This window comes from Stenotrophomonas sp. GD04054, from assembly GCF_029836955.1.
In the GTDB taxonomy this organism is placed as follows: domain Bacteria; phylum Pseudomonadota; class Gammaproteobacteria; order Xanthomonadales; family Xanthomonadaceae; genus Stenotrophomonas; species Stenotrophomonas maltophilia_A.
The window spans coordinates 1-57049 of sequence record NZ_JAOECR010000018.1; the positions used below are offsets into that span (position 1 = coordinate 1).

Annotated in this window: 51 protein-coding genes and 2 tRNA genes; 27 read left to right on the top strand and 26 right to left on the bottom strand. The window is 66.8% G+C overall.

The window, feature by feature from the left end; genetic code table 11:
* Positions 1-349: 349 nt before the first annotated feature.
* Positions 350-1669, bottom strand: a complete 1320-nt coding sequence (locus tag N7573_RS10505) for a M20 family metallopeptidase (RefSeq protein WP_279913987.1) — start codon at positions 1667-1669, stop codon at positions 350-352.
* A gap of 186 nt (positions 1670-1855) precedes the next feature.
* Here N7573_RS10505 and N7573_RS10510 point away from each other — a divergent pair, with 186 nt between their 5' ends.
* The 10 genes from N7573_RS10510 (at position 1856) to N7573_RS10555 (ending at position 18523) form a co-directional block, all read left to right on the top strand.
* Entirely contained in the window at positions 1856-3097 is a 1242-nt protein-coding gene (locus N7573_RS10510; protein ID WP_279943152.1) for an efflux RND transporter periplasmic adaptor subunit, read from the top strand.
* 74 nt (positions 3098-3171) lie between these two features.
* Positions 3172-6405 (top strand): efflux RND transporter permease subunit, encoded by a 3234-nt coding sequence (locus N7573_RS10515; protein WP_279943153.1) that lies wholly within the window; start codon positions 3172-3174, stop codon positions 6403-6405.
* A gap of 31 nt (positions 6406-6436) precedes the next feature.
* Entirely contained in the window at positions 6437-9559 is a 3123-nt protein-coding gene (locus tag N7573_RS10520) for an efflux RND transporter permease subunit (RefSeq protein WP_049424064.1), read from the top strand.
* Positions 9560-9909: 350 nt separating this feature from the next.
* Positions 9910-11967: a TonB-dependent receptor gene (locus tag N7573_RS10525; protein WP_279913651.1), complete on the top strand. Its 2058-nt coding sequence runs from the start codon at positions 9910-9912 to the stop codon at positions 11965-11967.
* 162 nt (positions 11968-12129) lie between these two features.
* Complete coding sequence (gene yccS / locus N7573_RS10530) at positions 12130-14307, top strand: YccS family putative transporter (protein WP_149908981.1); 2178 nt, start codon at positions 12130-12132, stop codon at positions 14305-14307.
* Between the two features lie 140 nt (positions 14308-14447).
* Positions 14448-15242, top strand: coding sequence for an SDR family NAD(P)-dependent oxidoreductase (locus N7573_RS10535; RefSeq protein ID WP_279913790.1), 795 nt, complete (start codon positions 14448-14450; stop codon positions 15240-15242).
* A gap of 139 nt (positions 15243-15381) precedes the next feature.
* Positions 15382-17271, top strand: a complete 1890-nt coding sequence (locus N7573_RS10540) for an MFS transporter (RefSeq protein ID WP_279913791.1) — start codon at positions 15382-15384, stop codon at positions 17269-17271.
* Between the two features lie 182 nt (positions 17272-17453).
* Complete coding sequence (locus N7573_RS10545; protein WP_005419784.1) at positions 17454-17741, top strand: CD225/dispanin family protein; 288 nt, start codon at positions 17454-17456, stop codon at positions 17739-17741.
* A 34-nt stretch (positions 17742-17775) separates the two neighbouring features.
* Positions 17776-18054: a CD225/dispanin family protein gene (locus N7573_RS10550; protein ID WP_032127177.1), complete on the top strand. Its 279-nt coding sequence runs from the start codon at positions 17776-17778 to the stop codon at positions 18052-18054.
* A 43-nt stretch (positions 18055-18097) separates the two neighbouring features.
* On the top strand, positions 18098-18523 hold the full coding sequence (locus N7573_RS10555; RefSeq protein WP_006473646.1) for a DUF2752 domain-containing protein: 426 nt from the start codon (positions 18098-18100) through the stop codon (positions 18521-18523).
* Between the two features lie 489 nt (positions 18524-19012).
* On the opposite strand, the gene ampE is transcribed toward N7573_RS10555, so the two are convergent.
* The 5 genes from ampE to N7573_RS10580 form a co-directional block, all read right to left on the bottom strand.
* Positions 19013-19900, bottom strand: a complete 888-nt coding sequence (gene ampE / locus N7573_RS10560) for a regulatory signaling modulator protein AmpE (RefSeq protein WP_032127176.1) — start codon at positions 19898-19900, stop codon at positions 19013-19015.
* A gap of 134 nt (positions 19901-20034) precedes the next feature.
* A complete protein-coding gene (gene nudC, locus N7573_RS10565) occupies positions 20035-20940 on the bottom strand; it encodes an NAD(+) diphosphatase (RefSeq protein ID WP_049461256.1) in 906 nt (301 codons plus the stop codon).
* Positions 20941-21086: 146 nt separating this feature from the next.
* The gene (gene erpA, locus N7573_RS10570) at positions 21087-21479 is read right to left on the bottom strand and encodes an iron-sulfur cluster insertion protein ErpA (protein WP_005419789.1); all 393 of its coding nucleotides are present in this window, start codon (positions 21477-21479) and stop codon (positions 21087-21089) included.
* A 31-nt stretch (positions 21480-21510) separates the two neighbouring features.
* Entirely contained in the window at positions 21511-21975 is a 465-nt protein-coding gene (locus N7573_RS10575; RefSeq protein ID WP_006398829.1) for a polymer-forming cytoskeletal protein, read from the bottom strand.
* A 4-nt stretch (positions 21976-21979) separates the two neighbouring features.
* Complete coding sequence (locus tag N7573_RS10580) at positions 21980-22723, bottom strand: DUF6776 family protein (RefSeq protein ID WP_019336613.1); 744 nt, start codon at positions 22721-22723, stop codon at positions 21980-21982.
* Positions 22724-22902: 179 nt separating this feature from the next.
* Here N7573_RS10580 and N7573_RS10585 point away from each other — a divergent pair, with 179 nt between their 5' ends.
* The 3 genes from N7573_RS10585 to N7573_RS10595 are packed head-to-tail and all read left to right on the top strand — an operon-like array spanning position 22903 to position 27651.
* Positions 22903-23520, top strand: a complete 618-nt coding sequence (locus tag N7573_RS10585) for a DUF4126 domain-containing protein (protein ID WP_005411305.1) — start codon at positions 22903-22905, stop codon at positions 23518-23520.
* Between the two features lie 44 nt (positions 23521-23564).
* Positions 23565-25451, top strand: a complete 1887-nt coding sequence (locus N7573_RS10590) for an EAL domain-containing protein (RefSeq protein ID WP_049424052.1) — start codon at positions 23565-23567, stop codon at positions 25449-25451.
* Position 25452: 1 nt separating this feature from the next.
* Complete coding sequence (locus N7573_RS10595; RefSeq protein WP_279913386.1) at positions 25453-27651, top strand: ATP-binding protein; 2199 nt, start codon at positions 25453-25455, stop codon at positions 27649-27651.
* A 58-nt stretch (positions 27652-27709) separates the two neighbouring features.
* On the opposite strand, the gene bfr is transcribed toward N7573_RS10595, so the two are convergent.
* The 3 genes from bfr to N7573_RS10610 all read right to left on the bottom strand — a co-directional run bounded on the left by bfr (position 27710) and on the right by N7573_RS10610 (position 29262).
* Positions 27710-28180, bottom strand: coding sequence for a bacterioferritin (gene bfr / locus N7573_RS10600; protein WP_005419804.1), 471 nt, complete (start codon positions 28178-28180; stop codon positions 27710-27712).
* A 143-nt stretch (positions 28181-28323) separates the two neighbouring features.
* Positions 28324-28533 (bottom strand): bacterioferritin-associated ferredoxin, encoded by a 210-nt coding sequence (locus N7573_RS10605; RefSeq protein ID WP_005411309.1) that lies wholly within the window; start codon positions 28531-28533, stop codon positions 28324-28326.
* Between the two features lie 108 nt (positions 28534-28641).
* Positions 28642-29262, bottom strand: a complete 621-nt coding sequence (locus N7573_RS10610) for an RNA pyrophosphohydrolase (RefSeq protein ID WP_032127170.1) — start codon at positions 29260-29262, stop codon at positions 28642-28644.
* 121 nt (positions 29263-29383) lie between these two features.
* Between N7573_RS10610 and N7573_RS10615 the strand changes: the two genes are divergently transcribed.
* A tRNA-Met gene (locus N7573_RS10615) sits at positions 29384-29460 on the top strand.
* Between the two features lie 55 nt (positions 29461-29515).
* Positions 29516-29590, top strand: a tRNA-Gln gene (locus tag N7573_RS10620).
* A 303-nt stretch (positions 29591-29893) separates the two neighbouring features.
* Here N7573_RS10620 and rpsI read toward each other — a convergent pair.
* Positions 29894-30286, bottom strand: coding sequence for a 30S ribosomal protein S9 (gene rpsI, locus N7573_RS10625; protein ID WP_005411311.1), 393 nt, complete (start codon positions 30284-30286; stop codon positions 29894-29896).
* A 2-nt stretch (positions 30287-30288) separates the two neighbouring features.
* Positions 30289-30717 (bottom strand): 50S ribosomal protein L13, encoded by a 429-nt coding sequence (gene rplM, locus N7573_RS10630; protein ID WP_005414692.1) that lies wholly within the window; start codon positions 30715-30717, stop codon positions 30289-30291.
* 197 nt (positions 30718-30914) lie between these two features.
* Here rplM and coq7 point away from each other — a divergent pair, with 197 nt between their 5' ends.
* Complete coding sequence (gene coq7, locus N7573_RS10635; RefSeq protein WP_032127169.1) at positions 30915-31559, top strand: 2-polyprenyl-3-methyl-6-methoxy-1,4-benzoquinone monooxygenase; 645 nt, start codon at positions 30915-30917, stop codon at positions 31557-31559.
* A gap of 82 nt (positions 31560-31641) precedes the next feature.
* On the opposite strand, the gene sugE is transcribed toward coq7, so the two are convergent.
* Both sugE and speD read right to left on the bottom strand, forming a co-directional pair.
* Positions 31642-31962: a quaternary ammonium compound efflux SMR transporter SugE gene (gene sugE, locus N7573_RS10640; protein ID WP_005411314.1), complete on the bottom strand. Its 321-nt coding sequence runs from the start codon at positions 31960-31962 to the stop codon at positions 31642-31644.
* A 168-nt stretch (positions 31963-32130) separates the two neighbouring features.
* Entirely contained in the window at positions 32131-32925 is a 795-nt protein-coding gene (speD, locus tag N7573_RS10645; protein ID WP_006473908.1) for an adenosylmethionine decarboxylase, read from the bottom strand.
* Positions 32926-33074: 149 nt separating this feature from the next.
* Here speD and crp point away from each other — a divergent pair, with 149 nt between their 5' ends.
* Positions 33075-33764 (top strand): cAMP-activated global transcriptional regulator CRP, encoded by a 690-nt coding sequence (gene crp, locus N7573_RS10650; protein ID WP_010482649.1) that lies wholly within the window; start codon positions 33075-33077, stop codon positions 33762-33764.
* Positions 33765-33826: 62 nt separating this feature from the next.
* The gene (locus N7573_RS10655) at positions 33827-34588 is read left to right on the top strand and encodes a sulfite exporter TauE/SafE family protein (protein WP_014038735.1); all 762 of its coding nucleotides are present in this window, start codon (positions 33827-33829) and stop codon (positions 34586-34588) included.
* A gap of 169 nt (positions 34589-34757) precedes the next feature.
* Here N7573_RS10655 and N7573_RS10660 read toward each other — a convergent pair whose 3' ends face one another.
* From N7573_RS10660 to N7573_RS10690, 7 genes are all read right to left on the bottom strand, one after another.
* A complete protein-coding gene (locus tag N7573_RS10660; protein WP_032127168.1) occupies positions 34758-35474 on the bottom strand; it encodes a haloacid dehalogenase-like hydrolase in 717 nt (238 codons plus the stop codon).
* Positions 35471-36265, bottom strand: a complete 795-nt coding sequence (gene trpC / locus N7573_RS10665; protein ID WP_088027608.1) for an indole-3-glycerol phosphate synthase TrpC — start codon at positions 36263-36265, stop codon at positions 35471-35473. The genes N7573_RS10660 and trpC overlap by 4 nt, the downstream gene beginning before the upstream one ends.
* Before the next feature lie 74 nt (positions 36266-36339).
* Complete coding sequence (gene trpD, locus N7573_RS10670) at positions 36340-37371, bottom strand: anthranilate phosphoribosyltransferase (RefSeq protein WP_049401667.1); 1032 nt, start codon at positions 37369-37371, stop codon at positions 36340-36342.
* Between the two features lie 16 nt (positions 37372-37387).
* Positions 37388-37975: an aminodeoxychorismate/anthranilate synthase component II gene (locus N7573_RS10675; RefSeq protein ID WP_014038739.1), complete on the bottom strand. Its 588-nt coding sequence runs from the start codon at positions 37973-37975 to the stop codon at positions 37388-37390.
* Between the two features lie 2 nt (positions 37976-37977).
* A complete protein-coding gene (locus tag N7573_RS10680; protein WP_279913243.1) occupies positions 37978-38757 on the bottom strand; it encodes an SIMPL domain-containing protein in 780 nt (259 codons plus the stop codon).
* Between the two features lie 67 nt (positions 38758-38824).
* Positions 38825-40300, bottom strand: coding sequence for an anthranilate synthase component I (gene trpE / locus N7573_RS10685; RefSeq protein ID WP_279943154.1), 1476 nt, complete (start codon positions 40298-40300; stop codon positions 38825-38827).
* Between the two features lie 178 nt (positions 40301-40478).
* Positions 40479-42836 (bottom strand): XVIPCD domain-containing protein, encoded by a 2358-nt coding sequence (locus N7573_RS10690; protein ID WP_279913241.1) that lies wholly within the window; start codon positions 42834-42836, stop codon positions 40479-40481.
* A gap of 105 nt (positions 42837-42941) precedes the next feature.
* Here N7573_RS10690 and N7573_RS10695 point away from each other — a divergent pair, with 105 nt between their 5' ends.
* A complete protein-coding gene (locus N7573_RS10695; RefSeq protein ID WP_230080636.1) occupies positions 42942-43805 on the top strand; it encodes an ankyrin repeat domain-containing protein in 864 nt (287 codons plus the stop codon).
* A 15-nt stretch (positions 43806-43820) separates the two neighbouring features.
* On the opposite strand, the gene yegS is transcribed toward N7573_RS10695, so the two are convergent.
* From yegS to N7573_RS10715, 4 genes are all read right to left on the bottom strand, one after another.
* Entirely contained in the window at positions 43821-44756 is a 936-nt protein-coding gene (gene yegS / locus N7573_RS10700) for a lipid kinase YegS (RefSeq protein WP_032127162.1), read from the bottom strand.
* A gap of 322 nt (positions 44757-45078) precedes the next feature.
* The gene (locus tag N7573_RS10705; RefSeq protein ID WP_032127161.1) at positions 45079-45561 is read right to left on the bottom strand and encodes a GNAT family N-acetyltransferase; all 483 of its coding nucleotides are present in this window, start codon (positions 45559-45561) and stop codon (positions 45079-45081) included.
* A gap of 58 nt (positions 45562-45619) precedes the next feature.
* Complete coding sequence (gene rpe / locus N7573_RS10710; RefSeq protein ID WP_014038744.1) at positions 45620-46294, bottom strand: ribulose-phosphate 3-epimerase; 675 nt, start codon at positions 46292-46294, stop codon at positions 45620-45622.
* A gap of 30 nt (positions 46295-46324) precedes the next feature.
* Positions 46325-46654, bottom strand: coding sequence for a DnaJ domain-containing protein (locus N7573_RS10715; protein WP_005411327.1), 330 nt, complete (start codon positions 46652-46654; stop codon positions 46325-46327).
* 141 nt (positions 46655-46795) lie between these two features.
* Between N7573_RS10715 and N7573_RS10720 the strand changes: the two genes are divergently transcribed.
* The 8 genes from N7573_RS10720 (at position 46796) to N7573_RS10755 (ending at position 54840) form a co-directional block, all read left to right on the top strand.
* Complete coding sequence (locus tag N7573_RS10720; RefSeq protein ID WP_188348082.1) at positions 46796-47722, top strand: phosphoribosylaminoimidazolesuccinocarboxamide synthase; 927 nt, start codon at positions 46796-46798, stop codon at positions 47720-47722.
* A gap of 373 nt (positions 47723-48095) precedes the next feature.
* Positions 48096-48581, top strand: a complete 486-nt coding sequence (locus N7573_RS10725) for an Mpo1-like protein (RefSeq protein ID WP_032127158.1) — start codon at positions 48096-48098, stop codon at positions 48579-48581.
* Between the two features lie 333 nt (positions 48582-48914).
* Positions 48915-51746, top strand: a complete 2832-nt coding sequence (locus N7573_RS10730; protein ID WP_279913774.1) for a monovalent cation/H+ antiporter subunit A — start codon at positions 48915-48917, stop codon at positions 51744-51746.
* Positions 51746-52138, top strand: coding sequence for a Na+/H+ antiporter subunit C (locus tag N7573_RS10735; RefSeq protein WP_279913775.1), 393 nt, complete (start codon positions 51746-51748; stop codon positions 52136-52138). The genes N7573_RS10730 and N7573_RS10735 overlap by 1 nt, the downstream gene beginning before the upstream one ends.
* A complete protein-coding gene (locus tag N7573_RS10740; protein ID WP_049401675.1) occupies positions 52135-53670 on the top strand; it encodes a monovalent cation/H+ antiporter subunit D in 1536 nt (511 codons plus the stop codon). The genes N7573_RS10735 and N7573_RS10740 overlap by 4 nt, the downstream gene beginning before the upstream one ends.
* Entirely contained in the window at positions 53667-54173 is a 507-nt protein-coding gene (locus tag N7573_RS10745; protein ID WP_049401676.1) for a Na+/H+ antiporter subunit E, read from the top strand. The genes N7573_RS10740 and N7573_RS10745 overlap by 4 nt, the downstream gene beginning before the upstream one ends.
* Entirely contained in the window at positions 54170-54454 is a 285-nt protein-coding gene (locus tag N7573_RS10750) for a K+/H+ antiporter subunit F (RefSeq protein WP_005411334.1), read from the top strand. The genes N7573_RS10745 and N7573_RS10750 overlap by 4 nt, the downstream gene beginning before the upstream one ends.
* Complete coding sequence (locus tag N7573_RS10755) at positions 54451-54840, top strand: Na+/H+ antiporter subunit G (protein WP_049401677.1); 390 nt, start codon at positions 54451-54453, stop codon at positions 54838-54840. The genes N7573_RS10750 and N7573_RS10755 overlap by 4 nt, the downstream gene beginning before the upstream one ends.
* A 449-nt stretch (positions 54841-55289) precedes the next feature.
* Here N7573_RS10755 and N7573_RS10760 read toward each other — a convergent pair whose 3' ends face one another.
* A complete protein-coding gene (locus tag N7573_RS10760; RefSeq protein ID WP_049461231.1) occupies positions 55290-56255 on the bottom strand; it encodes a sodium:calcium antiporter in 966 nt (321 codons plus the stop codon).
* Positions 56256-56328: 73 nt separating this feature from the next.
* The gene (locus tag N7573_RS10765) at positions 56329-56982 is read right to left on the bottom strand and encodes a hypothetical protein (RefSeq protein ID WP_032127152.1); all 654 of its coding nucleotides are present in this window, start codon (positions 56980-56982) and stop codon (positions 56329-56331) included.
* Positions 56983-57049: the final 67 nt, after the last annotated feature.

Below are 57049 nucleotides of genomic sequence, written 5' to 3' on the forward strand. Positions count from 1 at the left end.
GCCCCCGGACACATTTCTGCCGCCGATCCACCACGGGAAAGATCAGAAAATCAAAATCAAAAGCTGATCCTTCAGACATTCTCGATGTCTGCCCGTGTCGACCAAGGTCGACACCTACCAAAGCAGAGCGCCGTTCCGACAGATCGCGGGAAACTGTCGAAGGCGGGGTGGGTCCGGTGGCAGGGGCGTGAGCCGCATGGATGCGGCGACCGAGGCTACAGGGACGTACTTGCGCCGTCCCCTGCCACCGGACCCGCCCCGCCAACCCACAGATAGCCGGCTTCTGCCGTTGCTCCGGCTGTTGCCTTGGCCTCTGCGGGTGCAGGGCTGCAAGCCCTGCCGGAAACCCTCACCCCGCGGGAGTACCTGCACCGTGCAGGTAATCCAGGCTCACCTGCAGCAACGCCCGCAACCCGACATCCAGCGCCTTCTCATCCAGCAGGAACTTCGGCGAATGATTCGCCGGTGCCGTCGCCGGGTCGATGCCCGCGCTGGTCGAACCGACGAAGAAGAACATCCCCGGCACTTCCTTCGCGTACAGCGAGAAATCCTCCGCACCCATCTGCAGCGGTGGCTCGTACACGTTGTCCTTGCCCACCACTGCCTGCAGGCTCGGCAGCATCTTCGCGGTCAGCGCCGGGTCGTTCACCGTGGCCGGATTGCCCTCCGACTCGTAGATGTCCGTCACCGCCTTGGCACCGTGCGCGGCGGCGGTGTGCTCGGCCACGTTGCGCAGGTCGGCGAAGATCTGCTGCCGCATGCCTTCGTCGAAGGTACGGATGGTGCCGACCATTTCCACTTCATCCGGAATGATGTTGTAGCGGATGCCACCGTTGATCGCGCCGAAGGTCAGCACCGCCGGCTGCTTGGACAGGTTCGCGCGGCGGCTGACGATGGTCTGCGCGGTGCCGACCAGGTCGGCGGTGGCCACGATCGGATCAACACCATTCCACGGCGCCGAGCCATGCGTCTGCCGACCGATCACCTTGATCCCGAAACGATCCGAAGCCGCCATCAACGGGCCACCACGCACCGCGATCTGCCCGGCCTGCACGCTTGAGAAGACGTGCAGGCCGAACACGGCTTCCGGCTTGAAGTCGGCGAACAGGCCTTCCTTCAGCATCAGGGCAGCACCACCCTCTTCCGGCGGCGGTGCACCCTCTTCGGCCGGCTGGAAGATCAGCATCACCTGGCCCGGCAGATCCTTCTTCATCGACACCAGTGCCTCGGCCACGCCGAGCAGGGTGGCGGTGTGCGCGTCATGGCCGCAGGCATGCATCACGCCCACGGTCTGCCCACGGTACTGGTCGGTGGCTTTCGAGGCGAACGGCAGGCCGGTCTGTTCGGTCACCGGCAGCGCGTCCATGTCCGCACGCAGGGCGATCTTCGGCCCGGGCTTGCCACCTTCAATGATCGCCACCACGCCGTGGTGGGCGATGCCGGTCTTCGGCTTCAGGCCCATCGCACGCAGGCGCTTGGCGACCTCGGCCGAGGTGCGCACCTCACGGTTGGACAGTTCCGGGTGCTGGTGGAAGTCGCGCCGCCATTCCACCACCTTGGCCTGCAGCCGCTGGGCGGCAGCGGTCACCTCCGGGCGCTGCCCGTCCTGGGCGTGGGCAAGAGCCGGCAAGGCCAGCAGCAGGGCGGACAGCAGCAACGAACGGCGCATCACGATCTCCACGGCAGGGGGTTCCAGCTGAATGTAGGGCAACACCGCCGCTACGGGAACCTCCGCGGCCGGATCCGGTCTTAGCGCCCGTCCCATCCGTCATGCAGGAAACGTGATGTGGCGCAGGTATGCTTTGCGCATTGCCAACCGGGGCCGTGCCCCGTCCAGCCCTCTTGGAGTCCTTGAATGTCACGTGTTTGGAAGATCGTGCTGCTGGTCGTGGCGGTACTGGTGCTGGCCGTGGTCGGCCTGCGCGTACTCGGCGGGGGCAAGGACAAGGCCGGTAGCCCGGCGGCAGCTGCGCGCCAGGGCGGTGAAGACCCGGATGCCGGCCCGGTGCCGGTGACCGTGGTGGATGCGGCACGCCAGGACGTGCCGGTCTATGCCAGCGCGCTGGGTACGGTGACCGCAATGAACACCGTCACCGTCAGCCCGCAGGTTGGCGGCCAGCTGATGAGCCTGAATTTCCGCGAAGGCCAGGAAGTGAAGAAGGGCGATGTGCTGGCGGTGATCGACCCGCGCACCGCCCAGGCCAGCTATGACCAGGCCGTGGCCTCCAAGCGCCAGAACGAGGCGCTGCTGGCCACCGCGCGTTCCAACTACCAGCGCTCGAACGCGCCGGAGTATCGCCAGTTCGTCGCCAAGACCGATCTGGATACACAGCGAAACCAAGTGGCACAGTACGAAAGCGCAGTCGCGGCGAACGAGGCCAGCATGCGCTCGGCGCAGGTGCAGCTGCAGTACACCAAGGTCACCGCGCCGATCACCGGCATCGCCGGCATCCGCGCGGTCGACGCCGGCAACGTGGTCAACGCCGGCACCGCGCTGGTCACGCTGACCCAGATCCATCCGATCCACGTGCTGTTCAACCTGCCCGAGCGCCAGCTCGGCGATGTGCGCCAGGCGCAGGCCGCCGGTGCGGTACCCGTCGCGGCACTGGACCGCGCCGATTCGCACGTGCTGTCCGGCGACGGCAAGCTCGACGTGGTCGACAACCTGATCAGTGCCGACAGCGGCACGTTCAAGGCGCGCGCGATCTTCGACAACACCGACAACGGCCTGTGGCCGGGCCAGTTCGTCAACGTGCGCATGCAGCTGCGCACGATTGCCGGTGGCGTGGTCATCCCGACCCAGGCAGTGCTGCGTGGCCCGGATGGCGAGTACGTCTATGTGGTGCAGGGCGACAACACGGTGAAGATGCAGACCGTGCGCAGCGGCGTGGAAGTGGGTGACAGCCGGGTGCAGATCGCCGAGGGCCTGAAGGGCGGCGAGCGGGTGGTCAGTGAAGGCCAGTTCCGCTTGAAGCCGGGCAGCAAGGTCACCGCGCTGAAGCCGGGCGAAACCCCGGCGGTGCCGACCGAAGCCGAGCTGAAGGCCGCCGAGCAGAAGAAAGGCGGCGGTGGCCGTCGTGGCGGCGGCCCGCGCTGAGCGCAGGCTACCGACCTCCCTCGCGCCGGCAAGCCTGCCGGCGCCGACATTGAAGTGCCAGCAAGGATCAGTCCGTGGGCTTTTCGACGATCTTCATCCGCCGCCCCATCGCCACCTCGCTGCTGATGGCGGGCCTGTTGCTGCTGGGCATCCTCGGTTACCGCAAGCTGCCGGTGTCGGCGCTGCCGGAAATCGATGCGCCCAGCCTGGTGGTCACCACCCAGTACCCCGGCGCCAACGCCACCACCATGGCCTCGCTGGTCACCACGCCGCTGGAGCGCCAGTTCGGGCAGATCTCCGGGCTGGAGCTGATGACCTCCGACTCGTCGGCCGGGTTGTCCACGATCATCCTGCAGTTCTCGATGGACCGGAACATCGACATTGCCGCGCAGGACGTGCAGGCGGCGATCCGCCAGGCCACGCTGCCCTCGTCGCTGCCCTACCAGCCGGTCTACAACCGGGTGAATCCGGCCGACGCGGCCATCGTCACCCTGAAACTGACCTCTGACACGCGCCCGCTGCGCGACGTCAACAACTACGCCGACTCGATCCTGGCCCAGCGACTGTCGCAGGTGCAGGGCGTGGGCCTGGTCTCGATCGCCGGCAACGTGCGCCCGGCCGTGCGCATCCAGGTCAATCCGGCCCAGCTGTCGAACATGGGCCTGACCCTGGAGCAGCTGCGCAGCGCGCTGACCCAGGCCAACGTCAACGCGCCGAAGGGTTCGCTGAACGGCAAGACGCAGTCCTACAGCATCGGTACCAACGACCAGCTCACCAGTGCCGCCGAGTACCGCGACACCATCATCAGCTACAAGAACGGACGTCCCGTGCGTTTGTCCGACGTGGCCGAAGTGGTTGATGGCGTGGAGAACGACCAGCTGGCCGCCTGGGCCGATGGCAAGCCGGCGGTGCTGCTGGAAGTGCGCCGCCAGCCCGGCGCCAACATCGTGCAGACCGTCGAGCGCATCCGCGCGATCCTGCCGCAGCTGCAGGGCGTGCTGCCAGCCGACGTGCACCTGGAGATCTTCAACGACCGTACGGAGACCATCCGCGCCTCGGTGCATGAGGTGCAGTTCACCCTGATCCTGACCATCGGCCTGGTGGTGGCGGTGATCTTCGTGTTCCTGCGCCGCCTGTGGGCCACGATCATTCCCTCGGTGGCGGTGCCGTTGTCGCTGGCCGGCACCTTCGCGGTGATGGCCTTTGCCGGCATGTCGCTGGACAACCTCTCGCTGATGGCGCTGGTGGTGGCCACCGGCTTCGTGGTCGACGATGCGATCGTGATGATCGAGAACATCGTGCGTTACATCGAGCAGGGCAAGAGTGGCAAGGAAGCGGCCGAAATCGGTGCGCGCCAGATCGGCTTCACCGTGCTGTCGCTGACCGTTTCGCTGGTGGCGGTGTTCCTGCCGCTGCTGCTGATGCCCGGCGTCACCGGCCGCCTGTTCCACGAGTTCGCGTGGGTGCTGAGCATCGCCGTCGTGCTGTCGATGCTGATCTCGCTGACGCTGACCCCGATGATGTGCGCCTACCTGCTCAAGCCCGACGCCTTGCCCGAAGGCGAGGACGCGCATGAGCGTGCGGCGGCGGCCGGCAAGCAGAACCTGTGGACGCGCACCGTCGGCCTGTACGAGCGCAGCCTGGACTGGGTGCTGGGCCACCAGCGCCTGACCCTGGCGGTGGCCGGCGGCGCGCTGGTACTGACCGTGCTGCTGTACGTGCTGATTCCCAAGGGCCTGCTGCCCGAACAGGACACCGGCCTGATCACCGGCGTGGTCCAGGCTGACCAGAACATCGCCTTCCCGCAGATGGAGCAGCGCACCAAGCAGGTGGCCGAAGCGCTGCGCCAGGACCCGGACGTGACCGGCGTGTCAGCCTTCATCGGCGCGGGCAGCATGAACCCCACGCTCAACCAGGGCCAGCTGTCGATCGTGCTGAAGGAACGCGGCGAGCGCGACGGCCTGGACAAGATCCTGCCGCGCCTGCAGAAGGCCGTCGCCGGTATTCCGGGCGTGGCCCTGTACCTGAAGCCGGTCCAGGACGTGACGCTGGATACCCGCGTGGCCGCCACCGAGTACCAGTACTCGCTGTCGGACGTCGATCCGGCGACCGTGGCCACCCAGGCCACGCGCCTGACCGAAGCACTGCGCAAGCGCCCGGAACTGGCCGACGTCGACAACAACCTGTCCAACCAGGGCCGCGCGCTTGAACTGAACATCGACCGCGACAAGGCCAGCGTGCTGGGCGTGCCGATGCAGACCATCGACGACACCCTCTACGATGCGTTCGGCCAGCGCCAGATCTCGACCATCTTCACCGAACTCAACCAGTATCGGGTTGTGCTGGAAGTGGCGCCGGAGTTCCGCACCAGCACCGCGCTGATGGAACAGCTGGCCGTTGCCTCCAATGGTGCCGGTGCACTGACCGGCACCAATGCCACCAGTTTCGGCCAGGTCACCTCGTCGAACTCATCGACGGCTACCGGCATCGGCGCGCAGAACACCGGCATCACCGTCGGCGCGGGCAGCATCATTCCGCTGTCGGCACTGGCCGAAGGCAAGGTCAGCAGTGCACCGCTGGTGGTCAGCCACCAGCAGCAGCTGCCGGCAGTGACGGTCTCGTTCAACGTGGCGCCGGGCTATTCGCTGTCCGAAGCCGTGCGTGCAATCCAGGAGACCAAGGACAGCCTGGACATGCCCACCCACCTGCATGCCGAATTCATCGGCAAGGCCGCCGAATTCACCGGCAGCCAGACCGATGTGGTGTGGCTGCTGCTGGCCTCGCTGGTGGTGATCTACATCGTGCTGGGCGTGCTGTACGAGAGCTACATCCACCCGATCACGATCATCTCCACGCTGCCGCCGGCCGGTGTCGGTGCGCTGCTGGCGCTGATGCTGTGCGGGCTGAGCCTGTCGGTGGATGGCATCGTCGGCATCGTGCTGCTGATCGGCATCGTCAAGAAGAACGGCATCATGATGGTGGACTTCGCGATCGAGGCGCGCCGCGCCGGCGCCAACGCGCATGAAGCGATCCGCCGCGCTTGCCTGCTGCGCTTCCGCCCGATCATGATGACCACCGCCGCGGCCATGCTCGGCGCGCTGCCGTTGGCACTGGGCACCGGCATCGGTTCGGAACTGCGCCGCCCGCTGGGCATCGCCATCGTCGGCGGCCTGCTGCTGTCGCAGCTGGTGACCCTGTACACCACGCCGGTGATCTACCTGTATATGGAGCGCTTCTCCGAATGGCTGGCCCGCCGCCGCGAGCAGCGCGCACTGCGTGACGGTTCGCTGCAGGAGCCGCAGGCATGATCCACGCCCCGCTGCCGCGGGGGGCCGCACGATGAACCTGTCCGGCCCCTTCATCCGCCGCCCGATCGGCACCGCGCTGCTGGCCATCGGCCTGTTCATGGTCGGCCTGATCTGCTACCTGCGGCTGGGCGTGTCGGCGCTGCCGAACATCGAGATCCCGGTGATCTTCGTGCACGCCAGCCAGTCCGGTGCCGATGCGGCAACCATGGCCTCCACGGTCACCGCGCCGCTGGAACGTCATCTCGGCCAGCTGCCGGGCATCGACCGCATGCGCTCGTCGAGCTCGGAAGGCAGCTCGCTGGTGTTCATGATCTTCCAGAGCGGCCACAACATCGATTCGGCCGCGCTGGACGTACAGACCGCGATCAATTCGGCGCAGGCCGACCTGCCCTCGGGCATGGGCTCGCCGATGTACCAGAAGGCGAACCCGAACGACGACCCGGTGATCGCCATCGCGCTGACTTCGCAGACGCAGTCGGCCGACGAGCTGTATAACGTCGCCGATTCGCTGCTGGCGCAGCGCATCCGCCAGATCAGCGGTGTTGCTTCGGTCGACATCGCCGGTGCCTCGACGCCGGCGGTGCGTGTGGACGTCAACCTGCGCCTGATGAACGCACTCGGCCTGACCGCCGACGACCTGCGCAACGCGGTGCGTGCGGCCAACGTGACCTCACCCACCGGCTTCCTCAGCGATGGCAACACCACCACCGCGATCATCGCCAACGATTCGGTGGCACGCGCCGCCGACTTCGCCGACCTGGTGGTCAAGACCCAGGGCGATGGCCGGGTGATCCGGCTGAAGGACATCGCCAACGTCTACGACGGCCAGCAGGATGCCTACCAGGCGGCGTGGTTCGACCACAAGCCGGCGGTGGTGATGTACGTGTTCACCCGCGCCGGCGCCAACATCGTGGAAACCGTGGACCGGGTGAAGGCGCAGATTCCCGCCCTGCGCGATTATCTGCAGCCGGGTACAACGATGACGCCGTACTTCGACCGTACGCCGACCATCCGCTCGTCGCTGCATGAAGTGCAGATCACCCTGCTGATCAGCCTGGCGATGGTGGTGCTGACCATGGCGCTGTTCCTGCGCCGGCTGGCACCGACGCTGATCGCGGCGGTGACCGTGCCGCTGTCGCTGGCCGGTGCCGCGCTGGTGATGTACGTGATGGGCTTTACCCTGAACAACCTGAGCCTGCTGGCGCTGGTGATCGCGATCGGCTTCGTGGTCGACGATGCGATCGTGGTGATCGAGAACATCATGCGCCACCTCGACGAAGGCATGCCGCGGATGCAGGCAGCGCTGACCGGCGCACGCGAGATCGGCTTCACCATCGTCTCGATCACCGCCTCGCTGGTGGCGGTGTTCATCCCGCTGCTGTTCGCCAGCGGCATGATGGGTGCGTTCTTCCGCGAATTCACCGTCACCCTGGTGGCGGCCATCGTGGTCTCGATGATCGTCTCGCTGACCCTGACCCCGGCGCTGTGCAGCCGCTTCCTCAGCGCCCACGACCACACGGCGCCGCCGTCGCGCTTCGGCCGTTGGCTGGATGCCGGCCACGAGCGCATGCTGCGCATCTACACCGTGTTCCTGGATTTCTCGCTGCGCCATGCGCTGCTGCTGTCGCTGACGCCGCTGCTGCTGATCGGTGCCACCGTCTTCCTGTTCGGCGCGGTGAAGAAGGGCGCGTTCCCGCCGCAGGACACCGGCCTGATCTGGGGCCGCGCCAACTCCAGCGCCACCGTCTCCTTCGAGGACATGGTCGCCCGCCAGCGCCGCATCACCGACATGCTGATGGCCGACCCGGCGGTGAAGACCGTGGGTGTGCGCCTGGGCAGCGGTCGCCAGGGCTCCAGCGCACAGTTCAACGTCGAGCTGAAATCACGCAAGGAAGGCCGCCGCGAAACCACCGCACATGCCCTGGCGCGACTGAGCGCCAAGGCCGACCGCTACCCCGACCTGCAGCTGCGCCTGCGCGCGATCCAGGACCTGCCCAGCAACGATGGCGGTGGCTCCAGCCAGGGCGCGCAGTACCGCATCTCGCTGCAGGGCAATGACCTGGCGTCACTGCAGGAATGGCTGCCCAAGCTGCAGGCGGAGCTGAAGAAGAACCCGAAGCTGCGCGACGTCGGCACCGATGTGGACAATGCCGGGCTGCGCCAGAACATCGAGATCGACCGTGCCAAGGCCGCCCGCCTGGGTGTTTCGGTCGGCGCCATCGACGGCGCCCTGTACGGTGCGTTCGGCCAGCGCCAGATCTCGACCATCTATTCGGACATCAACCAGTACAGCGTGGTGGTCAACGCCCTGCCCTCGCAGACCGCTACGCCGGCGGCGCTGGACGAGGTGCATGTGCGTGCGCGCAACGGCGACATGGTGCCGCTCACGGCGGTGGCCAAGCAGGTGCCGGGGCTGGCGCCTTCGCAGATCACCCATGAGAACCAGTACACGACGATGGACCTCAGCTACAACCTGGCGCCGAACGTGAGCATGGGCGAGGCCAAGGCGATCATCGACGCGACCGTGGCCGGCATGCGCATGCCCGGCGACATCCGCCTGGCTGATGACGCCGGCTTCGGCTTCAACTCCGACCCCAGCGACATGCTGATCCTGGTGTTTGCCGCGATCCTGACCGTGTACCTGGTGCTGGGCATGCTGTACGAGAGCCTGATCCACCCGGTCACCATCCTGTCCACGCTGCCGGCGGCGGGCGTGGGTGCGCTGCTGGCGTTGTTCGGCACCAATACCGAACTGTCGGTGATCTCGATGATCGCGCTGGTGCTGCTGATCGGCATCGTCAAGAAGAACGCGATCATGATGATCGACTTCGCGCTGGTGGCGCAGCGCGAACATGGGCTGGCACCGCGCGAAGCGGCACGCGAGGCCAGCATCGTGCGCTTCCGCCCGATCATGATGACCACGATGGTGGCGATCCTGGCTGCTGTGCCGCTGGCGATCGGCCTCGGCGAAGGGTCCGAGCTGCGGCGTCCGCTGGGTATCGCGATGATCGGCGGCCTGCTGTTCTCGCAGAGCCTGACCCTGCTCAGCACGCCGGCGCTGTACGTGATCTTCTCCTGCCTGGCCGAGCGCTGGCGCGCACGTCGCGCACGCAGGCGCGAAGCGAAGCTGCTCAAGCGCGCGCAACGGGCGTAGAAGGGCCCATCCACGCAGGGCGTGGATCTACTGGTAGCGCCGGCCGCTGGCCGGCGTTCTCCGTACAGCCAATCTGCCGGCCAGCGGCCGGCACTACCGTGGGAGCGGATGGTGGGTACGAGCCGTGGGTGCGGACCGTGGGCACGGATGGTGGGTGCGGACCGTTGGTCCGCATGCCTCCGAGTTTGACGCACGGTAACGAAAAGAGAACAATTCTCATCCAGCCATGGTCCTGCGCCCCTTCGCGGCGCCCCGCTGCCATCTCCGGCCAGCCTGCGTGATCCCAGCCACTGCCCCTTCCCCCACCCGTGGGCGGATGGCCTGTGGCCGTCCGTCGAGGACCACCATCGATGCTGCCTTCCCGTTCTCCCCGCCTGGCCATGCTGGCCATCGCCCTGTCAGCCGCCTGCGCTGCCCATGCCGAAGCGCCGGCCGTCAGCCGTAACGCCACCGATCTGGATGCGGTGAAGGTCACCGCCGAACGCACCCATACCGACGCCGGCGCACTGGGCGACCGCGCCCTGCGCGACACTCCGTTCGCGATCACCGCTGTTGGCCGCGAGCAGATCGAGCAGCGCCAGGTGGTCTCGCTGGGCGAAGCCTTCCTGCTCGACCCTTCGGTCAGCACCCAGGTCAGCGCCTATGCCAGTGGCTGGAGCTCGCCCATCCGCAACCGCGGTCTGGAGCTGAACTACGACAGCTACCGGGTCAATGGCCTGCAGGTCTCTTCCTGGGGCACCGAATGGCCGCTGGAAGTGATGGAACAGGTCGATCTGCTGAAAGGCCCGGGCGGATTCCTGTATGGCTTCGGCACCCCCGGCGGCATCGTCAACTACATCACCAAGAAGCCGACGGACACGCCCACCTTCTCCGCCCAGCTGGGCTGGCGCGAACAGGGCATCGTCAGCGGCGGCATCGACGTTGGCGGCCGCTTCGGCAACGAGCAGATGTTCGGCTACCGCTTCAACGCCTTCCAGGAAACAGGCGAGACCTTCAATGGCGGACACGTCGATCGCAAGGTGGGCGCACTGTCGCTGGACGCGCGCCTGAGCGATGCGCTCACCTGGACCTTCGACGGAGTGTTCCAGTCGCGCGACCTGCGCGAGGAATCACCGCAGTACTACTTCCGTGGCCTGACCTCGTTGCCGCGGCCGATCGCCGGAGATACCGACAACAGCGTGCCCGGCACCTACTACGACACACGCTCCAGCCTGCTGTCGACCGGCTTGAACTGGCAGATCAACAGCGACTGGAAAGCCAGCCTGAGTTACGGCGTCACCACCTCGTGGAATGACGTCAACAAGATCTTCGCCTACATCGACGATCTCAACGGCGACTACGACGTCAACGTCTACGAACTGGGTGGCAAGAGCGAGTGGAAGCTGGCCCAGGCGATGCTGCAGGGCAGCTTCCGCACCGGCCCCCTTCAGCATCAGGTGGTGGCGGGCATCAGCCACCAGACCGGACTGGGCTGGGACCGCCCCTACGAGTGGAACCTGATTGGCCGCGCCAACCTGTACCAGCGCCATGCCATCCGCCACGACGCCGTTGGTTCGCGGGTGATGACCCGCGGCGACGAGACGGTGCAGCAGGCGGTGTTCGCAAGCGATACGGTGAACCTCGGCAGCGGCTGGTCGGTGCTGGCGGGCTGGCGCTACAACGACTTCGAAACCAAGGGGCGGTACCACACCTACCCGGTCACCCCGACCTACGCCGTGATGTTCAAGCCCAGCGAGGCGGTCACCCTCTACGCCAGCTACATCGAGTCGCTCGAAGCGGGCAGCCGCGTAGGCAACAGCTACATCAACGCCGGTGACGTGCTTGATCCCACCATCAGCAAGCAGTACGAGATCGGGGCCAAGGTCGAAGCGGCGCGTTGGAATGCGAACGTGGCCGCGTTTCGGCTGGAACGTGGTGCCAACATCGATGAGCTCACGCCGGCCGGCAAGCGCCTGGTGCAGGACGGCATCACGCTGTACGAAGGCATTGAAGCCAGTGCCGACCTGCACCTCAACGATGCACTGACCGTCGGCGGCGGCGTCACCTGGCTGGATCCGACCTACGACAAGCTGTCCCCGGGCAGCGCCGCACAGGAAGGCAACCGCACCGCCGGTGCTGCGCGCTGGAGCGGGGTACTGCACGCCACCTACCAGCTGCCGTGGGTAGACGGCTTGGAAACCTACGCCGCCGTGCGCTACTACGGCGATGTCTGGTATGACGCCGACAACACCCTGAAGCTGCCTGACTACACGCTGGTGAATGCAGGCATCGGCTATCGCCTGCTGGCGTCCGGCCATCCGGTGACCCTGCGTGCCAGCGTCGAGAACCTGGCCAACCGGAAGTACTGGTCCAACGCCGGCGCCGGCCTGCCGCGCACGTTCGCGGTGAGCGTGCGGTTCGACATGTAATGCCCGGCAAACCGGTAGTGCCGGCCTTCGGCCGGCTCCTTGCACCTCCGTCCGGGCGCATGAGAGCCGGCCAGCGGCCGGCACTACCGGGTATTCCCTCGCGGGCTGTCCCCTTCACCCCGCACCCGCAATAATGGTGGGAGACCCTTCCACCGAGCCTGCATGCCCGCCCGCGAATCCCGCCTCAGCCGCCTGTGGGCCCACGAAAAGGCCAGTTATGGCCTTCGGGTGTTCATCGCCCTGACCGCAGCGCTTGCCGTGTGCTGGCAGCTGGACGCGCTCACTGCCCTGCCCGGCGTGTTCCTCGGCATCATCGCCAGCGCCATCGCCGAGACCGATGACAACTGGTGGGGCCGTACCAAGGCGGTACTGCTGTCGCTGCTGTGCTTCTGCCTCGCCGCCGCCTCGGTGATCTGGCTGTTCCCCTGGCCGTGGATCTTCATCGGCGCGCTGGCGCTGTCCACCTTCGGGTTGACCCTGCTGGGTGCGCTCGGCGAGCGCTACGCGTCCATCGCCCAGGCCACGGTAACGCTTGCGATCTACACCATGATCGGGCTGGAGCAGCATGGCGCCAGCGACCTGCACAGCGCGCTGGACGCGGTCAGCCACCTGCTGGCCGGTGCGGTCTGGTACGGCCTGCTGTCGATCCTGTGGACCGCACTGTTCGCCAACCGTCCGGTACGCGAACGCGTGGCGCGACTGTACGTTGAACTGGGCCGCTACCTGCAGTTGAAGGCAACACTGTTCGAGCCAGTGCGCGAGGCCGACCTGCAGCGTCGCCAGCTCGACCTGGCCGAACAGAACCGGCGCGTGGTTGGTGCATTGAATGAAGCCAAGACCGCGATCCTGGCCCGCTTCGGCCGTTCCGGGCGGCCCGGCGTGAACTCCGGCCTGTACCTGCGCCTCTACTACATGGCACAGGATTTCCACGAGCGCGCCAGCTCCTCGCACTACCCGTACGGTGCGCTGGTCGATGCCTTCTTCCACAGCGATGTGCTGTACCGCTGCCAGCGCCTGCTCGACCTGCAGGGGCAGGCCTGCGCACGGCTGGGCGAGGCGATCCGCCTGCGCCGTCCGTTCGTGTATGGCGAAAGCAACCAGCAGGCCGGGCGCGACCTGGCCGATGCGCTGGCCTATCTGCGCGACCAGCAGCGGCCGCAGTGGCAGCGACTGCTTGGCTCGCTGGATCTGCTGGTGCACAACCTGCGCAGCATCGAGCGCCGCCTGCTGGATGCGGAGCGCTCCGAGGCCAGCCTGGACAACGTCGATACCCGCCTGCGCGACAGCAACCCGCACACCCTGCGCGAGATGGGCGTGCGCGTGCGCCAGCAGCTCACGCCCGGCTCGGTCCTGTTCCGCCACGGCCTGCGCATGGCATTGGCCCTGATCGCCGGCTTCGCGGCAATCCGCTTGTTCAATGCACAGAACGGCTCGTGGGTGCTGCTGACCATCGTGTTCGTGTGCCGCCCCAACTTCGGCGCGACCCGCCAGCGCCTTGCACAACGCATCGTCGGCACCGTGGCCGGCCTGGTGCTGACCTGGGCACTGCTGCAGCTGTTCCCGCAACTGCACGTGCAGCTGCTGATCGCGCTGCTGTCGGCGCTGCTGTTCTTCTTCACCCGCACCGACCGCTACCTGGTGGCGTCGGCGGCGATCACGGTGATGGCCCTGACCTGCTTCAACCTGATCGGCGACGGCTTCGTGCTGATCGTGCCGCGCATGGTCGATACGCTGCTGGGTTGTGCAATCGCGGCGGCGGCCGCGTTCCTGATCCTGCCCGACTGGCAGGGCCGGCAGCTGCACCTTGTGCTGGCGCGCGTGCTGGACACCGCCGCGCGCTACCTGGATTCGGTACTGGGCCAGTACCGCAGCGGCATGCGTGACGATCTGGCCTACCGCATCGCCCGCCGCGACATGCACAACGCCGACGCCGCGCTATCCACCGCGTTGTCGAACATGCTGCGTGAGCCCGGCCATGTGCGCCGCAATCTGGATGCCGGCTTCCACTTCCTGGCGCTGTCCAACACACTGCTCGGGCACCTGTCGGCCCTGGGTGCGCACCGCGACCAGGTGGACAGCTACGCCGGCGATCCGCTGGCGCTGGCTGCCGGTGAGCGCGTGCGCAAGGCGCTGCAGCAGCTGGCGACGGCCCTGACCGCTCGGCAACCGGTCGCGGAAGAGGACAATGATGCCGACCGCGCGGTGGCCGCCGAACTGGAACAGATCGACGAGGCGATGCCGCCGAAGCTGCAGCTGATCCGCACGCAGATGGCGCTGGTGCTGCGGATGCTGCCGAAGGTGCGGGCGGCGGCGAATAAAGCGGTGCGCAGCCTGACCTGATCCCTCATCGCTGGTCGGACATTCCATCCACGCATGGCGTGGATCTACTGCATCGCGTGCAACCGTGCGTTGCGTTTGGCGATGCACCCCGATCACGTTCCCGCGCGGATACTGGGTGATCCCCTGCCCCGGATTCCTCCATGAAGATCGAACTCACCGGCCATACCGCGCTGGTCACCGCCTCCACCGCCGGCATCGGCCTGGCGATTGCCCAGGGCCTGGCCAACGCGGGCGCGCGGATCATTCTCAACGGCCGCAGCACCGACAGCGTCGAACGCGCCCGCCAGCGCCTGCTCGCCGCCGTTCCGGGTGCCGACGTGCTCGGCGTGGCCGCCGACCTCTCCGATGCGGCCGGCGTCGACACGCTGCTGGCAGGCCTGCCCAAGGTCGACATCCTGGTCAACAACGCCGGCATTTTCGGCCCTGAGGACTTCTTCGAGACCGAAGACGCGACCTGGGAACGCTACTGGCAGACCAACGTGATGTCCGGCGTGCGCCTGTCGCGGGCACTGTTGCCGGCCATGGTCGATGCCGGCTGGGGTCGCGTACTGTTCATCTCATCCGAATCGGCACGCAACATTCCGGCCGACATGATCCACTACGGTGTCAGCAAGACCGCGCAGCTGTCGCTGTCGCGCGGCCTGGCCAAGCGCGTGGCCGGCAGCGGCGTCACCGTCAACGCGGTGCTGCCCGGCCCGACCCTGTCCGACGGTTTCGCGGCGATGTTCGAAGATGAACGCCAGCGCAGCGGCAAGCCACTGGAGCAGATCGGCCGCGAGTTCGTGATGGCACACCGGCCGTCTTCGGTGATCCAGCGCACCGCCACGGTCGAGGAAGTGGCCAACATGGTGGTGTACCTGGCCTCGCCGCAGGCCTCGGCGACCTCGGGTGCGGCGCTGCGCGTGGATGGCGGCGTGGTCGACGATATCGTCTGAGACCTATCAAGGTGTGCGGACCAACGGTCCGCACCCACAGTTGTGGGGCTTCAGCAGATCCACGCCATGCGTGGATGCATCCCGGCATGGTCCCGGCGGATAGGCAGGAATGCTAGGCTGCGCCGGTCAAGGAGGCTCCATGTCCGGTCACAACCAGTTCGCCCTGCTGCGCCAGCGCCGTTTCCTGCCGTTCTTCGTCGTCCAGGCGCTCGGAGCGTTCAACGACAACGTGTACCGGCAGGCGATCATCGGCCTGTTGTTCTATCTGGGCGTTTCGGAGGAGCAGCGTTCGCTTTACACCACGCTGGCGCCAGCCATCTTCATCCTGCCGTACTTCCTGTTCTCGGCGCTGGCCGGGCAGATCGCCGACAAACTGGAGAAATCGCGGCTGATCGTGATCACCACCACCATGGAGATCGTGATCATGTCGATGGCGGCTGTCGGTTTCATCACCGAGAACCTGCCGTTCCTGCTGGTCGCGCTGTTCTGTACCGGCATGCAGTCGACCCTGTTCGGCCCGGTAAAGTACTCGGTACTGCCCTCGGTGCTGAAACCCGAGGAACTGACCGGCGGCAACGGCCTGGTCGAGATGGGTACTTCGATCTCGATCCTGTCCGGCATGATCATCGGCGGCTCTGTATTCCTGCTTGCGGGCAGCTACGGTCCGATCGTGGCAGCCACAGCGGTGATCGCTCTGGCCATCTGCGGCAACATCGCGGCGCGCCTGATTCCCAAGGTCGACGCCGGCGATCCGAACCTGAAGATCAACTGGAACCCCTTGCCGGAGTCGCGGGTCGTGCTGCGCATGGCACGGCAGCAGAAGGCGGTGCGCAACGCCATCCTCGGGGTATCCTGGTTCTGGTTCGTCGGTACCGTGCTGACATCGCAGCTGCCCAATTACGCGTTGGCCAACCTCGGCGGCGAACCCAAGCTGTATCTGTTCGCCCTGGCCCTGTTCTCGGTCGGCACCGGCGTTGGCTCGCTGCTGTGCGAGAAGCTGTCGGCGCGCACGGTGGAAATCGGCCTGGTGCCGCTGGGCGCGTTCGGCATGACCGCGTTCCTGCTCGACCTGTATTTCGCCCGCAGTGGCGAAGCGACCGTGCACGGACTGACCATCGGGACGTTCCTGCAGCAGCCGGGCAGCATCCGCATCGTCATCGACCTGATCGGCATCGGCCTGTTCACCGGCATCTTCGTGGTGCCGCTGTTCGCGCTGATCCAGAGCCGCACGCCGAAGGCGCAGATGTCGCGCGTGTTTGCGGCGCTGAACATCCAGAACTCCGGCTTTATCGTCGGCGCAGCCCTGCTGTCGCTGGCCGCGCACAAGCTGCTGCACTGGACCATCCCGCAGCAGTTCCTGGCGCTGGCCATCGCCAACGCACTGGTGGCGATCTACATCTTCACCATCGTCCCCGAATTCCTGATGCGCTTCCTCAGCTGGCTGATGGTGCGCACCCTGTACCGCCTGCGTCCGCACGGCATCGAGGCCAACGTGCCGGACGAGGGTGCCGCGCTGCTGGTCTGCAACCATGTCAGCTACATGGACGCACTGATCCTGTCGGCGACGATCCCGCGCCCGGTGCGCTTCGTCATGTACTACAAGATCTTCAACATCCCGGTGATGCGCTGGATCTTCCGGACCGCCAAGGCGATCCCGATCGCCGGCGCGCGCGAAGACCCGGCGCTGATGCAGCGCGCGTTCGATGACATCGACGCTGCGCTGGCCGAAGGCGAGCTGGTCTGCATCTTCCCGGAAGGCGCGCTGACCAAGGATGGTGCGATGGCACCGTTCAAGTCCGGCGTCGAGAAGATCCTCGAACGGCGGCCGGTGCCGGTGGTGCCGATGGCGCTGCGCGGCATGTGGTCGAGCATGTGGAGCCGGCGCGACAGCCGCCTGGGCCGCATGCGCGTGCCGCGCCGTTTCCGCGCCACCGTCGAGGTGGTGGCGGCAGCGACCGTGGATGGCCACAGCACCAGCGCACCGGTGCTGGAGGCCCAGGTGCGGGCCCTGCGCGGCGATCACGCCTGACGAGATGAGCCCGCCGAGCGGGCCCAGCGGACTCCCCCACATACGTCACCGTCCAGTGGTGTACGCGACATGTCGTGACTGTAAACGCATACATGCAACGCAGGTTGCGGTAGATTACGCACCCACAGGGGGGAGGTCCGGCCGATTCATCATGGCCGGCCACCAAGGAATGGAGTCTCGCTTTGAATCAACCACCACCGCTCAGCCGTCCGGTCTACATCCCCAACCATCTGGTCTGGGCGATCCTGACGACGCTGTTCTGCTGCCTGCCGTTGGGCGTGGTGTCGATCGTGTACGCCTCCCAGGTCGATGGCCGCCGCGCGGCCGGCGACCTGCCGGGGGCCTACAGTGCGTCGCGCAAGGCGGGCTGGTGGGCGGTGGCTTCGGCCGTGGCCCTGCCGGTCCTGTTGCTGTTGTGGTTCGGGCTGTTCGGCGGCTTGGCCGTACTGGGCGCTCTTTCCGACCAATGATTCACCACCACCACCCATCAAGGAGCTTGAACCCATGAATACTGCTACTCCGCAGGTCCCGAACAACCTGGTCTGGGCGATCCTGACCACCCTGTTCTGCTGCCTGCCGGCCGGCATCGTGTCGATCGTCTACGCCGCCCAGGTCAACGGCAAGCTGGCGGCCGGCGACATCGCCGGCGCCCAGGACTCCGCCGCCAAGGCCAAGAAGTGGGCCATGTGGTCGGCCATCGCCTGGGTCGTGCTGGTCGTGCTGTACGTGCTGTTCTTCGTTGTGCTCGGCGGCATGGGCGCGATGAGCAACGGCAACTACTGATACGCCTGGACGGATCCGGCGCCTGCGCCGGATCCGTTGTTGCATGTCCGCGCTTCCCGCTCGTTCCCGACTCGCCCGCTGGGCACCGCTGCTGGTTTCCGCCGGCCTGGCCGTGGGTGCCACGGTGGTGCTGCGCAACGTCAATCCGTATGTCGCCGGCAATCCCCTGCCGAGCTGCCCGCTGTACGCGCTGACCGGCCTGTACTGCCCGGGCTGTGGCAGCACGCGCTGCCTGTATTCCCTGGTCCACTTCGACCTGCCCGGCGCGATGGCGATGAACCCGCTGCTGGTCATCAGCCTGCCGTTCCTGTTGTTGATGCTGCTGAACATCGCCGGCATCCGCCCGCGTGTGCTCGACCCGCTGATGCGGGTGCTGGCCAATCCCGTGTTCTGGCTCTGGGTGCTGCCCGGGTATGCGCTGCTGCGCAACCTGCCGTGGGCACCGTTCACTGCACTGGCACCGATCTAGGTTTCCAGCCAACGGCGCAGCCCCTCGTGGTGGGCGGCGTTTGTCGATCATGGGGTTGGCCGGGCGGGATGGGTTTGCGGGGGACGCCGTGAATCCGTCCGTGGAGGCTTGGCCGCGGCATCCATGCCGCGGACACCCCCGCAAACCCATCCCGCCCGGCCACGGACAGTTTCCGTGCGCGTCCACCACGGAAAAGAAAGAGAAGATCAAAAGCGGAAGCGGATCGCTTCGCTCTGCATCCACGCATGGCGTGGATCTACCGTGTCGACCAAGGTCGACACCTACCAACAGCCGCGGGAATCTGTCGAAGGCGGGGTGGGTCGGATGGCGGGGGTGTGAGCCGCATGGATGCGGCGACCAAGCCTCCACGGACGGATTCACGGCGTCCCCCGCCATCCGACCCACCCCGCCAACCCGCAGCAATCCAGCTGTTGCTGTTGCTGTTGCTGTTGCCTCTGCAGGTGCAGGGCTGCAAGCCCTGCAAAGCAACTACGTCACCCAGCCTGCAATCACCAGCAGGGCCAGGATCGCCAGCCACAGCAGCAGCATCCGCCACACCAGGCTCATCGCATCCCGCAGGTCCGGCAACCGCTGCCACACCGGCAACAGCCCCGCCTCGGTGTAATCGTGCGCATCCTCGCGCAGCTCGGCATTGACGCTGGCCCGCGCCACCGCGCCCAGGAAGCCGATGTTGCCGGCCAGGCGCTCGCCGTGGGCCTGGCGCCAGGCCTTCCACGCCGTATCGAAGTTGCCCACCAGCGCCATCGAAAATGCCATCAGCTGCGCCACCGGCCACTCGATCCAGCCCAGCAGGCGCTGCGCCAGCGCCAGCGGCTCCACCGGCACGCGGGCACGCATCGGGCTTTCCGCCATCAGCGCCAGCAGCCGGTAACCGAGAGCACCGGCCGGGCCCAGCAGCAGGAACCAGAACAGCACCGCGAACCAGCGCCGCAAGGCGTTGAGCACGGTTGCCTCGACCAGTGACGGAATGTCCTCGCGCAGGCTGCCACCGGCCGCCTGCAGGTTACGCACCGCGGCCTGGCGCGTCGCCGCGTCATCGGCATCGATGATCGCTTCGATATCGCGGTCCAGATCGCGCGGGCCCCAGCACCACGCCAGCACCGCCACGCCCAGCAGCAGCGACGGCAGGCCGAACAGCACCCCACGCAGCAACCACGCCAGCAGCGCCATCAGCAGCAGCGGCGGCAGCAGTGCCAGGGCAACGCCGGCCGGCCCCTGCCAGGCCTTGCCACCGCGCGCGTCCAGCCAGCCCAGCCAACGCCGGAAGCCGTCGAAACGGCGCAGCGAGGCGGCAGCGGCCGGGGCAACATGGCCCAGGGCCAGTGCCACCAGCACGGCGGCCAGAGTGGTGAACATGGCAGGTCTCCCTACGAAACAGAACGCTCGGCGTCGCTACCTTACCTGTCGCAGCGGTGCCCTCAGCGGTGAACCGGACTGTAACCCGGGCCGTGTTCAGGTGGCGGCAATACAGGCGCCACCGTCAGCCCCGCTCAGCCCTTCTGCTGCCGGTACCAGTGTTCGATCAGGCCGCGCGAAATCGAGATCGGCGGCGACAGGCGGATGCCCTGGCCATCGTCCTCCACATCGCGTGCCAGTGCAGCACCGACCTCGTCGGCACTGAACCAGCGCGCATCTTCCAGCTCGCCATCCACGGTCGGCAGGTCATCTTCCGCCTGTGCACGGAAACCGATCATCAGCGCGCCCGGGAACGGCCACGGCTGCGAACCGAGGTACTGGCAGGCGGTCACCCGTACCTTGCTCTCCTCGTGCACTTCACGCACCACGGTCTGCTCGAAGGTCTCGCCGGGTTCGACGAAGCCGGCCAGCACCGAGTAACGCCGCGGTGCCCAGTTCGACTGCCGGCCCAGCAGCAGCCGGCCCTGGTTTTCCACGGCGACGATCACGGCGGGATCGACACGCGGGTAGTGCTCGGTGGCGCACTGCCCGCAGCGGCCGACGAAGCCACCACGGGCAAACGCCACGGCGCCGCCGCACACGCCGCAGAAGCGGGTGCGCGAGTGCCAGTAGGACATGCCGCGGGCATAACTGAAGGCGGTCGCATCGGCCATCGGCCACAGCAGTGCGGCCTGGCGCAGGTCGAGGCGGCGCGGGGCCGTGACGGTAACGTTGGCGGCTTCGACCGAGAACCAGGCCTGCTCGCCACGCAGGCCAAGGAAGATCGCGGCACCGGGGCCGCCGCCGATGTCGGCGCCGGTCAGCGCCAGCGGCTGGTCGTCATCGCCGGTGAAGGCGCTGCCGTCCTGATCGAGCACGAGAATGCGCGCGCCCGGCCACAGGCGCGCCAGTGCATCGGCATCGTCGCGCAGGGCATCGGCGCGCTCCAGCGGTTCGCCAACGAAGGCGAAACCGGAAAGCGGCGAAGGAGTATTGGGCATCCGGCAAGCGTGCCGCCAATCGATGCAGGTGGCAAGTTCGGCGCTGTGCGCAATCTGCCGGTGTGGGCGTGCAGGCACAGCATCCACGCATGGCGTGGATCTACTGAGGTGCCAACCTTGGTTGGCACCTTCCGGCCACAGGCCTCTTACATGCTGAAGCTGCTGCCGCAGCCGCAGGTGGTCTTGGCGTTCGGGTTGCGGATCACGAACTGGGCACCGGTCAGGCTCTCGGTGTAGTCCACCTCGGCGCCCATCAGGTACTGCAGGCTCAGCGGGTCGACCAGCAGGGTCACCCCGCTGGTCTGTACCGCCAGGTCATCCTCGGCACGGTTCTCGTCGAACTCGAACCCGTACTGGAAGCCCGAACAGCCACCGCCTTCGATGTACACGCGCAGTGCCAGGTCGGGGTTGCCCTCTTCCTGGATCAGGGATTTGACCTTGGCGGCCGCCGACTCGGTGAAGTTCAGCGGGCGCTCCAGCGACTGGTAATCGGGCGCGGCGACCGGGGTGGCGCCGGGCAGGGAGACTAGCGTGCTCATGGTGTCAGCATGGGGGTGCCGACGATGGCTTTCAAGCCATCGCCTCGGCCAGCTTGCGGCGTGCGGCGGTGTCACCCTTGCCGCCATTGGCCTCATCACCTTCCGGGGCCGGCAGGGCCGCCATCGGGGCGCTGGCATGGATCAGGCGGCCGTTCAGCTGGGCACCCGCATTCATCTCCACCACCTGGTAATGGACATTGCCATTGACCCGCGCGCTCGGGGTCAGTTCGACCTTCTCGGTGGCATGCACGTCGCCGTCCAGTCGTCCACTGATGACCACCACCTGGGCACGGATCTCACCTTCGATCACGCCATGCTCGGCGACCGTCAGGGTCGCGCCACTGGCGCCTTCGGCGGCGATCACCTTGCCATGGATGCGGCCTTCCACATACAGGCCACCACTGAATTCCACATCACCGCGGATCACCACCTGGTTGCCGATCAGGGCATCCACCACCAGCTGGCCTTCACGGTTGGATTTGCTGCTTCCGAACATCTGCCTACTCCCCTTTGGCGGCCGGCGCACCGGCCTGTTTCCAGTCGAATACCTGGGTGGTACCCCCCGTACCACTCCCCAATGTCACCCGCACGCGTTGCGGGGTGAAGTCAGCAGGCAGCATCACGCTGCCGGTGAGCTGCTGGAAGTACCGGAACGAGTAATCCTGTCCCGGTACCTTGCTGCGCTGGTGCAGATCATCCCAGCTGATCGTGGCCAGCTTGCCGTTCTTGACGCCTTCCACGGTGAAACGCATCTGCCCTTGGCTGATGGCGCCGCGGTTGAGGTTCTGTGTCAGCACGGCGGTGTACTGCCAGGTGCCGGCCGCTTCCGGGCTGAACTCGATCGAATGGGTGTTCAGGCCCTTGCGCTGGCTGGTCGAACCCACCAGGCGCTCATAGAAGGCAACGTCGGCACGCAGGCCGGCGATTTCCTCATCGCGTTCGGCCAGCGAGGACTGCACCTCGGTGTTGGCAGCGCGGCTGATGCGGTCGGAGGCTTCCAGCGTGGCCTGCTTCTGGCGCAGTTCGGTCAGCTGCGCCTGCAACGTCTCGGCGCGCTTCTCGGCGGCCTGCAGGCGCTGGCCCTGTGCATCGCGCGGCGTGGCCATCCAGCAGCCACCCAGCACGGCCAGCACCAGGCTGAGCAGCCAGATGCCACCGATCACCAGCAGGCGGCGACGGTCGGCCGGCGGTTGCGGCGCGCCGGGCAGGCGAACCTGCACGCGCATGGGAGGACGGTTGGTCATGGGTGGATTCCGGGGCATCGCGAGGGCGACACCGGTACGGCCCCTGTGGCAAACGACGGGCTAGTGTATGACAGGACGGGTGGGTTTCCTGCGCAGTGGCGAGCCACCGTCTGTGGCGTTCAGGCATGCCATCGTCGATAGTGTGGTCCCCTGCACAGTTCCGTCGCCGGAGCATCGCCATGACCGAAGCCCACCTGTTCGTGATCGGCATCCTGCTGGCTTGGCTGGCCGGCATCCGCGTCTACCTCACCGTGTTCGGTGTCGGCCTGGCCGGCCTGCTCGGCTGGGTCGACCTGCCGCCGGCCCTGCAGGCCACGGAATCGTGGTGGGTGCTGGGCACCTCGGCAGCGCTGGCGGTGACCGAATTCTTCGCCGACAAGATTCCCGGCGTCGACTCGGCGTGGGATCTGGTGCAGACCCTGGCACGCGTACCCGCAGGTGCCTTCCTTGCCGCAGCCACGCTGTCGCCGGATGGGCAGCTGGGCACCGGCGCACTTGCTGCCGGTGCCGGTGTCGCGCTGGCCAGCCATGGCCTGAAGGCCGGCACCCGCGCCCTGCTCAATACCTCGCCCGAGCCTGCCAGCAACTGGGTGGCCTCCGCCGCCGAGGACACCGTGGTGGTCGGTGGCCTGGCCCTGGCCCTGGCACACCCGTGGATCGCGCTGATCGTGGTGCTGGCCTGCAGCCTGGCCGGCGCGCTGCTGGTGTGGCTGGTCTGGCGCACCTTGTGGAAGGGCGTGCGCTGGCTGGCACGCAGTGCGTCGCCCGACAGTCCACGCCAGCCCGGTACCGGTTGATCGCCGGGCTTGTCGCATAATGGACGCGAACACCAGGAGCACCGATGGCCGCAAACGAATCCCCCGCGGGCGCCCGCCCGGGACGCGCTGAAACCCCTCCGGCCGATCATTGGCAACGCTGGACCGCTGAACCGGCGAGCGCGGTCGCCGCAGCGCCGGCCGCGGTTCCGCCGCTGGCCGCCTCCGACGCACCCGCATCGATCGGCAGCGCACCGCCGCCGTTGCCGGCCCCGGCCGTGCTTGCCGAGGCTGGCAACAACGACCAGGCGCCGCCGCCCTCCGATTCGCCCTACCGCGTGCTGATCGTCGAGGACGACCGCGCGCAGGCCCTGTTCGCACAGAGCGTGCTGCATGGCGCCGGCATGCAGGCGATCGTGCACAGCGATGCCGACGGCGCGCTGCAGGCGATCAAGGAGCATCGCCCCGACCTGATCCTGATGGACCTGCACCTGCCCGGCCTGGATGGCATGCGCCTGACCGCGCTGATCCGCCAGCAGCCTGGCCTGCAGTTGCTGCCGATCGTGTTCCTGAGCGGCGATCCGGACCCGGAACGCCAGTTCGAGGTGCTCGACAGCGGCGCCGACGATTATCTGAGCAAGCCGATCCGCCCCCGCCACCTGATCGCCGCCGTGGCCAACCGCATCCGCCGCGCACGTGCGCAGGCAGCGACCCTGCCTGGTGCTACCGGCGCACCGGCCACCAGCAATCCGGAAACCGGCCTGCCGACACGTCACCACGTGCTGCAGCAACTCAACGCCACCCTCACCCATCGCGACCGGGGCGGCGTGTTCTTCATTGAAGTGGCCAGCGCGCTGGGCCTGCGCGAACGCTATGGCTACGCCGCCTTCGAGCGCCTGATGGTGCAGGCCGGGCAGCGCCTGGCCGAGGCCGGCCATCCGCACCTGCTGGCACGCCTGAACGACAACAGCTTCCTGCTGCTGGCCCGCAATACCGATGAAGACAGCCTGGAAAGCATCGCCGCGACCCTGCGTGAGCAGCTCTCGGCGCGCGCCTTCGTGATCCGCGATGATGAATCGGTGCATCTGCGCGGCGTGGTGGGTTACGCGCCGCTGTCGCCGGGCTTCGACGATGCCAACGCTGCACTGGAAGCGGTCGAGCGCACCACCCTGCAGGCACGCCTGCTCAGCGCCGGCGTGGCGGGCCACGTGCATCGCCAGGCCGTCACCGAACAGGAACACCTGGCACTGCTGGAAGGCCAGCTGGAGCTGGCCTATCAGCCGATCGTCGCCGTCGCCGGTGGCAACACCGCGCAGTACCAGCTGCTGCTGCGCCTGCGCCAGGCCGACGGCACGGTGCTGGCGGCCGGCCAGGTGATTCCCGCCGCCGAAGCGGCAGGCCGCATCGCCGACCTCGACCAGCAGGTGATGGACCATGCGCTGGGCCTGCTGGACCTGTACAGGCACGCAACGCAACCGCTGAACCTGTTCGTTTCGCAGTCGCTGCGCACCCTGCAGCGCGATGCCTTTGGCGACTGGCTGCTGGAATCACTGCAGCAGCGTGACCTGCCCGGCAGTGCGCTGGTGATCGACGTGCGCCTGCCCGACGCGCTGATCCACACCGTGCCGCTGCAGCAGTTCTGCCAACGCATGGCCGGCGCCGGCGTGCGCTTCTGCCTGAGCCAGTTCGAACCCAGTGGCGAAGCCGATGCACTGCTGACCCAGCTGCCGCTGTCGTTCGTGCGCATGGCCGCGCGTTTCTCCAGCAGCCATTCCAACCCGGCCACGCGCGAGGAACTGCGCAAGGCGATCGAACAGGCGCATGCCGCCGGGCTGCAGATCATCGGCCAGCAGATCGAGGACCCGCAGGCCGCGGCAGCGATGTGGGTCGGCGGCGTCGATTACATCCAGGGCAACATGGTGCAGTCGGCCGGCAGTGACCTGAACTTCGACTTCCACAACGCGGTGCTCTGAGGTGCCGCTGTGGGGCGTGCTGCTGGTTGCCCTTGCTGCGGCCGTCGCACTGCTGCTGTTGGGCATGCGCCTGCGCGCGCGCAGCCGGGCACTGGCCCAGCTGCAGCGCGAGCACAGCGCGCTGGCCGCCGAGCGCGACCAGCTGCGCCATACCACCGAACGCCAGGGCCAGCTGGAACAGCAGCTGCTGCAGGCCAAGCAGGCCGCCGAAGCGGCCGTGCTGGCCAAGGGCGAGTTCCTGGCCACGATGAGCCACGAGATCCGCACGCCGCTCAACGGCATCCTGCCGATGCTGGAGCTGATCGCGCGCGGGCCGCTGGGTGAGGACCAGCGGCAGATGCTGGCCACCGCTTCGGCCAGTTCACAGCAGCTGCTGCGCATCGTCGACGACATCCTCGACTACTCCCGGCTGGAAGCGCAGGCGCTGGAACTGGAGATCACCAGCTTCAACCTGCGCGAACTGCTCGATGGCGTGGTGCAGCTGATGCAGCGCGCCGCCGATGCCAAGGGCCTGTCCCTGGCCCTGCAGCTTGACCCATCGGTGCGCCTGCCGGTGCGCGGCGACCCGGTACGCCTGCGCCAGGTGCTGAGCAACCTGCTGGCCAATGCCATCAAGTTCACCGCCCGCGGCCAGGTGCAGCTGCGCGTGCAGCGCCTGGGCGAAGGTGCGGCCCAGCACCAGCTGCGCTTCGAGATCATCGACACCGGCATCGGCATCGATGAGGCACTGCAGGCACGCCTGTTCCAGTCCTTCAGCCAGGCCGATGCCTCGACCACGCGCATCTACGGTGGCACCGGCCTGGGCCTGGCCATCTGCAAGCGCATCATCGACCTGATGCACGGGCAGATCGGCGTGCAGTCCACGCCCGGCCAGGGCGCAACGTTCTGGTTCGAGATCCCGCTGCTGAAAGTACCCGGCGACCTGCCTGCGATGGCGCGCGCCCCCGCAGCGCTACTGTTGTTCAGCGCCGATGCAACGCTGCAGGCACGCATCGAGCGCATCGCCGCCCACCATGGGCTGCAGGTGCAGGTGCTGGCACAGCTGGATGCCGTGGTCGAGCGCCTGCGCGCTCCCGCGCGGCCCGGACAACCAGCACCGGCATGGCTGATTGTCGATTCCCGCACCCGCCGCAACGGCGAGGTCACGCTGCAGCAGGCGCTGGCCGAGCGCGGCGACGATGATGCACTGCAGGTACTGTGGCTGCAGGAAGACACGCCTGCACAACGCCCGCGCCAACGCCAGCTGCTCCCGCATTTCGATGATGCAGCCCTGCATGCACTGCTGGCGGCGCCTGCCACGCCTGCCCGCCCTGCCGCTCTGCTGGCCAATGCCGAAGAAGGCTTGCCCGCACCGACGCTGCCGCCACTGCACCTGCGCGTGCTGCTGGTGGAAGACAACACGGTCAACCGGATGGTGGCCGAGCATCTGCTGCGCGTGTTCCAGTGCGAGGTGCGCAACGCCGCCGACGGCGAGCAGGCACTGGCCGCCCTTCGCGAGGGCGGCGTGGACGTGGTGCTGATGGATTGCCAGATGCCGGTGCTGGACGGCTACGCCGCCACGCGCCGCTGGCGTGCGGAAGAAACGGAAACCGGGCGCTCGCGGTTGCCGATCATCGCGATGACGGCCAACGCCATGGCCGGTGACCGCGAACGCTGCCTGCAGGCCGGCATGGACGATTACCTGTCCAAGCCGATCGCGCGCGCCACCTTGCATGCGCTGTTGAAGCGCTGGGGGCAGCGATCACGCGATGTCGTAGCGTCGAGCTTGCTCGACGGCGATGCATCCGGGGCCAGTGGGATCCCGCCAGCCGAGCATGGCCCGGCTCTACAAGAGACGAAAAGCCAAGCGGTGACGCAACCGGTGCTGGACCGTGATGTGCTGGACGAACTGCACGCGGTGATCGGCGATACCGCCCTCCAGATCGTCTCGGTGTTCCTGGAGGATGCGCCGGCGATGGTGCAGCAGCTGCAGCAGGCCGCGCAGAGCAGCGACGAGCCGCGACTGCAGGCAATCGCCCACAGCCTTAAATCATCGAGTGCGAACGTGGGGGCGTTGTCGCTGTCGGCAATCGCGCAGCGGATCGAGCACGAAGCCCGTAGTGGCAGCCTGCAGCGCCCCGCAGTGGCGGTGGCGCTGCTGGTTGCCGAATTCGCCCGGGCGCGCGTGGCGCTGACGGGCTACCTGGCACAGCATCGGTAGCGTCGAGCTTGCTCGACCATCGCCATGCTGATCACAGTCGAGCAAGCTCGACGCTACGTCACTCTTCCAGCTTGCTGAGCAGGTACTTCGGCTCGCCGATACGCTCGATCAGGTCGAGCTGGGTTTCCAGCCAGTCGATGTGCTCTTCTTCCGAGTCGAGGATCTTCACGAACAGCTGGCGGCTGACGTAGTCACCCACCGAATCGGAGTAGGCCACGGCCTCGCGCAGGGTCACTACGCCGTCGCGCTCCAGCGACAGGTCGCACTGCAGGATCTCGGTCGGGTTCTCGCCGATGCGCAGCTTGCCCAGCGCCTGGAAATTCGGCAGGCCTTCGAGGAACAGGATGCGGTCGGCAAGCATGTCGGCATGCTTCATCTCGTCGATCGATTCCTTGTACTCGTGTTCGGCCAGCTCCTTGATGCCCCAGTTCTTCAGCATCTTGGCGTGCAGGAAGTACTGGTTGATCGCGGTCAGCTCGTTGTAGAGGACCTTGTTGAGGAATTCGATGACCTTGGTGTCGCCCTTCATGGGGGTGCTCCTGCACGCTGAAAACGCAGGCACTTTAACGCCTTGTGCGCGGCCGTGAAGGAACGCGAATCGTGCGCATTGGCCTGTGCGGCCGCACGTGAAGGATGCGAAAGCGCGGCGTCAACGCGCCGCGAAAGAGACGATCAGGCGACCTGGGCCAGACCGAGGACCGGCAGCGGCAGATCGTGGGTGGCACGCGCCTTGGCCAGCAGATCGCCGGCCATGTCCAGGCAGGAACCGCAGGTGGCACCACAACCGGTACGCATGGTCAGTTCGGCCACCGTGCTGACGCCATGGCTGGCGGCTTCGCGGATCTGGTGGTCGGTGACTCCGTTGCAGATGCAGACGTACACAGGCGTGAACCGGGCTGACAGGCCAAGAGTGGCCTGTTGGCTATTCCAATGGAAACGAGAATGGTTGTCAATCAGAGACCTGAACCATTCTCGATACGGTTCAGACGGTCACGTGGCCGGGCCATCGCCGGTGGCCTTCTTCGGCCAGTAGCCGCGGGTCCGTGGGCGCTTGCGTGGGCGGTCATGCCCGGCGGTATGGCCCGGCATCCAGGCCTCCGCAGCGCTCTTGGGCATGGCGGTCACGCCCTGCCCGGCCACCCCGCGTGCCAGCGGCGCCAGATGTCGCAACGCACGCGCATAGACGCCGCGCTTGAACATCACCACATGCTCCACCGGGTACCAGAAGTCCACCCAGCGCCAGTGGTCGAACTCGGGCGAGTCGGTGTGGTCCAGCTTCACGTGGGATTCGTCGCCGGTCAGGCGCAGCAGGAACCAGACTTGCTTCTGGCCGATGCAGACCTGCCGCTCATTGCGGCGGATGGCCCGCGCCGGCAGCTTGTAGCGCAGCCAGCCGGGCGTCGCCCCGAGCACTTCCACATGCTCGGGCAGCAGGCCGGTCTCTTCCTGCAGTTCACGATACATGGCCTCGACAGGCGTCTCGTCGGTGTTCATGCCACCCTGCGGGAACTGCCAGCCGTCCCGGCGCACGCGTCGTGCCCAGAACACCTGGCCGTCCTGCCGCATCAGCACGATGCCGACGTTCGGTCGATAGCCGTCCGGATCGATCACGATGCGGACTCCTAAGAAAATCTACTGGCCGGGACTATCCCATGCCCTCTGTCGGCCCACAAGCACGACACAAAAGTGTTGACAGGGGCGGTACACATCCGCAGAATAGCGGGCTCACCAAGGCTATGTAGCTCAGCCGGTTAGAGCACAGCACTCATAATGCTGGGGTCGGTGGTTCGAGTCCACCCATAGCCACCACACTGAAAATCAAGTTGTTTTTCAGCGTGAAAAGTGAGAAAATAGTTGCACGTTTTGCCCCGTCGCCAAGCGGTAAGGCACCTGACTCTGACTCAGGCATTCGGTGGTTCGAATCCATCCGGGGCAGCCAAACAAAAAAGAAAAAAGCCTGATCTTTCGATCAGGCTTTTTTCTTTTTTGTTTGGTCACGCATCCCACCTTATCCCCGCGCCTGTCGGCGCGTCCCCTTGAACAACAAGGGGGCTCCTCTCCAGAGAGGGGCCCGGGGTCGGATCCTTTTTCAAAGGAAAAGGCTCTGACACCCCCTATCGCCAACCACTGGCCGGCAAAACCTGGAAATGCCTCACCCCAGAACGACAAAAGCCCGGCCGAAGCCGGGCTTTTGCTTTTCCATCCAGCGGGCTCCCGAGGGAGCCCAACCAGGCGCGGTAAATCAGCGCTTGGAGAACTGGGTGGCGCGGCGGGCCTTGTGCAGACCGACCTTCTTACGCTCGACTTCACGGGCGTCACGGGTCATGAAGCCAGCCTTGCGCAGCTCGGACTTCAGGGTTTCGTCGTACTCGACCAGAGCACGGGCGATGCCCAGACGGATCGCACCGGCTTGGCCGGTGGTGCCGCCGCCAGCGGCGGTGACCAGGATGTCGAAGCTTTCGGTGTTCTTGGTCAGCTCGAGCGGCTGGCGCACGATCATGCGCGCGGTCTCACGACCGAAGAACTCGTCCAGCGGACGGCCATTGACGGTGATGTTGCCCGAACCCTTGCGCAGGAACACGCGAGCGGTGGAGGACTTGCGGCGGCCAGTGCCGTAGTTTTGAGTGATAGCCATGATTAGATATCCAGAACCTGCGGCTGCTGTGCGGCGTGCGGATGCTCAGTGCCGGCGTAGACCTTGAGCTTGCGGTACATCTGGCGACCCAGCGGGCCCTTCGGCAGCATGCCCTTCACGGCGATCTCGATCACGCGCTCCGGGTGGCGCTCCAGCGCCTGTGCCAGGGATTCGGTCTTCAGGTTGCCGATGTAACCGGTGAAACGGTGATACATCTTGTCCTGCAGCTTCTTGCCGGTGACGGCAATCTTTTCTGCATTGATGACGACCAGGTAGTCGCCGGTATCAACGTGCGGGGTGTAGACCGGCTTGTGCTTGCCACGCAGACGGCGGGCCAGCTCGGTGGCGAGACGGCCCAGGGTCTTGCCCTCGGCGTCGACGAGGTACCAGTCGCGCTGGACGGTCTCGTTCTTGGCAGTGAAAGTGCTCATGAAGAACTCTAGGTTAGGTCGGGCTCATTGCGGCGAAAGGCTCGCCGGAACTCTGCCACGCGTTGTGAAAAGGTGAAGCGTAAGAGGCGGGATTGTACGCAGGTCAGCCCCCCGTTGCAAGCCGGCCCTTGACCGGGTTGGCAGGGGGACGGGGTCGGGCGAGAATCGCGGGGTCTTCCGCCCCACCGTGTACCGCCATGACCGTGCTCCGCCAGATCACCCCGCTGGACCACCTGCTGACCGAGGCGCAGCGCGCCCTGGACACGGTGTTCGGCAACCCGCCGGCGGCCCGCCCCTATCCGGCTGCGGACACCGACGAGCCGGGCATGGACAGCACCGAACGCCGCCACGCGGCCGGCCTGATGCGGATCAACCACGTCGGCGAGGTCTGCGCACAGGGCCTTTACTTCGGCCAGGCGGCCGTGGCCCGCGACCCGGCCACGCGTGAACACCTGCTGGAAGCGGCCCAGGAAGAAACCGACCACCTGGCCTGGTGCGCCACCCGCCTGGGCGAACTGGACAGCCGTCCGAGCCTGTTCAACCCGCTCTGGTACGCCGGCAGCTACACCATCGGCACCCTGGCCGGGCTGCGCGGCGACGGCTGGAACCTGGGCTTCGTGGTCGAGACCGAGCGCCAGGTGGAAGCCCATCTGGACGAGCACCTGGTCGACCTGCCGGCCGGCGACCTGCGCAGCCGCGCGGTCATCGCCGTGATGAAGGAAGACGAGGCCCGCCATGCGGACCACGCCGAGCAGGCCGGCGCACGCCGCCTGCCGTTCCCGATCCCGGGCGCGATGGCGCTGGCTTCAAAGGTCATGAAGACCATCGCCTACCGCATTTGACCGGGGCGCCCCACCAACGGTGGGGGCCTACCCAAGGGCACGGCGGGCCCGACGGTGGGGCCCGACCGTTGGTCGGGCCGCCTTAGTTGGGCGAGACCAGCTTCAGGCCGATCACACCGGCCACGATCAGGCCCACGCAGGCCAGGCGGGCCGGCGATGCGCTGTCGTTGAACAGGTAGATGCCCAGCACCGCCACGCCCATGGCGCCGATACCGGTCCAGATCGCGTAGGCGGTACCGACCGGGATGCTCTTCATCGCCTGGCTCATCAGGTACAGGCTGATCAGCGCGGACACGACCGTGGCAGCGGTGGGAAGGGGTTTACTGAAGCCTTCGGAGTACTTCATTCCGAGGGCGAAACCGATCTCGAACAGGCCGGCCAGCAGCAGGTAGATCCAGGGCATGGGTGGGGGCTCCTTACCTTTTTTGAGAAAAACGAAACGGCCCGGTGTTTTCACACCGGGCCGTGGGTCGGTACATCACCGTGGAACTGTAACGCGTGCGGGGCACTGGTTCCACGGGGCGGGTCGTCCCGCCTGGGCGGCGATGCCTGCGGGCATCGCACATGGGGCTTACTCGGACAGGTTCCGGCCGTGGAACAGCTCTTCGATCTCGCGCTTGAGCAGCGCTTCGATCTTCATGCGTTCCTTGAACGACAGGTTCTTGGCCTTTTCCTCGAACAGGTACTGGTCCAGGTCGAAGTCCTTCAGGTGCATCTTCGTGTGGAAGATGTTTTCCTGGTAGACGTTGACGTCGAACATCTCGTAACGCGACTTGATGTTCTTGGCCAGGAAGTTCTGGATCGAGTTGATCTTGTGATCGATGTAGTGCTTCTTGCCCTTCACATCGCGGGTGAAGCCACGGACGCGGTAGTCCATGATCACGATGTCCGACTCGAGGCTTTCGATCAGGTAGTTCAACGCCTTCAACGGCGAAATGACGCCGCAGGTGGCCACGTCGATGTCGGCGCGGAAGGTGGCGATACCTTCCTGCGGGTGCGTTTCCGGATAGGTGTGCACGGTGATGTGCGACTTGTCCATGTGCGCGACCACGGCATCGGAGATCAGCTCCTTGCCGGCCTGCTTCTTGTCGATCACCGGTTCTTCGGAGATCAGGATGGTCACCGAGGCACCCTGCGGATCGTAGTCCTGGCGGGCCACGTTCAGGATGTTGGCGCCGATGATCTCGGCGACATCGGTCAAGATTTGAGTCAGCCTGTCGGCGTTGTACTCTTCATCGATGTATTCAATGTAACGCTGACGCTCCTCTTCGGTGCGCGCGTAACACACGTCATAGATGTTGAAGCTCAGCGCCTTGGTGAGGTTGTTGAAACCCTGCAGCCTCAGGCGAGGCAACGGCTTGACCACGGCGGTCGATTCCTGTGTAAGAAGGGAAAGGGGGAATTATGGGGCAAACTGTCCCCGGGGGGAACGTGAAGAGCGCTCACATCTGGCACACTGTTTGCCCTTAACAATTGCGCTGGTTAAGCTCCGCTATCGACCCCGTGAATCCGTTCATGCGCAGAGGGAGCGCTCCTATCGTGTCAACCGTGCGCCTAGCTAGCAGTCCACTGGCCCTGGATATCGCCACAATCGATCGTTTCCTGGCGCACAGCCACAGGCGGCGATACCCCACCCGTACCGACGTCTTCCGACCCGGTGACCCGGCGGGAACCCTGTATTACGTCATCAGCGGCTCGGTTTCGATCATGGCCGAGGAAGATGACGATCGCGAGCTGGTGCTGGGCTACTTCGGTGCCGGCGAGTTCGTCGGCGAGATGGGCCTGTTCGTTGAATCGGACCGCCGCGAGGTGATCCTGAGGACCCGTACCGCCTGCGAGCTGGCCGAAATCAGCTACGAGCGCCTGCACCAGCTGTTCCTCGGCCCGCTGTCGGCCGATGCCCCGCGCCTGCTCTACGCGCTGGGCCAGCAGATCTCCAAGCGCCTGCTCGACACCAGCCGCAAGGCCAGCCGCCTGGCATTCCTGGACGTTACCGACCGGATCGTGCGCACCCTGCACGACCTGGCGCAGGAGCCGGAGGCGATGAGCCATCCGCAGGGCAGCCAGCTGCGCGTCTCGCGCCAGGAACTGGCCCGCCTCGTCGGCTGCTCGCGCGAAATGGCCGGCCGCGTGCTGAAGAAGCTGCAGACCGATGGCCTGTTGCACGCCCGCGGCAAGACCGTGGTGCTGTACGGCACCCGTTGATCGTTGAGCACCCGGTGGGTGCGGACCTTGGTCCGCACTCTTTCACGCGCTAGGCTCGGTGCATGGAACTGAGCAGCGCATTCTGGTGGTTCATCCTCATCGGCCTGGGCGCCCAGCTGGTGGACGGCGCGCTGGGCATGGCGTTCGGCCTGGTGTCGTCGTCGGTGATGCTGGCCATGGGCATTCCGCCCGCGCAGGCCAGTGCAGCCATCCACACCGCCGAGGTGTTCACTACTGGCGCCTCCGGCGTGTCGCATCTGGTCGCCGGCAATGTCGATAAGCGCCTGTTCCTGCGCCTGGCGCTGCCCGGCGCCGTAGGCGGCGCCGTGGGTGCCTACGGCCTGACCCAGCTGCCCGGCGAGGTGATCCGCCCGCTCATCTACCTGTACCTGCTGGTGCTGGCCATCATCATCCTGGCACGTGCCGCCGGCCGCCTGATGCCCAAGGGCGAGGTCAAGCGGGTGCCCGTGCTGGGCTTCGTCGCCGGCTTCCTGGATGCCAGCGGCGGGGGCGGCTGGGGGCCGGTGGCCACCTCCACCCTGCTGGCCCGCGGCGGCCAGGCACGCACCACCATCGGCACGGTGAACGCGGCCGAGTTTGTGGTCACCCTGACGGTTTCAGCAACGTTCCTGCTGTCGATGGGGCTGCATCACCTGCAGATCGTGGCCGGCCTGCTGATCGGCGGCATGATGGCCGCGCCGGTGGCCGCACTGCTGGTGAAGCGCCTGAAGGAGCGCTGGGTGCTGGTGGCCGTGGGCGTGCTGGTGCTGGGCATCAGCCTGTTCCAGATCGGGCATGCGCTGACCGGGTATCTGGCGCGCTGAGCGCTCGCCGGGCATGGCCCGGCGCTAGCTGCACGGGATTCGGTAGTGCCGGCCGCTGGCGGGCAACCCCGCAAGCCCTTCCGCAGATCATGAAGTTGCCGGCCAGCGGCCGGCCCTACCGGGTCGCAGCCCGGCACTCCATCATCCCATCCCCGGCGGATTCCGCGCGTTACGCCTTGTCACCGCCGCGGTCCACGCAGCCCCAGTTGAGGATGCGGGTGCCGGCCGGCAGCACGCGGCGGAAGAAGTCCACCCTGCCCGGCTTCGGGTTCACCACCACCGGCGCCTTGGCGGCCAGCAGCAACGGCAGGTCGGCGGTGCTGTCTGAGTAGGCGATATCGATGTCGCCGTAGCCGCGCTCGCGCAGCATGCGCATCTTCTCTTCGTTGTGGCAGTGGCGGGTCGGGCCGACGCCACCCAGCCGTGGGCCGACCTCGGTGCCGATCACCGGTACGTCCTGGTGGGCGACGAAGGCCAGGATCGCGCGTGCCAGCTCTGGTGGCGCGCCCGTGGCAACCACCACGCGGTCACCCTTGGCCCGGTGCGCGGCGAACACCTCCAGCGCCTGTGGCAGCAGCTTGGCGCGCATCTGCGCCTCGTTGCGCAGCACATAGGCGTCGATGACCTTGTTGAAATCGCGCGCACGGTGCAGGCCGAAGCTGCCGATCCACACATAGACCGAAATGCCGGTACGGCGGGTCGGCAGCAGCGCCACCATCGGCCCGGCGATCGGCGTGACCAGCAGCGCCGCCAGCATGCGCAGCGGGTTGCGCTTGATCAGCGAAGCGAACAGGTGAGTACCCGAATCGCCATCGTAGAGGGTGTGGTCGAAATCGAAGACCACCAGCGGCGCATCGTCGCGCGGCGTCGGATAATGCGTTTTCATGCCGCGAAGAATAGCTGACGCAGGCCCTCGCCCGGCTCTTCCACGCGCATGAAGGCTTCGCCCACCAGGAACGAGTGGATGCCGGCATCGCGCATCAGCGCCACGTCCTGCGGGCCGAGGATGCCGCTCTCGGTGACCAGCAGGCGATCGCGCGGCACCGCCTTCTGCATGTCCAGCGTGGTCTGCAGCGACACCTCGAAGGTGCGCAGGTTGCGGTTGTTGATGCCGATCATCGGTGCCGGTACCTGCAGCGCACGCTCCAGCTCGTCGATGTCGTGCACTTCCACCAGTACGTCCATGCCCAGCGACATCGCCAGTTCGGACAGCGTGGCCAACTGCGTGTCGTCCAGCGCGGCGACGATCAGCAGGATGCAGTCGGCGCCCAGCACACGCGCCTCATACACCTGGTAGGCGTCGATCACGAAGTCCTTGCGCAGCACCGGCAGTGTGCAGGCCTCACGGGCCTGCTGCAGGTAGGCATCAGCACCCTGGAAGAAGTCCACGTCGGTCAGCACCGACAGGCAGCTGGCGCCGCCGAACTCGTAGCTGACGGCGATGTCGGCCGGGCGGAAATCCGGGCGGATGACGCCCTTGGAGGGGCTGGCCTTCTTCACCTCGGCGATCACCGCCGGGTCGCCGTTGGCCACCGCCGCCTGCAAGGCTCGCACGAAGCCACGTACCGGCGGGGCACTGGCCAGGGCGGCCTGCAGCTCCTCGAGCGGGCGCTGGGCGCGGCGCTGGGCCACTTCTTCGGCCTTGCGGGCCAGGATCGTCTGCAGGATGTCGCTCATCGTCGTCGGTTCAATGCGGGGGCGGTGAGGACGGCCATTATCGGCCATCGAGGGGTTCAGGCTGAACCGCGCGCTCAGGCAACCAGCGCGCGGGTGGTCTCTACATACTGCTGCAGGCGCTGGCGGGCGCTGCCGTTGGCGATGGCGGCACGGGCACGGGCCAGGCCGTCGCCGATGTCGCTGGCCACGCCGGCCACGTACAGCGCGGCGCCGGCGTTCAGGGCCACGATGTCCAGCGCCGGACCGGGCTGGTTGTCCAGCACCGCGCGCAGCATGGCAATGGACTGCTCCGGGCCATCCACGCGCAGGTTGCGGCTGGCCGACATGGCGATGCCGAAGTCTTCCGGGTGGATCTCGTACTCGCGTACCTTGCCGTCGCGCAGCTCGCCCACCAGGGTACCGGCGCCCAGCGAGATCTCGTCCATGTTGTCGCGGCCCCAGACCACCATGGCGCGCTCGGTGCCCAGCTCGCGCAGCACGCGTGCCTGGATACCCACTAAATCCGGGTGAAACACGCCCATCAGCACCGACGGTGCGCTGGCCGGGTTGGTCAGCGGGCCAAGGATGTTGAAGATGGTACGCACACCCATCTCGCGGCGGACCGGCGCGACGACCTTCATCGACGGGTGATGGATCGGCGCGAACATGAAACCGATGCCGGTCTGTTCGATGGCCGCGGCGACCTGCGCCGGCTGCAGCTCGATGGCCGCACCCAGTGCTTCGACTGCATCGGCGCTGCCGGACTTGGACGACACGCTGCGGTTGCCATGCTTGGCCACGCGCGCACCGGCCGCGGCCGCGACGAACATCGCGCAGGTGGAGATGTTGAAGGTGTGCGAGCCATCGCCGCCGGTGCCGACGATGTCGACCAGGTGGGTGGTATCGGCCACCGGCACCGCCAGCGCGAATTCGCGCATCACCGTGGCCGCCGCGGCAATCTCGTCGATGGTTTCCTTCTTCACGCGCAGGCCGGTGAGGATGGCGGCGGTCATCATCGGCGACACGTCGCCGCGCATGATCTGCCGCATCAGGTCGACCATTTCGTCGAAGAAGATTTCGCGGTGTTCGATGGTGCGTTGCAGGGCTTCCTGGGGGGAGAAGCTCATGGGAATGCTCCTTGGATCAGGCCGCCGGACGCTGCAGGAAATTGCGCAGCAGGGCGTGGCCATGTTCGGTGAGGATGGATTCGGGATGGAACTGCACGCCTTCCACCGGGAACTGGCGGTGGCGCAGGCCCATGATCTCTTCGATCGAGCCGTCGTCGTTCTCGGTCCAGGCGGTCACTTCCAGCACATCGGGCAGGCTGTTCTTGTCCACCACCAGCGAGTGGTAGCGGGTGGCCTGGTAGCGGTCCGGCAGGCCGGCGAACACGCCCTTGCCTTCATGGCGGATGGGCGAGGTCTTGCCGTGCATGATGTTGCCGGCGCGGATGACCGTGCCGCCGTAGACCTGGCCGATGCCCTGGTGGCCCAGGCACACGCCGAGGATCGGCGTGGTCGGGCCCAGGCGCTGGATCAGCTCCAGCGACACGCCCGCTTCGTTGGGCGTGCACGGGCCGGGCGAGATGACGATGCGCTCTGGTTTCTGCGCGGCGATCTCGTCCACGCTCATCGCATCGTTGCGCACCACCTTGACCTCGGCGCCCAGCGTCTGCAGGTACTGCACGAGGTTGTAGGTGAAGCTGTCGTAGTTGTCGATCATCCACAACATGGTCAGGTTCCGTCGCTTATCAGGAAAATGGCGTATACGTTTTCGGTGTAGGTGATGGGGCCGGCTTCGATGGATTCGCGCAGGCGTGAGCCAGTGGTCTCGATCATGTCCATCTGCGCCGCAGGTGACGGCGGCGATGGCGGTGTCACCATGTCGTCGCTTCTGGGCCAATTGCCCGCCTGCACGCCATAGGCGAAGTTCGGTGCCACATCGGAAATGCTGTACAGCCCGCGCAACTTCGTGCCGTAGGCGGTGGCAAGGCCCTGAGCGGATTGGCGCGTCGACGCGGCGGCCTCACTCTTGAGTTCGCGCCGCAGCGCCACTTCGCCCGAGTAGGTCGGGGCCACGCTGCTGACCTGCAGGTTCTCGTTGGCCTTCAGTGCACCCAGCACGTCCTGCATCGCCTTCACGCTGGCGAAGCTGGCACGCAGCTGGCGCGACACGCGGGTGCCGACGAAGACCTGCCGGTTCTGCTCATAGCGGGTTGCCGGGCCGATCCGCAGGTTGTCCGCACGTACGCTGCCTTCCACCGCCTTGTACTGCTTGAACAGCGCCAGCACGCGGGCGACATTGTCCTGCACGCGGCGGCGCGCGGCGTCGGCATCCATGTCGGTCTCTTCGATGTTCAACTGCAGGCCGAACCGGTCGGGCATCACCTCGCGGCGCGCCTCGCCCTTCACCAGCAGGTGCGGCTGGGAGGGAATGGTGTTGGCCTGCGCCCACGCAGACGGGGCCATCGTGGCCAGCAGTGACGACCACAGCAATGCGCTCAGCAGCTTCATGCGGTACTCCTTGTCTTGAACGGGAACGGCGGAACGACCACGGCGCAGCGGCCGTGGCGAGGCAGGCTTACAGGCCCTTGGCGGCCTGGGCGACGGCGCGGAACAGCGCGCGGCCCTTGTTCATCGTCTCGTCCCATTCCTTGTCCGGGTCCGAGTCGTAGACGATGCCGGCGCCGGCCTGCACGTACAGGCGGCCATCCTTGATCACCGCGGTGCGGATCGCGATCGCGGTATCGGCATCGCCGTGCCAGCCGATGTAGCCGATGCTGCCGGCGTAGACATTACGCTTGATCGGTTCCAGCTCGCGGATCACTTCCAGCGCGCGGATCTTCGGCGCACCGCTGACCGTGCCGGCCGGGAAGGTGGCACGCAGCACGTCGGCATAGCTCAGGCCCGGCTGCAGCTGCCCGGTCACTTCGCTGACGATGTGCATGACGTGGCTGTAGCGCTCGATCACGAACTGCTCGCCCACTTCCACGGTGCCGGCCTTGGACACGCGACCGGCATCGTTGCGGCCGAGGTCGATCAGCATCAGGTGCTCGGCGCACTCCTTCGGATCGGCCAGCAGCTCGGCTTCCAGCGCCAAGTCCTGTTCGACAGTGGCACCGCGCGGCCGGGTGCCAGCGATCGGGCGCACCGTCACTTCGCCATCCTGCAAACGCACCAGGATTTCCGGCGAGGAACCGACCACCTGCAGGTCGCCGACATCAAGGAAATACATGTAGGGCGACGGGTTCAGTGCACGCAGCGCACGGTACACATCCACCGGGCGCGCCTTGAACGGCACGCTCAGGCGCTGGCTCAGCACCACCTGGAAGATGTCGCCGGCACGGATGTATTCCTTGCTGCGCTGGACCGCATCGACGAAGCCTTCGCGGGTGAACCCGGAGACGAAATCGGACTCGTCCAGCACGTCGCTGTTGAGCGGTGCGGGATAGCCGGCCCCCGGTGCGCGCAACTTGGCGGTCAATGCATCCAGGCGTGCCTGGGCCTGCTCGAACGCACCCTCGACACGCGGGTCGGCATGCACGATCAGGTACAGCCGGCCCTTGAGGTTGTCGAACACCGCCAGCTCGTTGGAATCCAGCAGCAGGATGTCCGGCGTGCCCAGCTCATCGCGGCCAGCCGGCGGCGCCAGGCGCGGCTCGATGTAGCCGATGCACTCGAAGCCGAACCAGCCGACCAGGCCACCGGTGAAGCCCGGCAGGCCGTCCAGCTTGGGCACCGAGTGGGCGCTGCGCAGCGCCTCGACTTCGGCGAACGGGTCGGCCACCTCGCGGGTGTCCACCACCTGGCCGTCTTCGCGCACGGTCAGCGTGTGGCCATGGAAGGCATACACGCGGCGCGCCGGCAGGCCGATGATCGAGTAACGACCAAAGCGCTCGCCGCCTTCGACGGATTCAAACAGGTAGGTATTGGCGCCGTCGGCGAGCTTCAGATAGACCGAAAGCGGCGTGTCCAGGTCGGACAGCACTTCACGGACGACGGGAATATGGGTGTGGCCTTCAGCGGCCTGCTGCAGAAACTGAGCGTGCGAGTTCAAGACGACTTTCCTTCCGGGACACAGCGTTATGGGGGCGGACGACGGCAACGGGCCACCATCGCCACCAACGGCGTGCGGAAGAAAGGGTATGCGGGGTCGTCAGGCTGGACACCCCTTGACTGTATCGCAGCCGGGGCGGGAGGGGAACCCCGTCGCGGCGTCGCGGTTCATTCGGCCATTAGCCCATCCGCCGGGCGTTCTCCTGGGCCTCCAGCCCCTGTTGCTGGGCCAGTCCGGCTGCCGTCGCCTGTTCGCGACCGGTGTTCAGGGCGTCAACCTGCGCCGTGCTCACGGCCAGCGGCTGGGCCATGCCGGCCGCCACGTCCACATGCGCATGTCGGCGGTGGGCCGCCTGCAGATCCGGGGTGTCGATCGCGAATGCCCGCGTGCGGTCGTCACTGAGCAGCACATGGGAGATGGCCTGCAACCCTTCGCGCTTGGCCTGCGCAGCCAACGCCCCGGCCAGCTGATCGCTCTGCAGGTTCGGGATGCGGCCATGTGCCACATCGAGGCCGTGCACACCGGTCTGCGCGCCCTTGAACAGATGGAAATCGATGTGCTCCGGATCGTTCAGCGCGGGTATCTTCGCGCCCCCCTCCTGCAGCTGCGCATGCGGCCGTCCAAGCAGCTTGCGCGCGGCCGCCTCCTGGCTCGCGATTGCCGCGTCGAGACTGGGGTTCATCGTCTCGCTCATGCCATGCCGGTCCACCGACTCCCCCATGGTCGCACTGCCGCGCCCGATCACCCACGACGTCTTGGCCAGGTTGACCAGGTTCTGCGGCAGTGCCGGCGTGGGCAGGTGGGTGGCAATGCCCTTGTTGGCCATCGCGCCCAGCCCGACGGTGCCGGCCAGCACGGCCGGCGCCTGCGAGGTCAGCCCGGTGATCTGATGGCTGCTCCAGTTCATGCCCATGTGGAAAGTCGCGCCGTACACGGCATAGCCGTTGCGCAGCCCATTGGCCACGCCATGCACGCCCTGCTGCAGCTGGCCGCCCAGATGATGGCCGCCGGCACGGATGCGGCCGGCATCCGCCGCCGCTTCACGGGTGGCTTCACGGGCCTTGGTTTCGTGTTGATTGCGCGCCGCATCACCGTGCTCACGCATCTGTCTGGCCATGTCGTCGGCACCGAGCGCACCCAGCACGCTGGCCCCGATGTTCCAGCCGTAACTGCCCTTGGCCTGCACGCGGTGGCTGACCGATTCGACCAGACCCTGCAGCTCGCGACCCTTGGCAATGACCGTCGCACCGCCTTCGATGCCCACCCGCATGCTCTTGCCACCGTAGTCGACCACGGTGCCGATCGCATTTCCCTGCAGGGTCGACGCACGCTCGACGGCCACGCCGGACAAGCTCATGCCCCGGCCCGCCAGCGCGCCGACCTGCTCGACATGTTCACCGGCAACCCGTCCGGCACGCATGCCGCGCGCACCTGCGATCAGCACCTCGGCCAGCGGGCCACCGTATTCGGCAAGCTGGCTTGGCGCTTCTCGATGGCGGCGATCCACCACCTTTCCGTTCACTTCGGTCTTGGCGTCCAGCAACAGTTCCATCCTGCCCGCGGCCACCGGAACATTGCGCAATGCCTCTGCCCCGGATTTCGACGCCAGCTGGTCAACCAGCTGGGCCGTGGCCGTCTGCGCACCCGCCGGCATCATCTCCTGCAGCTTGCGGGTAACCATCTGCTGCACGCCGGGCTGACGCAGCAGCTGGCTGGTCTCGCTGGCCAACAGGCCAAAGCCCTGCCGGTGATGCTCGTTGAGCCGCTTCAATCCATTCTGCACATCGTTGAGCACTTCACCCGACGTCTGGTAGGTGTGCACCGTGTCGCGCGTGTTGAACACCGGCAATCCGTGGGATTTCGCGTAGCGATCGGCGGTGGCCGGATGCAGCCCGGCCGAATTGAAGGTGGTCGCACGTACACCGGTAACCGCCGAAGCGGCAGAGGCCATGCCGCCGCCAAGCGAATGACCGGCGAGTTCAAACTGGGTACCAGAGGTCTTCAAGCGACTCGCCAGTGCCATGGCCCGATCGTAGTAATCACTCTGCATGCCTACGCCCTGGCGTCCATTGTTGAGGAAATCCTCGCCTCCGGATTCACGCCGCCCGCCTTTCGCCCGGGGATCGATGATTTCGCCCGTTGATCCCTTGAACACCAGCACCGGCTTGGCGTCATCACCGAACACCCTTTTGTCCGGAATGTAGATCTCTGCGCGGAAGCCCGAATCGTTCGGCCGCATCAGCTTCTTCAGGTCGGCCGCTCCCAGGCTGATGCCCGCCGCTTTGAGCGTGTCCGGGTCGGTCACGGCACTGGCTCGCGTCCACCCGACCGGCGGCTCACCTTTGCCCTTTGCCGAGGCATACACATCATCAGCAAGCGAACCCAGCTCGCGGGCGTGATAGGTCTCGCGCAAGCGCGCCGCCTCGGTGGCATGTCCACCTCCCTGCAGTTGCTCGACCAGGTGCTTCTGCGCCTGGACGCTCTTGGCGCGGGCCTGCAACAGGCGTTCCTGCTGCTCGGGATCGTGACCGCTCATGGCAGACTCCATTGCTCATCAGTGAAGACACGGTCATCCAGGACCTGCTGGAATGACCACGGCCAACGCTATCATCCCCCGAACGCGTCCATGTCAAGGGATCACATGCACCGTCACCCTCACAGTTCCTTTACGCCATTTTCCTGCCTGGCGCTGATGCTGCTGATGCTGCTGAGCGCCTGCGCGCGCACGTCTTCACATGGCGCGGAGCGCTATTTCGAGGGCAAGGCACTTGAACTGGCCATCGCCGCCGAACAGGGTGATGCAGCGACGATCACGCGCCTGATCAAGACCGAAGGCGTGAACCCCGACAAGGAGTTCTCGAAGCAGGATGGCATTCCGCTCATCGCGTGGCCGTTGCGCGCACAGAACCTGGAAGGCCTGCGCGCGATGCTCGACAACGGCGCCGACCCGAATGCACGGCGTATTGAAACGCTGGACGGCGAGACGTTCCGCCACAACAACGCCATGGTCTATGCCGCGAAGATGGACGATCCGCGCTACCTGGCCCTGCTGCTGGATCATGGCGGCGACCCGGACACGCGCACCTCCAACACCGAAACGCTGCTGTTCCAGGCTTTCATTTCCGGCAACCTGTGGAAGAACATCCAGCTGCTGGTGGAGCGAGGCGCGCACGTCAACGAATCCAACATCGGCCAGGCCGATACCGTTCTCAGCTGGTACACCGGCCGTGGCGGCTTCGAGCAGGCCTACTGGCTGCTTGAGCATGGCGCGGACCCCACGATTGCATCGCCGTCATCGGCGCAACCGGGCGCGCCCGATCGGATGGCCATGGTCGAAGCCATCTACTGGGAAATCACCACACCGGACCTGCTGCCCTGGCAGAAGAAGTGCCAGCAGTGGCTGATCGATCACGGCATTGCCCGGCCGCCGCTGCCGCAGTACATCCGCGAGAAGCGTGAAGCATTCGGGTTCCCGGCGAAGGAGCAGGACATCCCCCCGTTGTAGGACTTCCGGTCCGGCTCAGCGCGGCTCGGACAACAGGGCACAGCCCACGGGCAGGTGCATCCGCACCCTGCCCGGCACGCACGCGATGCGGAACTGGCGCGCCTGTACCGGTTCGCCGTCCAGGTTGAGCGTCAACGGACGCTCGGATTCCACCTGCAGCCACGGCAGGCGCGCGCGCGTCGCCAGTTGTTCCAGCGCGGCCTGGGTGCCGGACTTCAGCATCTGGCCAAGCGTGGCGGTGACTTCACCTTCCAGCTCCGGAAGCACCGTCACGTCCAGCTGCCCATCATCGATCAGCGCCTGCGGGCACAATTGCTGGCCACCACCGGCCTGGCGGCCATTGCCGATGCCGAGCGCGATGAAGTCGCCTTCCCACGCGAAATCCGGGCCCGACAGGCGCGCATGGATCGGCTCGATCCGCCCCAGCTTGGCAATGCCGGTGATCACGTAGGCCAGCCCGCCCAGCATCTTCTTCAGGCCGGCATCGGTCTCCACCGTCACCTGCGTGCCGAAGCCACCGCTGGCGAGGTTGGCGCACCACCATTGCGTGCCATCGGCGTCCACGCGCAGCAGATCGATGGCATGCGGCGTGGCCTGCCCGATCAAGGCCAAGGCCGCCTTCGGCTCGGTCGGGATGCCGGCCGCAGTCGCGAAGTCGTTGGCGGTCCCCATCGGGATCAGCGCCAGCGAGGGCAACGCATCTGCCGGCTCCTCACGATGCGCCAGTGTCTCGGCCACCGCGCTGAGCGTGCCGTCGCCACCGGCGGCCACGATCACGTCCACGCCATGATCGATCGCCTCGGCCACGTAGCGTTCGGCGTCACCGTCTTCCCAGGTCACCCGCACTTCCAGCTGCACGCCCTGCCCACGCCAATGACCGACCGCGTCGCGCAGCTCGTCATTGCCTGCGGATTTTCCGTTGAGGATCAGGCGCCAGCGCGGGGTGGTCATGCGGTGCTTCCAGGACGGGGGTGGCACAGGCTAGCAATGCGCCGTTTGTCCGCAGTGAATGTCACGCAGGTGTCATTCAGCTGCTGGAGAATGGAAGTCCATAGCAGGGACGACGGATGGAGGCAGGATCAGCCTCCCACGCATGCAGCGAGGCCACGCCAGTGATTGGCGTGGCTTTTTTTTGGTGCGTAGGGAGTGCGAACCAAGGTTCGCACCCACCGGGTCGCGGTTCGCACACACCGGGTTGCGGTTCGCACACACCGGGTTGCGGTTCGCACCCACCCGGTGGGTAGATCCACGCCATGCGTGGATGCACTTCGCCTCAGCCGTTGGCGAAATCGTGCAATGCCTGGCCCTGCAGCCGGTACACGGTCCACTCGTCCTGCGGCGTGGCGCCAGCGGCGGTGTAGAACTCGATGGCCGGGGTATTCCAGTCCAGCACCGACCATTCGAAACGGCCGCAGCCTTCGGCCACGGCCTGGCGTGCGATGTACTTCAGCAGCGCCTTGCCGGCGCCTGCGCCGCGCTTTTCCTGGCTGACATACAGGTCTTCCAGGTAGATGCCCTTGCGGCCCAACCAGGTGGAGTAGTTGTAGAAATACACGGCGTAACCAATGGGCTCGCCGTCGGCTTCGCAGATCAGCGCGCGGGCCGTGGCATCGGCACCGAACAGGCTTTCGGCGATGCCGATCTCGTCGGTCTGCACCGAATGCTCGGCCTTCTCGTAGATGGCCAGCTCACGGATGAAATGCAGGATCAGGCCAGCATCGGCCACGGTGGCCGGGCGGATATTCAACAGAGCCATGGGCGAAAAAGGGGACGGAGGGGACCAAGCGAGCTTAATCCCCTCCGCCCCCTTTTTGTCAGCGTGCCGCGGCGACGTTGGCGCGCATCTGCGCGATCACGTCCTGGTAGCTGGTCTTGGCATTGAAGATGGCCGAGCCGGCGACGAAGGTGTCAGCACCGGCGGCAGCGATCTCGCCGATGTTGTCGGCCTTCACGCCACCGTCGATCTCCAGGCGGATGTCCTTGCCACTGGCGTCGATCATCTTGCGCACCACTTTCAGCTTGTCCAGCGCCGAGGGGATGAAGGCCTGGCCACCGAAGCCCGGGTTGACCGACATCAGCAGCACCAGGTCCAGGTCATCCAGCACCCAGTCGAGGATGTCCACCGGGGTGGCCGGGTTCAGCACGATGCCCGGCTTGCAGCCCAGCGAGCGGATCAGCTGGATGGTGCGGTGCACGTGGCGGCTGGCCTCCGGGTGGAAGCTGATGTAGGTGGCACCGGCCTCGGCGAAGTCCGGGATGATGCGGTCCACCGGCTCGACCATCAGGTGCACGTCGATCGGCGCGGTCACGCCGTGCTTGCGCAGCGCCTGGCAGACCATCGGGCCGATGGTCAGGTTCGGCACGTAGTGGTTGTCCATCACGTCGAAGTGGACCCAGTCCGCGCCGGCGGCGAGGACGTTGTCGACTTCCTCGCCGAGGCGGGCGAAGTTGGCGGACAGGATGGAGGGGGCGATGAGGCAGTTGGACATGGCCGGGCCTTGCAACGGTAGGAAAGAGGGTCAGCGCTTGCGCAGGGTCTTGATGCGGTCGTAGGCGGCGTTGATCCGCCGCGACTTCTGCTCGGCCTGCTGCTGCAGCTCGGGGGCCGCGCCGCCGAGCTTGTCGGGGTGGTACTGGGAAATCAGCTTGCGGTAGGCGCGCTCGACCTCGGCATCGGTGGCCTCGGAGGTCAGCCCCAGCTCCCGGTACGGGTTCTCCTTGTTCAGGCGGAACCAGTCCGAATCGAAGGCATGGCCGATCAACAGGCCGACCACCGCGCCAAACAGCGGATTGGGCCGGAACAGCAGGGCGCCGGCGATGAATCCGAGCAGTTTTCCGTACCAGCGCATGGCGCTCCGGGGTCGGCCGACGAAATGGACGCTCATTTTACGTCACAGCGGGCCCGGACGGCTTTACACTAGGCCGCCCGCTGGTCAGCGGGCCCGCCGGGTCCGTTGGGCAGCCGTATCGACGAAGCCCCAGGAGTGCCCGTGCCAACCACGCTGTTGCAATCCGATCTCCCCGGCCTGCCCTTGCGCCACCGCGGCAAGGTGCGTGACGTGTTCGATATCCCGCGCGAGCGGCTGCCAGCCGGGACCCCACCAGGCGACTACCTGCTGATGGTGGCCACCGATCGCCTGTCGGCCTTCGATGTGGTCCTGCCCGACCCAATCCCGGGCAAGGGCGAGATGCTCTGCCAGGTCTCCAACTTCTGGTTCGCCAAGACCGCGCACCTGATGCCCAACCACCTGACCGGCATCGACGTGGCCAGCGTGCTGCCCGAAGGCGTGGACCCGGCCCTGTACGCCAAGCGTGCGGTGGTCACCCGCAAGCTGAAGCCGGTGCCGGTGGAAGCGATCGCCCGCGGCTACCTGATCGGCAGCGGCTGGAAGGACTACCAGCGCACCGGCAAGGTCAGCGGCATCGACCTGCCCGACGGCCTGCGCCAGGCCGAGCAGCTGCCCGAGCCGATCTTCACCCCCTCGACCAAGGCCGCCGTGGGCGACCATGACGAGAACATCGATTTCGATGCGATGGTGAAGCAGGTCGGTGCCGAGATGGCCGAGCGCGTGCGCGATGCCACCTTGCGCATCTACAAGTTCGCCGCCGAGTACGCCCGCGAGCGCGGCATCATCCTGGCCGATACCAAGTTCGAGTTCGGTACCGACGCCGATGGTCGCCTGTACATCATGGACGAGATGCTGACGCCGGATTCCTCGCGTTACTGGCCGGCCGACGAGTACGAAGTGGGCACCAGCCCGCCGAGTTACGACAAGCAGTTCGTGCGCGATTACCTGGAGACGCTGGACTGGGGCAAGACCGCCCCGGGCCCGAGCATCCCGGCCGAGATCATCGAGCGCACCCGCGCCAAGTACGCCGAGGCGCTGCAGCGCCTGGCCGGGATCAGCGTCGACTGATCCGCCTGCGCCCCCGGCCGGAAAGGCGGGGGCGTTCTGAATGCGGTAGTGCCGGCCGCTGGCCGGCAACCTCGCGAACCTGCAGCCAGGCATGGCCTGGCTCTACTGCCGGTTGCCTGGGCTACTGCCGGCCGCTGGCCGGCAACCTCGCGAACCTGCAGCCAGGCATGGCCTGGCTCTACTGCCGGTTGCCTGGGGGTAGTGCCGGCCGCTGGCCGGCAACCTCGCGAACCTGCAGCCAGGCATGGCCTGGCTCTACTGACGGTTGCCTGGGGGTAGTGCCGGCCGCTGGCCGGCAACCTCGCGAACTCGGCTATGCTCTGGATTGCCGGCCAGCGGCCGGCACTACCGTTGTCCGAGGAAGCAACGCAGCATGCAGACATCCACCGAGCTTGCGCGGCCGATCGACCGCTATTTCGCCAGCTACTCCGACGACCACCGCAATCTGATCAACCAGCGCATCCACGTGGTGGCGGTGCCGGCGATCCTGTGGTCGGTGGTGGCCCTGCTGTGGTGCCTGCCGCCGCTGATCACCTGGTTCCAGTACGGCATCTGGTCGGCGTTCGCGATGTTCAGCGCCTGGTGCTTCTACAACAAGCTGTCGCGCCCGCTGGGCATCGGCATGCTCATCCAGTTCTTCGTATTCGGCTGCCTGTGCAGGCTGCTGGAGGCCGAGATCGGCCTGCACAACCTGTTCTGGCTGGCGGTGGGCGTATTCGTGGTGGCCTGGATCGCGCAGTTCATCGGTCACAAGTTCGAGGGCCGCAAGCCCAGCTTCCTGACCGACCTGACCTACCTGCTGATCGGCCCGGCCTGGGTGATGGCCAAGTTCTACCGCAAGCTCGACTGGCGCTACTGACCTGCCCGTGGCCGACGCTGCCCCTCGTTTCCTGAACGGGCAGATTCCGTCACCCGCACTCCACGACGGCCCTGCCAGCCTGCACCGGTGATCCGTTCCCCATCGCCCGCCCGTCGACGGCAGCCCCTGTGCGACAGGGCCTGCGGTCTCCCTGCGTGGGCGTAGGGTGTCCCCCTAGGGCAACCGGGGAGGGACCGCAGCAACGTGATGCTGCGCTGCAGAAAAAATGAATCAGCGGACGTTACATGCAATTGATCGCTGTTCGATGGGTTTCGGCGACATTTCGCAGCCTGTTATCCTCCCTGACCTGCTCGTGAATCATGGATTCCCTGCATGCTCCCCAGCCTGCCCCTGCTGCTGGCCCTGCCGTTCCTGATGGCAGCGGCTGTTGCGGCCTTCCCCCGTAGTTCGCGCTCGACTGCTGCCTGGCTGGCGGCGCTGGCGCCGTTGGGCGGACTGGCCATCCTCGGCTGGCTGACCCCGTCGGTGCTCGATGGCCAGGTGGTCCGCACCCTGGTGCCCTGGCTGCCGCAGATCGGCCTGGACTTCACCCTGCGCCTGGACGGGCTGGCCTGGATGTTCGCCGGGCTGGTGCTCGGCATCGGCGCGCTGGTGGTGCTGTATGCGCGCTACTACCTGAGCCAGCAGGACAACGCCCACCGCTTCTACTGCTACCTGCTGCTGTTCATGGGCGCCATGCTGGGCATGGTGCTGTCGGGCAACCTGCTGTTGCTGATGATTTTCTGGGAAATGACCAGCATCAGCTCGTTCCTGCTGATCGGCTTCTGGTCGCACCGCCAGGACGCCCGCGAAGGCGCACGCATGGCGCTGGTGATCACCGGCGGCGGTGGCCTGGCCCTGCTCGGTGGCGTGCTGCTGATCGGCCGCATCGTCGGCAGCTTCGACCTGGACGTGGTGCTGGCCGCCGGCGAGCAGATCCGTGCCAGCGCGCTGTACCCGTACGCACTGTTCCTGGTGCTGGCCGGCATCTTCACCAAGAGCGCGCAGTTCCCGTTCCACTTCTGGCTGCCGCACGCGATGGCGGCGCCGACCCCGGTCTCGGCCTACCTGCACTCGGCCACCATGGTGAAGGCCGGTGTGTTCCTGCTGGCGCGGCTGCACCCGGCACTGGCCGGCAGCGACCTGTTCTTCTACACGGTCAGCGGCATCGGCGCGCTGACCCTGCTGATCGGCGCCTGGAATGCGATCTTCCAGCACGACCTGAAAGGCCTGCTGGCGTACTCGACCATTTCCCACCTGGGCCTGATCACCCTGCTGTTCGGCCTGTCCACGCCGATGGCGGTGGTGGCCGGCGTGTTCCACATCCTCAACCACGCCACCTTCAAGGCCTCGCTGTTCATGGCCGCCGGCATCATCGACCACGAAACCGGCACCCGTGACATGCGCAAGCTGGGTGGCCTGCGCAAACTGATGCCATTCACTAGCGCGCTGGCGATCATCGCCTCGCTGGCGATGGCCGGCATCCCGTTGCTCAACGGCTTCCTGTCCAAGGAAATGCTGTTCGCCGAAGCGCTGACCGCCGGTGGCGGCCCGGGCGCGATGCGCACGGCCGTATCGATCGCGGCGCTGCTGGCCGGTGTGTTCGGCGTGGCCTACAGCCTGCGCTTCGTGCACGACACCTTCTTCGGCCCCGGCCCGCACGACCTCGACCGCGTGCCGCATGAGCCGCCGCGCTGGATGAAGGTGCCGGTGGAACTGCTGGTGGTGATCTGCGTGGCGGTGGGCATCGCCCCGGCACTGACCGTGGCGCCAGTGCTGCATGCCGCTGCGGCCTCGATCCTCGGCAACGCCATGCCCGAGTACAGCCTGGCCGTATGGCACGGCTTCAACCTGCCGCTGGCGATGAGCGCGATCGGCGTGGTCGGTGGCGTGGCGCTGTACTTCGGCCTGCGCAAGCTGATCAACCTGCACGGGGTGGAAACCCGCACCACCGGCCGCAACGTGTTCCATGCGCAGCTGGATGCCCTTTCCGCGCTGGCCATGCGCCTGACCAACGGCATCGCCAATGGCAGCCTGCAGCGCATGCTGCTGGGCCTGGTGCTGGTGGCGATCGCGGTCGCCGCCGCGCCGTTCGTGGCCAACCCGGCCTCGCCGAACTGGACCGCGCCGCAGCCGATCCCGCTGCTGGGCTGGGTGCTGTGGCTGGTAATGATGGCCTGCGCCGTTGCCACCCTCCGCGTCTACAAGCAGCGCCTGCTGGCGGTGCTGCTGGTCGGCGGCGTCGGCCTGATGGTGGCGCTGACCTTCGTGTTCCTGTCCGCACCGGACCTGGCGCTGACCCAGCTGCTGGTGGAGATGGTGACCCTGGTGCTGATGCTGCTGGGCATGAACTACCTGCCCGCGCAGTCCGGGCCGGAGCGGCCGCGCTGGCGCAAGCGCCGCGATGCGGTGATCGCGATCATCGCCGGCGCCGGCCTGGGTGCGCTGGCCTATTCGGCGATGACGCTGCCGCCGAACACCATGGCCGGCGAGCTGCTCGCCCGTGCCCTGCCCGAGGCCTACGGCCAGAATGTGGTCAACGTGATCCTGGTCGACTTCCGCGGCTTCGATACCTTCGGCGAGATCACCGTGTTCGGCATCGCCGCACTGGTGGTGCATGCGCTGTTGCGTCGCACGCGGATGGCGCCGGAGCAGATCATGCCCGGCCCGCCGATCAAGCTGCCGGTGCCGGCCGACCTGGCGCAGATCATGTTCCCGCTGACCCTGACCGTATCGATCTTCCTGTTCCTGCGCGGCCACAACGCACCGGGCGGTGGCTTCATCGCCGGCCTGGTGCTGGCGGTGCCGCTGCTGATCCAGTACGTGATCCAGGGCACCGCGTCGGTGGAATCGCGCTTCGGCTTCGACTACATCCGCTGCATCGGCACGGGCCTGTTGATCGCCCTGCTCAGCGGCAGCGCGTCGATGCTGTTCGGCGTGCCGTTCCTGACCAGCGGCCACCTCGACCTGCACCTGCCGCTGATCGGTGACGTGCCACTGGCCAGCGCCATCGGCTTCGACATCGGCGTGTACCTGGTGGTGTTCGGTGGCGCCATGCTGATGCTGTCGATGATGGGCACGATCAAGCCGTCGCGTACCCGTACCGCCCGCAAGGGTGAGATCGACCTGCAACGCCGTTCGGCACGCACCGGGGAGATGCACTGATGGAACTGGCCCTGGCTACCGCGATCGGCGTGCTGACCGCGATCGGCATCTACCTGCTGCTGCGTGCGCGCAGCTTCGACGTGATCCTCGGCATGACCTTCCTGTCCTATGCGACCAACCTGCTGATCTTCGCCGGTGGCCGCCTGGTGCTGGGCAAGGCGCCGGTGCTGCAGGAAGGCGTGGACAGCCACCTCGGCAACTACACCGACCCACTGCCGCAGGCCCTGGTGCTGACCGCGATCGTGATCGCCTTCGCGATGACCGCCGTCAGCATCGTGCTGGCCATGCGCAGCCGCAGCGACAACCACAGCGACCACGTGGACGCCCACGAGCCGGATGACGACCTGCAGGATGAGCGCATGCCGCCGCGCCAGGGCGAGGACCGCGCATGAACCACCTGGTGATCCTGCCCATCCTGATTCCGCTGCTGGGTGCTGCACTGTCGCTGTTCGTCGAACACCGCCGCTATGGCCCCAAGGTGCAGCGCGCGGTGGCCTGGACTGCGCTGTCGGCGCTGGCGCTGGCGGTGGGCCTGCTGTTTGCCGCCACCGCCACTGGTGAGATCAACGTCTACCTGCTCGGCGACTGGCCGTCGCGGCTGGGCATCGCGCTGGTGGCCGACCGGCTGTCGGCGTGGATGCTGCTGACCACCCTGCTGCTGGCCATTCCCTGCCTGCTGCATGCCTGCTCGGGCTGGGACCGGCGCGCACCGCACTTCCATGCACTGTTCCAGTTCCAGCTGGTCGGCCTGAATGGCGCGTTCCTGACCGGCGACATCTTCAACCTGTTCGTGTTCTTCGAGGTGATGCTGATCGCCTCCTACGGCCTGCTGCTCAGTGGCGGCCGCGGCCTGCGCATGCGCATCGGCCTGCACTACGTGGTGTTCAACGTCACCGCCTCGACCCTGTTCCTGATCGCACTGGGCCTGCTGTACGCCTCGCTGGGCTCGCTGAACATGGCCGAGCTGTCGCAGCGCATTGCCGAGGTGCCGCCGGCGCAGCTGACCCTGGTAAAGGCCACGATGGGCCTGTTGCTGCTGGTGTTCTGCGCCAAGGCTGCACTGATGCCGCTGTACCTGTGGCTGCCGGAAGCCTATTCGCGCGCACCGGCCGCCGTGGCCGCCCTGTTCGCGATCATGACCAAGGTCGGCCTGTACTCGGTGCTGCGCATCCAGATGCTGTGGTTCGGCGACGATGCCGGTGCGATGGCCGGCTACGGCCGCGACTGGCTGCTGTGGGCCGGCGTGGCAACGCTGGTGCTTGGCGGCCTCGGTGCGCTGGCCGCGACCCGCCTGCGCGTGCTGATCTCGTATCTGGTGATCGTCTCGGCAGCCACGCTGTTCATCGCCTTCTCGGTAGGCACGCCGCAGGTGCTGTCCGCCGGCCTGTACTACCTGCCACACAGCAGCTTCGTCGCCGCCGCACTGTTCCTGATTGCCGACCTGATCCGCCGCCGCCGCGGTGGCGCCAGCGACCGCAAGGAAGTGGTCGCGCCGATGCCGGGCAAGGAAACGCCGGCGGTGCTGTTCCTGATCGGCGCGGTGTCGGTGGCCGGCCTGCCGCCGCTGTCCGGCTTCCTGGCCAAGGCCGCACTGCTGGCCGGCATGCCGGCGCAGTACACCGCCCCGGTGTGGACCGCGGTGCTGGTAAGCAGCCTGCTGGTGATCATGGGCCTGACCCGTGGCGGCATCCGCCTGTTCTGGCGCGTGCCGCCGGTCGAGGCCGATGCGCCGAAGCCGCGCAAGGCACGCCTGCGCCGGGTCGAGCTGTACGCGGCCTGCATCCTGCTGGCCTACGGCATCGGCATGACCCTGGCCGCCGCGCCACTGATGCGCTACACCGACGCCACCGCCGCACAGCTGCTGCACCCCAGCGAGTACGTGCAGCAGTTGCGCGCGACCACGCCGGAGATCCGCCAGCCATGACCGCCCAGCGCTCCCTGTTCCGTCGCGTCATTCCCTCGCCGATGCTCAGCATCATGGTGGTGGCGTTCTGGCTGCTGATGTCCGACAGCTTCACCCTCGGCCAGTTCGTGCTGGGGCTGGTGCTGGGCGTGGTGGTGCCGCTGTTCGCCGCGCGCCTGGACCGCGAGTTCGCCCGCATCGGTACCCTGCGCCCGCTGCCCAAGCTGCTGTGCGTGACCCTGTGGGACATCCTGATGTCCAACATCCGCGTCGCCGTGCAGGTGCTGGGCCCGGAGAAGAACATCCATCCGGGCTTCATCTGGCTGCCGCTGGACATCGCCAACATCCACGGCATCGCCGCGCTGACCAGCATGATCACGCTGACCCCGGGCACGGTCTCGGCCGCGCTCAGTGACGACCGCAAGTTCCTGCTGGTGCACGTGCTGCACCTGGAGGACCCACAGGACCTGATCGATACGATCAAGCGCCGTTACGAGGCGCCGTTGATGGAGATCTTCCCATGACCGGTTTTGAAGTCATCCAGACCACCCTGGTGGTGTGCATGCACGTGGTCGGCCTGGCCATGCTGCTGGCCACCTGGCGCCTGCTGCGCGGGCCGACCGTGCCCGACCGCATCCTCGCGCTGGACACGCTGTCGGTGACCGCGATTGCCGAGCTGATGCTGTTCGGCATGTACCTCAACTCGCCGATCTACTTCGAGGCGGCGCTGATCATCGCCATGCTCGGCTTCGGCAGCACCGTGGTGCTGAGCAAGTTCGTGCTGCGCCGGGACATCGTCGAATGATCACCGCGATCCAGATCGGCCTGTCGATCCTGCTGCTGTTCGGCTGCTTCTTCATCCTGGTCGGTGCATTGGGCCTGGTGAAGCTGTCCACGTTCTTCAAGCGGCTGCACGCACCGACCAAGGCCAGCACGCTGGGCGTGGGCTGCGTGCTGGTGTGCTCGGTGTGCTACCACATCTTCCTCGGCCAGGACCCGCAGCCGCGCGAGCTGCTGATCACCGTGTTCCTGTTCATCACCGCACCGATCAGCGCGCACATGATGGCCAAGGCCGCGCTGTCGCTGCTGATGGAAACCCGCCCCAGCCTGCCCGGCAACGAGCCGGCTGCTGAAGAGCAGCTGCCGCCGCCGGAACCGGTGCGGGAAGAAGAAACCACGCAGAACCGGTGAATCCGGTAGAGGCCGACCTTGGTCGGCGCTTTGTTGCTGCGAGTGCCAACCAAGGTTGGCAGCTACCGGGTGATTGGTGGTGGGTGCCGACCGTTGGTCGGCACGGAACCAACCGCATCCACGCATGGCGTGGATCTACCGACTGCAATGCCCGGTAGAGGCCGACCCTGGTCGGCGCTTTGCTCCCCGAGTGCCAACCAAGGTTGGCAGCTACCGCATCATCGGTGGGTGGACCGGTGGGTGCCGACCGCTGGTCGGCACGGAGCCAACCGCATCCACGCATGGCGTGGATCTACCGACCGCAATGCCCGGTGGCGGCCGACCTTGGTCGGCGCTCTGTTTCCCCGAGTGCCAACCGAGGTTGGCAGCTACCCCATCATCGGCGAGGTGACCGGTAGGTGCCGACCTTGGTCGGCACTGAACCAACCGCATCCACGCGTGGCGTGGATTTACAACGCCGGGGCACCCACCAGCAGCAGCTCCAGCACGAACCAGCCCGCGAACGCGACCAGCAGGATCGCGCCTTCGCCGCGGCTGATCTTCAGGTCGCCGCGCAGCATGGGGTACAGCACCAGTGCGAAGGCCAGCAGCGCCGGCAGTTCCAGGCGCACGAACGAGGCCGGCAGCGCCAGCGGCTGCAGTACGGCCATCGCACCAATCACCAGCAACAGGTTGACCACGCTGGAACCCAGCACGTGGCCCAGCACCATGTCGCCATGACCACGGCGTGCGGCAGCAATCGCGGTTGCCACCTCCGGCAGCGCGGTACCGATCGCGACCGGCAGCAGACCGACCAGCAGCGGCGTCCAACCCAGTGCAGTACCGAAGTCCGCTGCCGCACCGACCACCAGGCGTGCGCCCCAGTACAGGGCCAGCGCGGCGATGAGCACCCGCAGTACATTCAACGGCAGGCTGGTGCGGCTCAGTGCGGACTCGGCGATGGCTGCCTGCACCTCCGCACTCTCGCTGCGACCACGGCGCAGCAGCAGCACCTGCACCACGATGAAGCCGGCCAGCAGTACGCCGCCCTCCCAGCGTGCCAGGCCACCATCCAGCCCGAACAGGATCAGCAGCACGCCGGCCACCAGCAGCGACCACCACAGCACCGTCTGCAGGCGCGCGCGCAGCAGCAGTGGCGCAGCCATGGCCGCCACGGCCAGGGTCAGGCCCAGGTTGACGATGCTGCTGCCCACCGCGTTGCCCAGCGCCAGCTCCGGCTGACCGACCGCCAGCGCGCGCGCGTTGACCGCCAGTTCCGGCAGCGAAGTGGTCACGCCGAGCAGCAACAGGCCAGCCGTGAACGGACTGGCCCCGAAGCGTTGCGCCAGGCCGGACACGGCCTTGACGATGGAGTCCCCGCCCAGCGCCAGCAGCAGCAGGCCGAGCAGGAACCAGGCAATGGCAATGGCGATCATCGAGCACTCCCCCAGCGGTCGTGGCGCGATTCTACGCTGGCCCCGCGCGCATGGCTGGGCCGTAGATCAAGGATCAGCCACAGCCTTCCACATAATCGACCTGCGGGGTCTGCCCGACCCGCCACGCGCCGACCCGACCGTCCGCACCGAGCGCGAAGTCGATCACCGCCCCACCCTCCTGCGCCGGACGCACGCGCAGGTGCTGGGCCTTCTCGTCGTACTTGTCGGGGCCGACGTCGCCGCGCTCGGGGTACAGCACCTGCAACTCGCCCAGGGTCATGCCGACCTTGCCGCCGCCCGGTGCGATGATGTCGGCGCTGCGCACGTCGTAGCGCACCAGCTTGCGGCCCTCGATCATCAGGCGCGGGTCTTCGGCATTCTGCGGTCGCAGGAAATAGCAGCCATCGTTGCTGTCGTCGGCCGGCAGCGGTTTGCCACTGGCATCGGTGCCCAGCCCCTGCAACGGCGCGCCGAAGCCACTGCGGACCTCAGCGATGCCGGCGCCCAGCTTCGCGCCGGCGAAGCCCTCCAGGTGCGCGGGACTGTCCTCGCGGCGGTCATTGGCTGGACGGGCTGCCAGATCAGGATCCGTCGACTGCGCGGGCCCCGTCGCCGAGGCGGTTTCGGCCGGGGTATCGCTGCCGCTGCCGGCCGCCCCCTGTTTGTCCTGGCCGCCGCAGGCGGTGAGCGAAAGGAGCAACAGACCAGCAAGCGGAAGGTGCTTCATCGGTGCGGTTCCCTGGCACGAAGGTGGCTGCACGCTAGCCCATCCTGTGTGCAGGCGCTGCATTGTC

Bases quoted from the DNA above. Each gene is read 5' to 3' on its own strand.
- N7573_RS10505 (WP_279913987.1), bottom strand. From the start codon at position 1,669: ATGCGCCGTTCGTTGCTGCTGTCCGCCCTGCTGCTGGCCTTGCCGGCT.
- N7573_RS10510 (WP_279943152.1), top strand. From the start codon at position 1,856: ATGTCACGTGTTTGGAAGATCGTGCTGCTGGTCGTGGCGGTACTGGTG.
- N7573_RS10520 (WP_049424064.1), top strand. From the start codon at position 6,437: ATGAACCTGTCCGGCCCCTTCATCCGCCGCCCGATCGGCACCGCGCTG.
- N7573_RS10525 (WP_279913651.1), top strand. From the start codon at position 9,910: ATGCTGCCTTCCCGTTCTCCCCGCCTGGCCATGCTGGCCATCGCCCTG.
- yccS (WP_149908981.1), top strand. From the start codon at position 12,130: ATGCCCGCCCGCGAATCCCGCCTCAGCCGCCTGTGGGCCCACGAAAAG.
- N7573_RS10535 (WP_279913790.1), top strand. From the start codon at position 14,448: ATGAAGATCGAACTCACCGGCCATACCGCGCTGGTCACCGCCTCCACC.
- N7573_RS10540 (WP_279913791.1), top strand. From the start codon at position 15,382: ATGTCCGGTCACAACCAGTTCGCCCTGCTGCGCCAGCGCCGTTTCCTG.
- N7573_RS10550 (WP_032127177.1), top strand. From the start codon at position 17,776: ATGAATACTGCTACTCCGCAGGTCCCGAACAACCTGGTCTGGGCGATC.
- N7573_RS10555 (WP_006473646.1), top strand. From the start codon at position 18,098: ATGTCCGCGCTTCCCGCTCGTTCCCGACTCGCCCGCTGGGCACCGCTG.
- ampE (WP_032127176.1), bottom strand. From the start codon at position 19,900: ATGTTCACCACTCTGGCCGCCGTGCTGGTGGCACTGGCCCTGGGCCAT.
- nudC (WP_049461256.1), bottom strand. From the start codon at position 20,940: ATGCCCAATACTCCTTCGCCGCTTTCCGGTTTCGCCTTCGTTGGCGAA.
- erpA (WP_005419789.1), bottom strand. From the start codon at position 21,479: ATGAGCACGCTAGTCTCCCTGCCCGGCGCCACCCCGGTCGCCGCGCCC.
- N7573_RS10575 (WP_006398829.1), bottom strand. From the start codon at position 21,975: ATGTTCGGAAGCAGCAAATCCAACCGTGAAGGCCAGCTGGTGGTGGAT.
- N7573_RS10580 (WP_019336613.1), bottom strand. From the start codon at position 22,723: ATGACCAACCGTCCTCCCATGCGCGTGCAGGTTCGCCTGCCCGGCGCG.
- N7573_RS10585 (WP_005411305.1), top strand. From the start codon at position 22,903: ATGACCGAAGCCCACCTGTTCGTGATCGGCATCCTGCTGGCTTGGCTG.
- N7573_RS10590 (WP_049424052.1), top strand. From the start codon at position 23,565: ATGGCCGCAAACGAATCCCCCGCGGGCGCCCGCCCGGGACGCGCTGAA.
- bfr (WP_005419804.1), bottom strand. From the start codon at position 28,180: ATGAAGGGCGACACCAAGGTCATCGAATTCCTCAACAAGGTCCTCTAC.
- rpsI (WP_005411311.1), bottom strand. From the start codon at position 30,286: ATGGCTATCACTCAAAACTACGGCACTGGCCGCCGCAAGTCCTCCACC.
- rplM (WP_005414692.1), bottom strand. From the start codon at position 30,717: ATGAGCACTTTCACTGCCAAGAACGAGACCGTCCAGCGCGACTGGTAC.
- coq7 (WP_032127169.1), top strand. From the start codon at position 30,915: ATGACCGTGCTCCGCCAGATCACCCCGCTGGACCACCTGCTGACCGAG.
- sugE (WP_005411314.1), bottom strand. From the start codon at position 31,962: ATGCCCTGGATCTACCTGCTGCTGGCCGGCCTGTTCGAGATCGGTTTC.
- crp (WP_010482649.1), top strand. From the start codon at position 33,075: ATGCGCAGAGGGAGCGCTCCTATCGTGTCAACCGTGCGCCTAGCTAGC.
- N7573_RS10655 (WP_014038735.1), top strand. From the start codon at position 33,827: ATGGAACTGAGCAGCGCATTCTGGTGGTTCATCCTCATCGGCCTGGGC.
- N7573_RS10660 (WP_032127168.1), bottom strand. From the start codon at position 35,474: ATGAAAACGCATTATCCGACGCCGCGCGACGATGCGCCGCTGGTGGTC.
- trpC (WP_088027608.1), bottom strand. From the start codon at position 36,265: ATGAGCGACATCCTGCAGACGATCCTGGCCCGCAAGGCCGAAGAAGTG.
- trpD (WP_049401667.1), bottom strand. From the start codon at position 37,371: ATGAGCTTCTCCCCCCAGGAAGCCCTGCAACGCACCATCGAACACCGC.
- N7573_RS10675 (WP_014038739.1), bottom strand. From the start codon at position 37,975: ATGTTGTGGATGATCGACAACTACGACAGCTTCACCTACAACCTCGTG.
- N7573_RS10680 (WP_279913243.1), bottom strand. From the start codon at position 38,757: ATGAAGCTGCTGAGCGCATTGCTGTGGTCGTCACTGCTGGCCACGATG.
- N7573_RS10690 (WP_279913241.1), bottom strand. From the start codon at position 42,836: ATGAGCGGTCACGATCCCGAGCAGCAGGAACGCCTGTTGCAGGCCCGC.
- N7573_RS10695 (WP_230080636.1), top strand. From the start codon at position 42,942: ATGCACCGTCACCCTCACAGTTCCTTTACGCCATTTTCCTGCCTGGCG.
- yegS (WP_032127162.1), bottom strand. From the start codon at position 44,756: ATGACCACCCCGCGCTGGCGCCTGATCCTCAACGGAAAATCCGCAGGC.
- N7573_RS10705 (WP_032127161.1), bottom strand. From the start codon at position 45,561: ATGGCTCTGTTGAATATCCGCCCGGCCACCGTGGCCGATGCTGGCCTG.
- rpe (WP_014038744.1), bottom strand. From the start codon at position 46,294: ATGTCCAACTGCCTCATCGCCCCCTCCATCCTGTCCGCCAACTTCGCC.
- N7573_RS10715 (WP_005411327.1), bottom strand. From the start codon at position 46,654: ATGCGCTGGTACGGAAAACTGCTCGGATTCATCGCCGGCGCCCTGCTG.
- N7573_RS10725 (WP_032127158.1), top strand. From the start codon at position 48,096: ATGCAGACATCCACCGAGCTTGCGCGGCCGATCGACCGCTATTTCGCC.
- N7573_RS10730 (WP_279913774.1), top strand. From the start codon at position 48,915: ATGCTCCCCAGCCTGCCCCTGCTGCTGGCCCTGCCGTTCCTGATGGCA.
- N7573_RS10735 (WP_279913775.1), top strand. From the start codon at position 51,746: ATGGAACTGGCCCTGGCTACCGCGATCGGCGTGCTGACCGCGATCGGC.
- N7573_RS10740 (WP_049401675.1), top strand. From the start codon at position 52,135: ATGAACCACCTGGTGATCCTGCCCATCCTGATTCCGCTGCTGGGTGCT.
- N7573_RS10745 (WP_049401676.1), top strand. From the start codon at position 53,667: ATGACCGCCCAGCGCTCCCTGTTCCGTCGCGTCATTCCCTCGCCGATG.
- N7573_RS10750 (WP_005411334.1), top strand. From the start codon at position 54,170: ATGACCGGTTTTGAAGTCATCCAGACCACCCTGGTGGTGTGCATGCAC.
- N7573_RS10755 (WP_049401677.1), top strand. From the start codon at position 54,451: ATGATCACCGCGATCCAGATCGGCCTGTCGATCCTGCTGCTGTTCGGC.
- N7573_RS10760 (WP_049461231.1), bottom strand. From the start codon at position 56,255: ATGATCGCCATTGCCATTGCCTGGTTCCTGCTCGGCCTGCTGCTGCTG.
- N7573_RS10765 (WP_032127152.1), bottom strand. From the start codon at position 56,982: ATGAAGCACCTTCCGCTTGCTGGTCTGTTGCTCCTTTCGCTCACCGCC.